Origin of the sequence: Streptomyces angustmyceticus, from assembly GCF_040701845.1 — a bacterium.
GTDB lineage: Bacteria > Actinomycetota > Actinomycetes > Streptomycetales > Streptomycetaceae > Streptomyces > Streptomyces angustmyceticus_A.
Window position 1 is genome coordinate 340,758 of sequence record NZ_JBFBHQ010000004.1, and the last position, 57,671, is coordinate 398,428.

Annotated in this window: 37 protein-coding genes (2 of these 37 cut by a window edge); 23 read left to right on the forward strand and 14 right to left on the reverse strand. The window is 73.3% G+C overall.

Features of this window, described 5'->3' with window-relative positions; translation table 11 throughout:
- On the reverse strand, positions 1-125 hold the 5' end (the start) of the coding sequence (locus tag AB0411_RS12380; RefSeq protein ID WP_366417212.1) for a VOC family protein. Its footprint begins 280 nt before the window's first position; 125 of the gene's 405 nt are visible here — the first part of the coding sequence; the start codon lies at positions 123-125; its stop codon lies off the left edge, out of view.
- Positions 126-450: 325 nt separating this feature from the next.
- Here AB0411_RS12380 and AB0411_RS12385 point away from each other — a divergent pair, with 325 nt between their 5' ends.
- Positions 451-828, forward strand: a complete 378-nt coding sequence (locus tag AB0411_RS12385) for a hypothetical protein (protein WP_366417214.1) — start codon at positions 451-453, stop codon at positions 826-828.
- Positions 829-979: 151 nt separating this feature from the next.
- On the opposite strand, the gene AB0411_RS12390 is transcribed toward AB0411_RS12385, so the two are convergent.
- The 3 genes from AB0411_RS12390 to AB0411_RS12400 all read right to left on the reverse strand — a co-directional run bounded on the left by AB0411_RS12390 (position 980) and on the right by AB0411_RS12400 (position 3,406).
- Positions 980-1,294 carry an SCO5918 family protein gene (locus AB0411_RS12390; protein ID WP_366417215.1) on the reverse strand — a complete coding sequence of 105 codons (315 nt, stop codon included), beginning with the start codon at positions 1,292-1,294 and terminating at the stop codon, positions 980-982.
- Positions 1,295-1,351: 57 nt separating this feature from the next.
- On the reverse strand, positions 1,352-2,857 hold the full coding sequence (locus AB0411_RS12395; RefSeq protein ID WP_366417216.1) for a DEAD/DEAH box helicase: 1,506 nt from the start codon (positions 2,855-2,857) through the stop codon (positions 1,352-1,354).
- Positions 2,858-3,202: 345 nt separating this feature from the next.
- Positions 3,203-3,406 carry a cold-shock protein gene (locus AB0411_RS12400; protein ID WP_055568178.1) on the reverse strand — a complete coding sequence of 68 codons (204 nt, stop codon included), beginning with the start codon at positions 3,404-3,406 and terminating at the stop codon, positions 3,203-3,205.
- A gap of 677 nt (positions 3,407-4,083) precedes the next feature.
- On the opposite strand from AB0411_RS12400, the gene AB0411_RS12405 reads away from it, so the two are divergent.
- The 4 genes from AB0411_RS12405 to AB0411_RS12420 all read left to right on the forward strand — a co-directional run bounded on the left by AB0411_RS12405 (position 4,084) and on the right by AB0411_RS12420 (position 7,918).
- Positions 4,084-4,980 carry a universal stress protein gene (locus AB0411_RS12405; protein WP_366417217.1) on the forward strand — a complete coding sequence of 299 codons (897 nt, stop codon included), beginning with the start codon at positions 4,084-4,086 and terminating at the stop codon, positions 4,978-4,980.
- Positions 4,981-5,136: 156 nt separating this feature from the next.
- A complete protein-coding gene (locus tag AB0411_RS12410) occupies positions 5,137-5,805 on the forward strand; it encodes a CBS domain-containing protein (protein WP_366417218.1) in 669 nt (222 codons plus the stop codon).
- 170 nt (positions 5,806-5,975) lie between these two features.
- Positions 5,976-7,313 carry a molybdopterin-dependent oxidoreductase gene (locus AB0411_RS12415; protein WP_366417219.1) on the forward strand — a complete coding sequence of 446 codons (1,338 nt, stop codon included), beginning with the start codon at positions 5,976-5,978 and terminating at the stop codon, positions 7,311-7,313.
- A complete protein-coding gene (locus tag AB0411_RS12420; RefSeq protein WP_366417220.1) occupies positions 7,310-7,918 on the forward strand; it encodes a hypothetical protein in 609 nt (202 codons plus the stop codon). Before AB0411_RS12415 ends, AB0411_RS12420 begins: the two co-directional genes overlap by 4 nt.
- 79 nt (positions 7,919-7,997) lie before the next feature.
- On the opposite strand, the gene AB0411_RS12425 is transcribed toward AB0411_RS12420, so the two are convergent.
- A complete protein-coding gene (locus AB0411_RS12425) occupies positions 7,998-9,371 on the reverse strand; it encodes a hypothetical protein (protein ID WP_366417221.1) in 1,374 nt (457 codons plus the stop codon).
- Positions 9,372-9,518: 147 nt separating this feature from the next.
- On the opposite strand from AB0411_RS12425, the gene AB0411_RS12430 reads away from it, so the two are divergent.
- Positions 9,519-9,950: an SRPBCC family protein gene (locus AB0411_RS12430; RefSeq protein ID WP_366417222.1), complete on the forward strand. Its 432-nt coding sequence runs from the start codon at positions 9,519-9,521 to the stop codon at positions 9,948-9,950.
- 138 nt (positions 9,951-10,088) lie between these two features.
- On the opposite strand, the gene AB0411_RS12435 is transcribed toward AB0411_RS12430, so the two are convergent.
- Positions 10,089-10,553, reverse strand: coding sequence for a hypothetical protein (locus tag AB0411_RS12435; protein ID WP_366417223.1), 465 nt, complete (start codon positions 10,551-10,553; stop codon positions 10,089-10,091).
- A 416-nt stretch (positions 10,554-10,969) separates the two neighbouring features.
- Positions 10,970-12,229 (reverse strand): PP2C family protein-serine/threonine phosphatase, encoded by a 1,260-nt coding sequence (locus AB0411_RS12440; RefSeq protein WP_366417224.1) that lies wholly within the window; start codon positions 12,227-12,229, stop codon positions 10,970-10,972.
- A gap of 703 nt (positions 12,230-12,932) precedes the next feature.
- Here AB0411_RS12440 and AB0411_RS12445 point away from each other — a divergent pair.
- The 9 genes from AB0411_RS12445 (at position 12,933) to AB0411_RS12485 (ending at position 18,697) form a co-directional block, all read left to right on the forward strand.
- Complete coding sequence (locus tag AB0411_RS12445) at positions 12,933-14,864, forward strand: trypsin-like serine peptidase (RefSeq protein WP_366417225.1); 1,932 nt, start codon at positions 12,933-12,935, stop codon at positions 14,862-14,864.
- 220 nt (positions 14,865-15,084) lie between these two features.
- Complete coding sequence (locus AB0411_RS12450; protein WP_366417226.1) at positions 15,085-15,405, forward strand: gas vesicle protein; 321 nt, start codon at positions 15,085-15,087, stop codon at positions 15,403-15,405.
- Positions 15,406-15,437: 32 nt separating this feature from the next.
- Entirely contained in the window at positions 15,438-15,911 is a 474-nt protein-coding gene (locus AB0411_RS12455; RefSeq protein ID WP_366417227.1) for a gas vesicle structural protein GvpA, read from the forward strand.
- Between the two features lie 3 nt (positions 15,912-15,914).
- Complete coding sequence (locus tag AB0411_RS12460; RefSeq protein ID WP_366417228.1) at positions 15,915-16,661, forward strand: GvpL/GvpF family gas vesicle protein; 747 nt, start codon at positions 15,915-15,917, stop codon at positions 16,659-16,661.
- 1 nt (position 16,662) lies between these two features.
- Positions 16,663-16,887 (forward strand): gas vesicle protein GvpG, encoded by a 225-nt coding sequence (locus tag AB0411_RS12465; protein ID WP_366417229.1) that lies wholly within the window; start codon positions 16,663-16,665, stop codon positions 16,885-16,887.
- Between the two features lie 93 nt (positions 16,888-16,980).
- Positions 16,981-17,346 carry a gas vesicle protein gene (locus AB0411_RS12470; RefSeq protein WP_366417230.1) on the forward strand — a complete coding sequence of 122 codons (366 nt, stop codon included), beginning with the start codon at positions 16,981-16,983 and terminating at the stop codon, positions 17,344-17,346.
- The gene (locus tag AB0411_RS12475) at positions 17,343-18,170 is read left to right on the forward strand and encodes a GvpL/GvpF family gas vesicle protein (protein WP_366417231.1); all 828 of its coding nucleotides are present in this window, start codon (positions 17,343-17,345) and stop codon (positions 18,168-18,170) included. Before AB0411_RS12470 ends, AB0411_RS12475 begins: the two co-directional genes overlap by 4 nt.
- A gap of 3 nt (positions 18,171-18,173) precedes the next feature.
- Entirely contained in the window at positions 18,174-18,404 is a 231-nt protein-coding gene (locus tag AB0411_RS12480; protein WP_366417232.1) for a gas vesicle protein, read from the forward strand.
- A 50-nt stretch (positions 18,405-18,454) separates the two neighbouring features.
- The gene (locus AB0411_RS12485; protein ID WP_403148307.1) at positions 18,455-18,697 is read left to right on the forward strand and encodes a gas vesicle protein K; all 243 of its coding nucleotides are present in this window, start codon (positions 18,455-18,457) and stop codon (positions 18,695-18,697) included.
- 6 nt (positions 18,698-18,703) lie between these two features.
- Here the strand turns inward: AB0411_RS12485 and AB0411_RS12490 are convergent, their stop codons facing one another.
- On the reverse strand, positions 18,704-19,489 hold the full coding sequence (locus AB0411_RS12490; RefSeq protein WP_366417234.1) for a DUF817 domain-containing protein: 786 nt from the start codon (positions 19,487-19,489) through the stop codon (positions 18,704-18,706).
- A 154-nt stretch (positions 19,490-19,643) separates the two neighbouring features.
- Between AB0411_RS12490 and AB0411_RS12495 the strand changes: the two genes are divergently transcribed.
- Together AB0411_RS12495 and AB0411_RS12500 are read left to right on the forward strand one after the other, a co-directional pair.
- Positions 19,644-20,132: a lamin tail domain-containing protein gene (locus tag AB0411_RS12495; protein ID WP_437041814.1), complete on the forward strand. Its 489-nt coding sequence runs from the start codon at positions 19,644-19,646 to the stop codon at positions 20,130-20,132.
- 177 nt (positions 20,133-20,309) lie between these two features.
- On the forward strand, positions 20,310-20,966 hold the full coding sequence (locus AB0411_RS12500; protein WP_366417236.1) for a maleylpyruvate isomerase N-terminal domain-containing protein: 657 nt from the start codon (positions 20,310-20,312) through the stop codon (positions 20,964-20,966).
- A gap of 304 nt (positions 20,967-21,270) precedes the next feature.
- Here AB0411_RS12500 and AB0411_RS12505 read toward each other — a convergent pair whose 3' ends face one another.
- Both AB0411_RS12505 and AB0411_RS12510 read right to left on the reverse strand, forming a co-directional pair.
- Positions 21,271-21,708 carry a VOC family protein gene (locus AB0411_RS12505; RefSeq protein ID WP_366417237.1) on the reverse strand — a complete coding sequence of 146 codons (438 nt, stop codon included), beginning with the start codon at positions 21,706-21,708 and terminating at the stop codon, positions 21,271-21,273.
- Position 21,709: 1 nt separating this feature from the next.
- Positions 21,710-22,294 (reverse strand): DinB family protein, encoded by a 585-nt coding sequence (locus AB0411_RS12510; protein WP_366417238.1) that lies wholly within the window; start codon positions 22,292-22,294, stop codon positions 21,710-21,712.
- Positions 22,295-22,354: 60 nt separating this feature from the next.
- Here AB0411_RS12510 and AB0411_RS12515 point away from each other — a divergent pair, with 60 nt between their 5' ends.
- Positions 22,355-23,314 (forward strand): helix-turn-helix transcriptional regulator, encoded by a 960-nt coding sequence (locus AB0411_RS12515; RefSeq protein ID WP_366417239.1) that lies wholly within the window; start codon positions 22,355-22,357, stop codon positions 23,312-23,314.
- Positions 23,315-23,559: 245 nt separating this feature from the next.
- On the opposite strand, the gene AB0411_RS12520 is transcribed toward AB0411_RS12515, so the two are convergent.
- The 3 genes from AB0411_RS12520 to AB0411_RS12530 all read right to left on the reverse strand — a co-directional run bounded on the left by AB0411_RS12520 (position 23,560) and on the right by AB0411_RS12530 (position 24,903).
- Positions 23,560-23,829: a hypothetical protein gene (locus tag AB0411_RS12520; RefSeq protein ID WP_086721570.1), complete on the reverse strand. Its 270-nt coding sequence runs from the start codon at positions 23,827-23,829 to the stop codon at positions 23,560-23,562.
- A 149-nt stretch (positions 23,830-23,978) separates the two neighbouring features.
- Positions 23,979-24,152 (reverse strand): CsbD family protein, encoded by a 174-nt coding sequence (locus AB0411_RS12525; RefSeq protein ID WP_366417240.1) that lies wholly within the window; start codon positions 24,150-24,152, stop codon positions 23,979-23,981.
- A gap of 394 nt (positions 24,153-24,546) precedes the next feature.
- Positions 24,547-24,903 carry a hypothetical protein gene (locus tag AB0411_RS12530; protein WP_366417241.1) on the reverse strand — a complete coding sequence of 119 codons (357 nt, stop codon included), beginning with the start codon at positions 24,901-24,903 and terminating at the stop codon, positions 24,547-24,549.
- A 654-nt stretch (positions 24,904-25,557) separates the two neighbouring features.
- Here AB0411_RS12530 and AB0411_RS12535 point away from each other — a divergent pair.
- Entirely contained in the window at positions 25,558-27,195 is a 1,638-nt protein-coding gene (locus AB0411_RS12535) for an APC family permease (protein WP_366417242.1), read from the forward strand.
- 122 nt (positions 27,196-27,317) lie between these two features.
- On the opposite strand, the gene AB0411_RS12540 is transcribed toward AB0411_RS12535, so the two are convergent.
- Positions 27,318-27,716 (reverse strand): STAS domain-containing protein, encoded by a 399-nt coding sequence (locus AB0411_RS12540; RefSeq protein ID WP_366417243.1) that lies wholly within the window; start codon positions 27,714-27,716, stop codon positions 27,318-27,320.
- Positions 27,717-29,655: 1,939 nt separating this feature from the next.
- On the opposite strand from AB0411_RS12540, the gene AB0411_RS12545 reads away from it, so the two are divergent.
- From AB0411_RS12545 to AB0411_RS12560, 4 genes are all read left to right on the forward strand, one after another.
- Positions 29,656-30,864 (forward strand): cytochrome P450, encoded by a 1,209-nt coding sequence (locus AB0411_RS12545; protein ID WP_366417244.1) that lies wholly within the window; start codon positions 29,656-29,658, stop codon positions 30,862-30,864.
- Positions 30,865-31,046: 182 nt separating this feature from the next.
- On the forward strand, positions 31,047-32,402 hold the full coding sequence (locus AB0411_RS12550) for a serine hydrolase domain-containing protein (RefSeq protein ID WP_366417245.1): 1,356 nt from the start codon (positions 31,047-31,049) through the stop codon (positions 32,400-32,402).
- 152 nt (positions 32,403-32,554) lie between these two features.
- The gene (locus tag AB0411_RS12555; protein ID WP_366417246.1) at positions 32,555-51,190 is read left to right on the forward strand and encodes a non-ribosomal peptide synthetase; all 18,636 of its coding nucleotides are present in this window, start codon (positions 32,555-32,557) and stop codon (positions 51,188-51,190) included.
- Between the two features lie 11 nt (positions 51,191-51,201).
- Positions 51,202-57,671 carry the 5' portion of a non-ribosomal peptide synthase/polyketide synthase gene (locus tag AB0411_RS12560; RefSeq protein WP_366417247.1) on the forward strand. 13,561 nt of this gene lie beyond the right edge of the window, so 6,470 of the gene's 20,031 nt are visible here — the first part of the coding sequence; the start codon lies at positions 51,202-51,204; the stop codon falls past the right edge of the window.

The window sequence follows — 57,671 nt, forward strand, 5'->3', positions numbered from 1 at the left end:
ACCTCGAAGTAGTCGGGACTGGTCCCGGTCCGTACCTCTCCGCCGAGGAATTGCGCGTAGAAGTCCGCCAGTCCCGCCGGCTCCGCGCAATCCAGTACCAGGACGCTGGTCTTGGCTATGGCCATCCGCTTCCCTCCCTGTCCATGGGCGCCCGCCCGCCTCTTCGGACCGCTACCCCGTGAAGGCTCCGGCACTCCGGGGGAGCGGCGAATGCCACCCTTGGTGTCGGGCGCGGGGCGCCGGTCGTCGCAACCGCCGCCATGTCCGGGCCGGGCCTGACGGGCCGACAGGGAGCCGAGGGGCGTCATACGGGAGGCGTATGCCCGACCCGCGAGAACCGTACGGCCGCGCCCGGCGAGAGCCGTACGGGTGTCAGGCGAGTGTCACGGGACGACAGCCCGCCCGCGGGTGTGCTGCCAAGGGCCGGTCGCGGCAGTAGAGTCTGCTCCCATGTCGAAGCCCGACGAGCTGCTTGTCGACATCGCCGCCATGGTGGAGTCGGAGCAGAGCAATCAGATGTCTCTCACTGTTGTCGTCCAAGGCGCCGTCCTCACAGGGCGGTTGGCGCCCGAGGTGGTGTGGCGGCAACGCGTGGCCGAGGTCCTGGAGGGGTCGGAGCGGCTGGGGCCGTTCTCCGCGCTCTTCTCCTCAGCCGGTGCCCACGCCCCCTCGCCCCAACGGAGCGACCCGCCCACGCATCTGCACTTCCATGTGGCGATGATCCTGCAGGGAAGCATCGGCCTGCCCGAGACCGGCGGGATGTACCGCGTCGCGATCAAGGACGTGAGCGCCTGGACGGTGGGCGACTTCCGCTACTCGGACCGCTGACCGCCGGCGTGTACGCCGGACGCCGGAGGTGGTGACGGCAGATCAGCCACGTGCGTCGTCCGGCCGGGTGGTCGGCGAGACGGGCGGTCCGGTCGGGTACGGGGGCTCGCTCCGACCGGCGCGGTCGGCGCGAGCCCCCGTACCCGAGGGGTCAGAATTCCGGATTCCCTTCCGGGACCGCCGGCCCGTGGAGGAGGTCCGAGGCCTCTTCGAGCGGGGTACGGGCGGTCGGCGTGGCGGCACGGCAGGTGAAGCCGAGACGGGTCAGTGCCCGGGTCACCTCACCGGCGGTGAAGTCCCTGCGGTCCTGCCGGGTGATGACCTCCCCGACCTGCTTGACGGGGTAGTGACGACTGCCGATCAACACGGATTCGCCCGTGATCGGTTCGGGCTTGATGCCCTTCATCGCATCCTGTACCTCGGTCTTGATCAAGTCGAAGGGGAAGCGGGCGATGACGACGCGCATAGTGCCTCTACAGGGTCGAGGAGAAGCCGGAAACGGGTGGGCGGATCTGGTTGATCGTTACGCCTGGCCGGCGGACCGCTGCCGGGGCGGCTTCCCGGTCGCGGACCGGGCCGATCCGCTGGACCGACGGGCCTGGGCGGAGCGGCTGCGGCGGCCGCGGGTCGAGGAGCCGCTGCGCTTGGGGCGCTCGACGGCCGGTGCGGCGATCGTGACGGGGATCCCGGAAGGCGCCTGAGCTCCGGTGATGCGGCTCAGTTCGGCCTCCCCGGAGCGGACCTGGGTGGACTGCGGGGTGATGCCGGCGTCGGCCATCAGACGGTCCATCTCGCGGCGCTGGTTGGGCAGTACGAGGGTGACGACGCTGCCGGACTCGCCGGCCCGGGCGGTGCGTCCGCCGCGGTGCAGGTAGTCCTTGTGGTCCGTGGGCGGGTCGACGTTGACGACGAGGTCGAGGTTGTCGACGTGGATGCCGCGGGCCGCGACATTGGTGGCCACCAGGACCGTGACCTGGCCGGTCTTGAACTGGGCCAGGGTGCGGGTGCGCTGGGGCTGGGACTTGCCGCCGTGCAGCGCGGCGGCGCGCACACCGCTGTTCAGCAGGTGCTTGGTGAGCTTGTCCACGGCGCGCTTGGTGTCCAGGAACATGATCGAGCGGCCTTCGCGGGCGGCGATCTCCGTGGTGGTGGCGTGCTTGTCGGCGTCGCGGACGTGCAGCAGGTGGTGCTCCATCGTGGTGACGGCGCCCGCCGAGGGGTCGACGGAGTGGACCACGGGATCGGTGAGGTAGCGGCGGACCAGGAGGTCGACGTTGCGGTCCAGGGTGGCCGAGAAGAGCATGCGCTGCCCCTCGGGCCGGACCTGGTCGAGGAGGGCGGTGACCTGGGGCATGAAGCCCATGTCGGCCATCTGGTCGGCCTCGTCCAGCACGGTGATGGCGACCTGGTTCAGGCGGCAGTCGCCCCGGCCGATGAGGTCCTTGAGCCGTCCGGGCGTCGCGACGACCACTTCGGCCCCGGCGCGCAGCGCGCTCGCCTGCCGGCCGATGGACATCCCGCCGACGACGGTGGCCATGCGCAGCGACAGCGACCGGGCGTGCGGGGTGAGCGCGTCGGTGACCTGCTGGGCCAGCTCGCGGGTGGGCACCAGCACCAGGGCGAGCGGCCGGCCGGGCTCGGCGCGCTGACCGGCGGTACGGGCCAGCAGGGCCAGACCGAAGGCGAGCGTCTTGCCCGAGCCGGTGCGGCCCCGGCCCAGAACGTCGCGTCCGGCCAGCGAGTTCGGCAGGGTGGCGGCCTGGATCGGGAAGGGGGCGGTCACCCCTTCCGCGGTCAGCGACGCCAGCAACGCGGGCGGCATGTCCAGTGCGGCGAAGCTCTCGGCCGGGGGCAGCGCCGGGGTGTGCGTGACGGGCAGCGCGAACTCCGCCGGCCGGGCGGCCGGACGGCGCCGCTTGCCACCGGAGCGGTTCGACGCCTGCGAGCGGGAGCCGCCGCGGCCGGAGCCGGAGGAACCGGCGGAGCGGTTACGGGAAGAGCGGTCGTTCGGGCGAGCTGTGCGGTTCATGAAGAACCTTCCTCGATGCGGTACGTCGAAGAATTCCCGGCAGCTGTGAGCCACACACAAAAGAATCGCAGAACGGACCGGCGAAAACAGATGGAACGAGGCGGGGCGGAATCGACCGCCGACGCGTGGAAAATGTGTCGCCGCACGGAGCGGCGAACACGGTGCCGGAGCACGGAACTGGACGGTTTGCCGTTCTGCCGCAGCATGCTGCGGTTCGGCGCCGAACAGGCTGCCCCTTGTCGCTCGTGCGGCCGTCAGGGCACGCACAGCGCATTCCGCAAAGGGCAACGCTGCTGGGGCCCGCACCCACGGTGCGGGCCCCAGCAGCGGTGTTACGCGTCAGTATCAGGCGGGGACGATGTTCTCGGCCTGCGGGCCCTTCTGGCCCTGCGTGACGTCGAAGGTGACCTTCTGGCCCTCCTGCAGCTCACGGAATCCCTGGGTGGCGATGTTCGAGTAGTGGGCGAAGACGTCAGCGCCGCCACCCTCCTGCTCGATGAAGCCGAAGCCCTTTTCCGAGTTGAACCACTTCACGGTGCCGGTAGCCATATTATTTCTCCTTCGGGGCAGTGCCCGGGGCCGCACTGTGCGGACCCCGCGTCGCCGCGATGATTGCCCCTCCGGAAATTCCGGAAATACAAAAGCACTCCAATCGGCCTGGAAGGCCGACGAGGTAGCGTGAAGTGTTCGGGAACCACAACTGCAACTGAGATCGACAGTAGCACGGCGCCAGCGGCCCTGCGCGGCCGTTGCTCCAGCCCTTTTTCGTCGGCCGAAAATCCCCGTCGGTGCGGCGGGTATTTCTGCCGTTGCGGCATGAGATATGCGTCACGGGCGCCCGCGGACCGCCGGAGGGGCCCCGGCGGTCACCGGTGTCACCGCACGGCCCGGCAGGGCGCCGCACCACGGCCCGCGGAGTCCGTACGGCCTGGCAGGCTCATGTGATCGGGGCCACGATGGGGGCAGTGGAGCGGGGACGTCGCACCCGGTGGTGGGAGGGGCGTCAGGAAGCGGCGCAGCGGGGTGCCGGCTCCGGCGCGCGGCCCGCCGAAAAGGTCCGCCGGGATGCCCTTGACGCCCGCCGTGGCTGCTTTCCGACGGCCGGGACGATCCCCGGTCCGCAACGGGGTGGGGACGACCGGTGCTCCGGTTGACGTCCGGGAGCGGCGGCAGTCGCAGCGACGGCCGGTCCGGTCCACTTGTCCGACCCCGAAGGGAGGACGGCCATGGAGCCGGAGGTCATCACCGTCGGGCTCGACGGGTCGCCGGCGAGCCTGGCGGCCGCGCGCTGGGCCGCCGACGAGGCCGGCCGGCGGCAGTCGGCGCTGCGGCTTCTCCACGCGTGGATTCTGCTGGCCGGCAACGCGCCGGAAACACCCCCTGACCGGGACCGGAACGCCGGAGCCCGGGAGGTCGTGCGCCGGGCCCGTGAAGAGGTACGAGAAAGCCACCCGCGGCTGCAGATCATCGAGGACCTGGTGGGGGCGGAGGCCGAGGCGGCGTTGCTGGGCGCGGCGGGCGAGTCGCAGATGATCGTCCTGGGATCGCGGGCGCTCGGGCCATGGGAGAGCTATGTGCTCGGCGATGTGAGCCTGAATGTCGTGGGCCGGGCCAAGGGGCCGGTCGTCCTGGTCCGGGAGGACGGGCGCGCGAAGGCGCCGCGTCACGAACCGCCGGGTGGCCCGCCGCCCGTCCCCGAAGCGCGGGTCGTGGTCGGCCTGAGCCTCAACGGGCCGTGCGACCGCACGCTCGACTTCGCCTTCGCGGCCGCGGCGCTGCGGGGCCTCCCGCTCCAGGCCGTCCACGGTCGCCCGCTCCCCGTGGACGCCTACACCCCGTGGGGCCTGGACCCCGATGCCGCGACGGAACTCACCAAGGAAGCCGACGCCGAGCTGCGGGACGCCCTCGGTCCGTGGTGCGGGCGGCTTCCCGAGGTGGCGGTGCAGCGGACCGTGCTGCCGGAGAGTCCGTCCCGGGCGCTGGTCCAATCGGTCTTCGGGGCCGAACTGCTGGTGGTGGGCCGCCGGCTGCACCGTCCCCCGCTCGCGCCCCGCCTCGGCCCGGTGGCGCATGCCGCCCTCCACCATGTGACCTGCCCGATCGCCGTGGTGGCGCACGAGTGAGGGCGCCCGTACGGCCGGGTGCGTGCCGCGGCGCGCCGGACCCGGTCCGCTCTGCGCACGTATCACCGGAACGAGGCAGGCTTGTCCGTACCGGATTCCCCGGCCGCGAGGCCGACGAGATCCGGCCCGAGCACCATCCGGAGGGACTGGCCCACCATGAGGCACCGCAGCGTCGCCGACCTGATGACGCCCCGAGCCGTCGTCGTCCAACGGGGCACCCCGTTCAAGGAGATCGCACGTCTGCTCGACGAGTACGACATCACCGCCGTCCCGGTCCTCGACGAGGACGAGCGGCCGGTGGGGGTGGTGTCCGAGGCCGATCTGCTGCGCCGGCAGATCGCGAAGCTCGGGGCGACCACCGCCGAAGCGATCATGACGAGTCCGGCCGTGGTGGCGCGGCCCGGGTGGAGCGTCGTCGAGGCCGCCAAGACGATGGAGAAGCGGAAGGTCAAGCGGCTGCCCGTGGTCGACGACTCCGGCCGGCTGATCGGCGTGATCAGCCGTAGCGACCTCGTGCAGCTGTTCCTGCGCCGGGACCGCGCCATCCAGGAGGAGGTGTTGGAGGAGGTGCTCACGCGCACGCTCGGGGTGTCCCCGTCCGCGGTCACGGTCGAGGTCGCCGACGGCACCGTGACGCTCACCGGCACCCTGGACCACAAGAGCCTGGTCCCCATCGCCGTGCGGCTGTGCGAGAGCGTCGACGGGGTGGTCGAGGTGGTCGACCGGCTCGGCTACCGGCGGGACGACACCGCCCGCGGGGAGCACGAGACGGGAGCGGGGGCGGGGAGCCAGCCGGGGTCCGGCGGGCCTTCGGGGGCGGAGTAGGGCGCACGCCGGCAGGCAGGCGCCCGGCAGACAGGTACTCCGGCAGGCGGGGGCGGCCCGGCAGCCGACAGGAGGTCAGATTTCGTGCTGTATACGTGCTTTGCCGCATATCGTGTCCCTGTACCGCCGGGTCAAGCCGCCCCGGACCCCGGATTCGGCGAAGGGATGCCATGGAGCCGAGCGACCACGACGACGGGCCGCACCGCCCCGCCCGCGGCCGCCCCCGTCCGCCGGCCGGTCCACCGCCCGGCCCGGCGCGCCCCGCGTTCTGGCGCAGCCCCCTGCGGGGGCCGTGGCTGACCTCGGTGTTCGGGCTGGTCCTGCTCGTCGGCCTCCCCGTGCTGTTCGTGACCGGACTGCTGTCCTACGCCGCCTACAACCCCGATCTGGCACCGGGCAACGACCAGACACCCGGCAAGGGCTGGCTGGGCTTCTACCTGTTCTCCTGGCCGACCAGTCCGTACTGGCTCTACCGCCTGACCCAGGGCATCCACGTCACGCTCGGTGTGGTGCTGATCCCCGTCCTGCTGGCGAAGCTGTGGTCGGTCATCCCGAAGCTCTTCTCCTGGCCGCCGCTGCGCTCGCCGAGCCATGCGCTGGAACGGCTTTCGCTGCTGCTCCTGGTGGGCGGGGCGCTGTTCGAGTTCGTCACCGGCGTGCTGAACATCCAACTGCACTACCTCTTCCCCGGCTCCTTCTACACCCTGCACTTCTACGGGGCCTGGGTGTTCATCGCCGCCTTCGTCGTCCATGTCGCGTTCCGCATCCCCGTGATGGCAAGGGCCCTGCGCAGTCGCCGGCTGCGCACCGAGCTGCGCACCCCGGCCGCCCGTACGGAGAGCGAACCGGCCGACGACACCGGGCTGGTGACCCCGCACCCCGCGCCTGCCACCACCTCGCGGCGCGGCGCTCTCGGCCTGGTGGGGGCGGGGTCCCTGGGCCTGCTCCTCGTCACGGCGGGGCAGAGCATCGGCGGCTCGCTCCGCGGCACCGCGCTGCTGGCCCCGCGCGGCCAGGACCCCGGGCAGGGGCCCAACGGCTTCCAGATCAACAAGACCGCGGCGAGCGTGGGCATCCGGGCCCGCGACATCGGCCCCGGCTGGCGGCTGGTCGTACGGGGCAACGGCCGGGAGCGGAGCTGCACCCGCGCACAGCTCCTCGCCCTGCCCCAGCACACCGCCGCCCTGCCCATCGCCTGCGTCGAGGGCTGGTCCACCGACGACCAGCACTGGAGCGGGGTCCGGCTGGCGGACCTCGCCGCCCTGGTCGGACTGCGGCACCTCCCACCGGGCGTCTTCGTCGAGTCCGTGCAGCGCACCGGGGCCTTCCGCTCGACGCATCTGCGCGGCAACCAAGTACGCGACACCAGATCGCTGCTGGCCCTCCGGGTCAACGGCGCCGATCTCTCCCCGGACCACGGGTACCCGGCGCGCATCATCGTTCCGGCCAACCCCGGTGTGCACAACACGAAATGGGTCACCCGACTCACCTTCGGGGGCACCGTGTGACGGGCTTCCGCGCACGCTACGGGGCGTCGCCGCTCCACCTCCTGCTGGTCGTGTGCTCCTTCGCTGTGACGCTGTACGCGGGTGTGCGCCTGCTCCAGGGGGACACCATCGGCGTCATCGTCTGGTTCGTCGGCGCGGCCCTCCTGCACGACCTGGTGTTCCTGCCGCTCTACACCGTCACCGACCGCCTGGTGCAGCGCCTCCTCCGGCACCGGCGGCGGGACGGGGAGGACCCCGGGCCGGTGGTGGCGGGCGGGATCAACTACCTCCGGGTGCCCGCCTTCGTCGCGCTGCTGCTGCTCTTGGTGTGGTACCCGCTGATCCTGCGCCGCGTCCCGGAATTCACGCTGTACACGGCCCTGCCCTCCGGTGTGTTCTGGGGCCGCTGGCTACTGATCACCGCCACGCTCTTCGCGGCCTCGGCGGTCTGCCTGCTGGTGGCGCTGTGGCGGCACGGGCGTACGGCCGGTGGACGCCCGGAAGGGCTCCCGCCGCCGTCGCCGCCTCCGGCCGCGCCTCCCGCTCCGCCGTCGCCGCCGGCCGCGCCTCCGCCGGCCGGGCATCCGCCCCCGTCTCCGGCGGCGCCCCCGGAGCCGAAGGAGTAGGCCCGTAGGAGCCCGGCGTGCACCGGCCGGACAGCCCGAGCCCGAGCCCGACACCGTGCGCCGCGGCCACCCGCGTCGGTCACCAACCGGTCAGCAGCAGATGGTTGACCAGCAGCGCGAGGAGCCCCTGCGCGGCCAGCCACCAGGTATGGAAGCGGCGGGGGAGCAGCGCAGCTGCGGGCAGGGTCCACACCGCGAAGGGCAGCCAGATCCGTTCGGTCTCCGCCTTGCTCATCCCGGACACATCCGCGAGCAGCAGCATGCAGACCCCGGCCGCGACCAGAACCGCCAGGGCGCCCCGTCCGGTCGGCGGCTCGTGCCGCATGCCGCGTACCGCCGTCCACAGCGGACCCGCGGCGCGGCGCAGCCCGGCGACGGTGGCCGGGCCCACGGTCACCACCTGGGCCGCCAGGTTGGCCCAGACGAAGTAGCCGTACGGGCGCACCTTCGCGGCGCCCTGGTAGTAGCGCTCGACGAGCGTCGTATAGCCCTCCAGCCACCAGAATCCGGCCGAGGTGAACGCCGCCACCCACACCAGCACGCCCAGCAGGACATACGGCAACGGACGGGCCGAGCGCGCGAGCAGCAGCACCGCGGCCGCGGGGACGACGAGGAGGGTCAGGCCGTAGGAGAGGTACCAGGTCCAGCCGAGCAGCAGCCCCGCGCCCAGCGCGGCCAGGCGCGGCACCCGCGTACGCCGCGTCGCGGCCAGGGTCAGCAGGGCGAGGGCCCAGGCGGCCACGCCGGCGAAGTAGCCGTCGGCGCTGACCCCGATCCATACCGCCGCGGGGGCCAGCACCAGGAACGGGGCGGCCCGGCGGGCCAGTTCCTCGCCGCAACACGCACGGACGGTGACCATGACGGCCGCGGTGAGGGAGGTCCCGACGGTGAGGCACCAGACGGCGGCCCAGGCACCGCCGCCCAGTCCGATCCGGTCCAGGCCGACGAACGTCAGCAGGGCGCCGGGCGGATGACCGGCCACATGCGCCGGCCAGATGGCGGGCGAGCCGACCAGGATGTGCTGGGTGAAGTCACGCAGAAAGGCGCCCACGTCGTGTACGTCGTCGACGGACCGCAGATACTCCAGGCTGGTGGTCAGCCGCCCGGCGACGCCACGGCCCCACCCGTCGACGAGCGCGAGCGACCACGTCCAGGCCATCGCCGCCGCCCACACCGCCGGCACCAGCGCCCGCCACGCCACGCGTCGCGCGGTCGACGGCCCGTAGACCACCACCAGCGCGGCGACCGCCACCGCCGCCGGAGTGCCGGGACCGGCATGCGGCAGCCACCACGCGTACAACGGGGGCCGGCCCAGCCGCAGAATCCCCTCGGAGCCGTAGACCGTCCGGTTGACGATCTGCCCCACGACGGCCGCCAGCACGAACAACGCCACCGCACCCGCCACCGCCCACAGGTCACGACGGCATGCGCGCGTGTGTGCACTTGCTGTCACCCGGCCACCGTAGGTCAGCCCGGCCCGACCGCCCCGGGGCGACACCGGGCCACGCCGGACGTGCCGGAGCCGGGTCGCTTCCGCCTCCCGCCCGGAGGAAGCTGGAGAAGTAACCGTGTAGCCGTGAACCGAGCTGTGAGGTGCCCGATGAGCACTCTCGAAGAACACATAGACGTCGGCGCTCCCATCGATACGGCCTGGGACTGCCTCCACCGGCCGGAGGCCTATCCGCGCTTCCTGGACGGCGTGCGCGGGGCCCGCTCGCAGGGCGAGCACCGGACGCATCTGGACCTCGACGCCGGCGGCCGGACGCAGGGCGTGGACGTCGAGATCACCGACCGCAGCATGGAGAACGTCATGACCTGGCAGACCACCAGCGGCCCCGACCTGGCGGGCACCTTCTCCCTGCTGCCCATCGACCGCGAGCACACCCGGGTCCAGGCCCGCTTCGAGTACGACCCCGGCGCCGTCAAAGAGGCATTCGGCGGACCCCGGGGGTTCGCCCAGGCCGCGGCGATCGAACGGGGCCTGCGGAGCGACCTTCAGCGCTTGAAGCAGCTGGTGGAACAGGAGAGCTGAACCGCGTGGGGATGTGATCCGGCAACGGGCGACAAGACCGGGCCGAGCCGGACCGGAGCCGTCAGGTCCCGTCCGGCCCGGCCTCGTCCTGCCTTGCCGCCCGTGAGCAGTCGCCCGTGAGCAGACTGCGGACAGCCGTCACACCGGACGGATGTCGGCGGCGACGATCACGCCGTCCCCGACCGTGTACGTGCCGGTGTAGTGGCGATGGGTCTCATCGGTCAGCGCGGCGTCCAGCCGGACCGTGACCTTGTTGCCCTGCACCGATTCGATCGTGACGTCGTACTTCGACACGGTGTTGAAGGTCCGGACGAAGGCGTCGTACGACTGCCCCGCGATGTGCTGTCTGCCGCCGAGAGCCCAAGCGCTCACGAAGTCACGGTCGTTGACGGCCCTGAAGTACGTCTGCACCACGGTGGCGGGGTCCGGCGCGGGCTGCTGCCCGGCGACGGTGCGGTGGGCGGCCGAGGGCGCTGCCCATGGAGCTGTCCATGGCCGGGCGGGCGTCGCGGTCGCGCCGGAAGAGGCGCTGTTCGCCTGGGCGATGCCGGTGAACGCGCCGATGCCGATGAGGACCACGGCAAGGCCCAGCATCACGGCCACGGACGCCCTCACGGTGGTCGCGAGGGACCTGCGGTGCGGGGTGCCCGGCGGGGCATGTCCCGAGGGCGCCGCCCGACGGTCGTTCGCACGGTGAAGTCCTGGATTCTCTGTCATCGGTCGTCCCGAGCAGGTCGAGGATCTGGATCTTCTCAACTTCCATCCTGCGCGACGCGCCTCGTGGCTGCATCCGCTGCTCCGTTTGCGGTACGGGAGAGAGTCCGGTTTACGGTGCGGGACGTCCCGACGGGGGGGAGCGCACGATGGCGGAGGCGGGAGGGCTGCCGGGGCGAGGAGAGCGCCGACGGGGCCGAGGAGGCGCGCCCGCGCGACCTGTGCTGCGCCGAAAGGTCGTGCGGAGCGGGCGGCGGAGGCGGCGTTGGCGATGGTGCGCAGGAGCGGACCCACGCCTTCCAGGGCTACAGGCGGACGATGACGAGGGCGATGTCGTCGCGGGCGCCGGCGCTCACGCCGAGGCGGTTGAGCAGGGCGTCCGCGAGGCGTTCGGGGCTGAACCGGCTGTAGCGGGAGAGGGCGTCGGTGAGGCGGGCGAGGCTGGCGTCGATGTCCTCGTCGCGGCGTTCGATGAGCCCGTCGGAGTAGAGGACGAGGGTGTCGCCGGGCGAGTACGGGAGGCGGACCTCGGGACGGGGCTCAGGTTCGTGGTGGGCGCCCAGGGGCGGGTCGGTGGCCTGGTCCAGGAGCGTGTGGGCCCCGTCGGCGTGCAGCAGGACGGGGGGCGGGTGACCGGCGCTGCTGTAGGTGACCTCGCGGCGGCCGGTGTCGATCAGCGCCTGCACGACGGTGGTGGCCAGGGCCTTGTCGACGGAGCGGGCGTACAGGCCCAGCACCTTCAGCGCCTGGGCGGGGCCCTCGACCGAACGGGCGGCGGCGCTCAGGGCACTGCGGAGCATTCCCATGACCGCGGCGGCCTCCAGCCCGTGGCCGACGACATCGCCGACCGCGACGGCGAAGGTCTCCCCGGGGAGGTCGACGACGTCGTACCAGTCGCCGCAGATGTTCAGCGAGCCGATGGCGGGGAGGTAGCGCACCGCGATGTTCCCGTGCCGGGCCAGGTCGGGGGAGTGCAGCATGGCCTCCTGGAGGGTGAGGGCGACCTGCCGTTCGCGGGCGTGGGCCCGGCGGAGCTCCTCGTTGAGGTGCTGCAGCGCCCGCGCACGGACGTACAGCTCGGCCTCCATCGCCTCCTCGCGCTCGCTCAACCGGCCGCCGGGCAACTGCCGGGACCGGCGGGAGTGCACGAACGCCGTCACGTCCTCCACCCGGTGGATGATCCATGCCACGGTGCCGTCCGGCCCGGTGACGGGGGTGTTGATGGTGGACCACCAGCGCTCCTCGAACAGGCCCGGCTCGTCGGCAACGGGGATGTCGTACCGCTGCACCGCCATCGTGTCCGGCTCTCCGGTGGCCAGCACCCGGTTCAGTGAGGGGTGCAGGTTCTGCACCCCTTCGGCATCGGGATCGGCGGGGTTGTCGGGGAAGGCGTCGAAGACGAACTGCCCGAGCAGATCGTCCCGGGTCCGCCCGGTGGCCTGCAGATACGCCTGGTTGACGTCGACGATCACCAGGTCCGGGTCCAGGACCAGGCAAGCGCTCGGTGTCGCGGCGAACAGTGCCGCATGATCGAGCTCCGGTCTCCTCACGGGTTCCCTGCCCATCCTCCTGCCGCTCACGGCCCCACCCGGCCAATCTATGAGCCACCCGGCGCCCGCGCCCGCCGGGAGACCGCGGCACGGTAGGAGGGCCCGCAGCCGACGCCCGCCCGGCAGCGCGCGCGGGCGGGCCCCGGGGGCTGCCGGGCGTCGGTGGCCGGTTTCCGCTCCCGGCCACGCGCCTCACCCGAACGGCCTTGTGCTCGGTGACGCGGCCGCCCGGGACGTACGGGAAGTCCCCGTCGTCCTCCGCGACTTCGCCGTGATTCCTCGCAATCGAGAGCTGTCCGTTTTTGCCTGCGGTTTCGTGATACCTTCCTCCAGCTCTTACGCCGTCATGACGTTCATGGGGGGATCGCGGTTCGCCGTCGCCCTGCCCGGAAGGACCCCGGTGACCTCGCGCTCCCGCAGTCGGTTACGTGTACGCACTCCTGGAATCGGACCGCGGCCTGCGGGCCGGCATCCGGCAGGGACGCGTCGCCTTCCGTGCTCCGGCCGCTGCCGCTCGGGTGAAGCTCCGCGTCTCGCGGCACTGACCGGCCCCCATCGGCTCTCCGGCGGATAGCTCTTCCAGCTCCCCGGCCCCGCGGCGCACCCGCCGGCACACCTCGCCGTGGCACGTCAACTCCCGTACGAGGCATGTCCGTTCGCCTCCGGGAGGCCGCCGGCCGACGCCCGTATCGATGTCACTTCTTCCACAGACAGGCTCATGAAACGAATACCCTGGGGGCGCGCCGCCGCCATCGGCGCCTGCGCCTCGATCGTCCTCGCCGTCCCCGTTGCCGCCGCTGGGCAGCCGACGCCGGCGGCACCGCACACGGTCACCTCCCACGGTCCCTCCCGGCCGCTGACGGGCGACCGACCGGCACCGGACCCCACCCCCGCCCCGGCGACTCCCGCACCGGGCGGTACGGCGAAGCGCTCCCCGGGCGTGACGCCGGAAGAGATCCGCAAGGCGCAGGAAGCGGAGCGCTACTGGACACCCGAGCGCATCCGCTCCGCCGTCCCCGTCGACGCGGTGCGCGACGGCGCAGGGCTCGCGGGCCTGCGGCTGGGCGCCGGCGCGGCGGGCAACCGCTCGCTGTCCGAGCCCAGTCATCAGGCGAGCGCCGGAGTCGCCACCGTCGGGGTGTTCCTGATCCGCAACGACGACGGAACGCCCACGCCCAACCAGTTCTGCAGCGCCAGCGCCGTGACCTCGCCGACCAAGAGCCTGGTCCTCACGGCGGCGCACTGCCTCAAGAGCGACAAGCCCTACCGCAACGTCGCGTTCGTTCCCGGCTACCGCGCGGGGGCCTCCCAGGCCGGGCAGAGCGGGGAGACCCCGTACGGCATCTTCCCGATGGAGCAGGGCAAGGTCTGGATCGACAGCCGGTACCTGTCCTCGTCGCCCAGCGACGACGTGGACTTCGCCGTTCTGCGCGTCGGGGCCAACTCGCAGGGGCAGTTGCTGGAGGACGCCGTCGGCCGCGGCAACACCCTCACCTCCGTCCCCGCCACGAAACTGGCCCGCCGTGACGTCACGCTCATCGGCTACCCCGGTGGCCAGAAGACGCCGTTGCAGTGCAGGAACGACACCAAGGCCTTCCAGGGCCGGTTCATGGAGATCAACTGCGCCGGCTATCGCTCCGGCGTCAGCGGCGGTCCGTTCCTGGAGGGCTTCGACGGCCGCCGCGGCAACCTCGTCGGCGCCATAGGCGGCTACAAGACCGGCGGGCCCAGCGACGACATCTCCTACTCCTCGCAGTTCGACAACGACGTCTTCCGCCTCTACGACCAGGCGGTCGCCGACGCGGCGCCGGACACCGTCAACCCCCTCGGCGGTGCCGGCACCTGGCAGCACGCCACGGCCCTGGCCACCGGCAGGTTCCACAGCGACTCGGTGCGCAACGGCACCAGCGACCTGATCGCGCGCTGGTCCGACGGGGAGGTATCCCTCTACCCCGGCAACCGCGGGTACGGCTTCGGCAAGGACATCCAGCTCCGAAAGAAGAACACGGACTGGAAGCAGGCGAAGGTCACCGCGGGCGAATTCACCGGCAACAACACCGACGACCTCCTCGTCCGCTGGGACAACGGCAGGCTGAGCCTGTTCGTGGACGTCAACGAGACCAACAAGCTCAGCAACGAGGTCCAGCTCAAGGGCGCCAACGACACCTGGACGCACGCCTACAACCTCACCGCGGGACGCTTCGGCGGCGGCAACACCCGGCGCGACGACCTCGTGGTGCGCTGGTCCGACGGTGAGGTGACCCTCTACACCAACGTCGACGGCAAGGGCCTGCACGCGCAGAAGCGGCTCGCCAAGCGCAACACGACCTGGCCGCACGCCCGGGACATCGCCGCCGGCGACTTCCGCGGCACCACCGGCGACCAGGACCTGATCGTCGCGTGGTCCGACGGCGAGGTCACCGTCTACGAGGACACCGCCGCCAAGGGGCTCGGCGCGGAACGCCGGCTCCGGCCCGCGAAGTCCGTGTGGCGCAACAGCAGCCTCCTCACCGTCGGCGCCTTCGGCGGCGGCACGCGCCAGGACGACCTGATCGCCCGCTGGCCCGGCGGAAAGGTGGTCCTGTACGGCGAGACCACCTCCACCTCCCTGGCCCGCGAACGGGTCCTCGTTCCCCCGCAGATCAGCTGAGTCCGTACGACACCCGTCCACCGATGCCTTCCGGTTCCGTCCGCGGAACCGGAAGGCATCGTGCTGTGGCGCGCCGGTCCCACGGGCGGCCCGCCCGCTGCGCGGATCCGGGCGGCACCGCGACGCCGGTGCCGCCCGCGTACCGCGCCGCCGGCCGCCGGACCGCATCATTTGGTCCCGCTGAAGATGCACCGGCCGGGAACGCGATGAGACTTGACGTATGGCAGAACAATCCCGAACGCGGGTCCGGTCGTCCGCGGCTGCCCGGAAACACAGCAAGACGACGGGCAACGATCCCGGGGCGGTGGCCCGCCAGGGCGCTGAGCTGCTGCAGAGCCTGATCAGCCAGCGCGTGGAAGGTGTTTCCGCGGTACGGCGGACCGACGACGGCTGGTGCGTCGAGGTGGATGTGCTGGAACTGGCGCGGATCCCGGACACCACGAGCCTGCTCGCGACCTACGAGGTGAAGCTCGACGAGGACGGCGAGCTGCTCGAGTACTACCGGACCCACCGCTACCGACGAGGTGCGGCCGACCAGTGAACGCCCCGCTGACCAGCTGAAAGGCACCGCAGATGCCCACGACCACCTATTCGGGACTGTCCGGCGAGGTCATCCCCTGCCCGCCCAGGGCGGGAACGCTGTACGACGTGATGGAACTCATCCTGGACCGGGGGATGGTCATCGATGTGTTCATACGGGTGTCCCTGGTCGGGATCGAGATCCTCAAGATCGATGCCCGCATCGTGGTGGCCAGCGTCGACACGTACCTGCGCTTCGCGGAAGCGTGCAACCGGCTGGATCTGGAGCACGATTCGGGCAGCGTCACGGTCCCCGAGCTCTTCGGCGGCCAGGCCGTCAAGAGCGTCGGCAAGCACAAGGCGAAGAAGGCCGCCTCCTCCATCGGCGATACCGTCCGCTCGGTGGTGGGCGGGGGCGACGACTCGGACGACGACTCCGAGGAGGAGGCGCAGCCGCAGCGGCGGCGGCGCAGCAGTTCCGGCCGGTCCGGAGCCGCATCCCGCCGGCGGCGCGCAGAGGAGGAGTGACCAGTGACGGAAGACGGCATCTACGTCTATGCCATCGTCCGGGCCGACCACCCGTTGCCCTCCGGCCTGGGTGGCGTGGGGGATCCCCCGGGGGCGGTCGAGCGCCTCGACGAGGGGCGGGTCGCCGCGGTCGTGAGCCCGGCGCCGCCGCAGCTGCGCGCCCGGCGCCGTGACCTCCTGGCGCACCAGGAGCTGCTGCTGGCCCTGGCCGGCGCCGGTCCGGTCCTGCCCATGCGGTTCGGGATGGTCGCCGCGGACGAGACGGTGGTCCGCCGGCAGCTCTCGGACGCCGCGGAGCGCCATGTGGCCGCTCTCACGGACCTCGCGGGACGGGTCGAGATCAACGTCAAGGCGCTGCCGGCCGACGACTCGCTGGCCGCGCTCGTCCAAGGGGACGCGACCATCCGCGGCCTGCGCGAGACGGTGCGCCGGCGGCCCGGGTACGAGGCGAATCTGCGCCTCGGGGAGGCCGTGGCCACCGCGCTGTCGCGCCGGGCCGCCGAAGCGGGCCGCGAGATCGTGCGGGCGCTGACGCCCAGGGCGCATGCGGTCGCCGCCGGTCCTGAGGTGTCCGGGTGCCAGGTCAACACGTCGTTCCTGGTGGACCGGGGCGACAGCGCCGACTTCACGGCGGAGGCGGAGCGACTCGCCCGGCAGCACCGCGACCGCGTCGTCCTGCGGGTGGCGGGCCCGCTGCCCTGCTACAGCTTCCTCGAACCGCGTGCGCTCGCGGGCCGGGCCGGAGGATGAGATGGGGCTGATCAGCGGCGTGCTCACCCTGCCGCTCGCCCCCGTACGCGGTGTGGTCTGGGTGGCCGACCAACTCGCCCAGGCAGCCGACCGCGAGCTGCACGATCCGTCCGTGATCCGCGCCCGGCTCGCCGCGCTGAACCATGAATTCGAATCCGGTCACCTCGGCCAAGAGGCCTTCGAACGTGAAGAGGAGCAGCTGCTCGACCTGTTGTACGAGCGCTGAGGACCGCCGGAGCCGGGCGCCGCGCGCCGGTCGGCGGACGCACCGGAGTCCGGCCCGCCGCCGCTGCCCGGCCCGCAGAGGAAGGAGTGACAGGTGACCGACATCGACACACGACGGGACGCTCCTCCCGCCCACGGACCGACCACCTCGAACCTCGCCGACATCCTCGAACGGGTCCTCGACAAGGGGATCGTCATCGCCGGCGACATCAAGATCGATCTCCTCGACATCGAACTCCTCACCATCAGGCTGCGGTTGTTCGTCGCGTCGGTGGAGACGGCCAGGAAGGCCGGCATCGACTGGTGGGAGACCGACCCCGCGCTCAGCTCCACGGCGGCCCGCGACGAGCTGCGGGACGAGAACCGCCGGCTGCGCGAGCGGGTGGAGGCGCTGGAGTCCGCCGAGAACGGTGACGCGCCCTCCGCCCGCGCGAAGGACACCGCGGGGGCCGGGACATGACGGAGCAGCCGGGCGCCCCGGAGGGCGCCACCTCGACCTATGTCTTCGCCGTGTGCCGGCGGCTCGACCCGGCCGTCCTCACGGGCCTCGCCGGCCTCGCCGAGGGCTGCCCCGTGCGCGGTCTGCGCTGCGGGCCCCTGACGGCCGTCGTCCAGCACGTGCCCGCCGCCGAGTTCACCGAGGACGCCTGGCAACGGCGGCTGTCGGACCGGGCCGCGCTGGAGCACTGCGCACGCGCCCACCACGAGGTGGTGACCGCGGCCGCCGCCTGCGGTCCGACCGTGCCGCTGGCGCTGGCCACCCTCTACCGCGGGGACGAGCGCGCGCGAGAGGCTCTGGGCGCGGACGCGGACCGCTTCACCGTGGTCCTGGACCGCCTCGAGAACCACGCCGAATGGGGCGTGAAGGTCTACGTCCCCGCCACGGCCCGCCCGCCCTCCGCGCCCGCCTCCGCTGCGCCTCACCCGGGCGGCGGCAGCACGGGCGGCGGCAGTGCGGGTGGGGGAGCGGGCCGCGCCTACCTGGAACGCAAGCGCGGCCTGCACCGGGCGCGCGAGCAGCACCATGACCGGGCGCTGCGGACCGCCGAGGACGTCGATGCCGCCCTGACCCGCCTGGCCACCGCGACCCGCCGGCTCCGCCCGCACAGCCCGGAGATGACGGGGGAGACGCACCGGCTGCAGATCCTCAACGCCACCTACCTGATGCGGACCGAACGCGTGCAGGGGCTGCTCGACGCCGTGGAGGGCCTGCGGCAGCGCACCGGGGCCGAGGTGGAGGTCTCCGGCCCCTGGGTTCCGTACTCCTTCGCCGGGGAGGTGTGAGCCGTGTCCACCGTGCAGCCCGTCCCCTGGGAGACGCCGGGGCCGCTCACCGGACCCATCGGCGTCCCGTTGGTCGACCTGCTCGACCGTGTCCTGGCCACCGGCGTCGTCATCAGCGGCGACCTGGTCATCGCCATCGCGGATGTGCCGCTGGTGCGGCTCTCCCTGCACGCGCTGCTGTCGTCGGTCAGTGAGCGGGTGCCGGCGCCGTGGTCGGACTCGGGCCCGCTGTGACGGAGCGCACCGGCCCGCGCGAGGGCAGATTCGACGTCGACCGGGACCACATGGGCCGCGACCTGGTCGCGTTGGTGCTCACCGTGGTGGAACTCCTGCGGCAGCTGATGGAACGGCAGGCGATCCGGCGGGTGGAGCAGGGCGACCTGAGCGACGGGCAGGTCGAGCAGATCGGGGAGACGCTGATGCACCTGGAGGACCGGATGACCGAGCTGTGCGATCAGCACGGCCTCCAGCTCGACGACCTCAACCTCGACCTCGGGCCGCTGGGGTCGCTCCTGCCGCGCTCCTGAGGGGCCTCAGCGGGCGGCCCGCTCGCTCCGGGCGTGCTTGCCCTTGGCCCAGGCGACCAGGACGAAGGTCACGCTGATCAGGAGCGCCCAGGCTCCGATCTTCTCCACGGCGACGGGCTGCCAGCCGTGCACCTGGTCGGGGTAGCGCCAGGCGCCCAGGTAGGTGGCGATGTTCTCCGCCAGCCACAGGAAGAAGCCGATCAGGGCGAAGCCGAGCGCCAGCGGCATGCGGTGGCGGGTATGCCCGACGGTGAACCTCACCTGTGTCCCGGCCGTGGCCGCGAGCAGCGCGACGGCGAGGGGCCAGCGCAGGTCCGGGAGCCAGTGGTGGCTGAAGAAGTTCGCGTAGACCGCCGCGGCCACCACCGAGGTCGCTCCGGCGCGGTAGCGGCTCAGCTCCAGGTCCATCACCTGCCAGGCGCGGCACACATAGCTGCCCACCGCGGCGTAGAGGAAGCCGCCGTAGAGAGGTACGCCGGCGAACTTCAGCACGGCCGGCTCCGGATAGCTCCAGGACCCCAGGGCGACCTTCACCACCTCAAAGGCCAGCCCGATCACATGGCACACCGCGATGACCGCGAGGTCCCGCCCGCTCTCCCAGCGGCAGGCCAGGAACACCACGGTCAGCAGCACCCCGTAGACGACCAGCAGGTCGTACCGGGCGATGGGCAGCTGCGGCAGTGCCCGGGACACGGCCACGCCCGACAGCAGGGCGACGGCGAAGGCGCAGCAGCGCGTCTCGAGCCAGGCGAAGAGGAGGGCCTGCCGCAGAAGGGTGCTCACGGTGGACATGTCTGGATCGACGCAGGGGACCCGCGCACCGGTTGCCGCGGCTCCATGACCTGGGCCCTCGCCGATGTGGTTCACCGTGCAACCATCGTGGGCCTTCGCGAGTCCTTCACATGCCACACAGTTCCATCACCATGGAGGGGGATCTCCCTTGCGTATGCGCCCCGTGACCGCCACCGCCCTCATCGCCGGTGCGCTGGCCTGCATCGTCGCCACCCCGGCCCAGGCCGCCGAGTACCACTCGGCGTTGAAGGTCCGCGGAGTCCAGTACGACGCGCCCGGCCGGGATTCCCACAGCTGCTCCTCCGGCAACACCGACGAGGAGTACCTGACGATCAAGAACTACTCGACCACGGCGACCATCAACCTCAAGGGCTACGTGGTCAAGGACGCCACCGGCAACCGCTTCACCTTCACCGCCGTCCACTACCTCCAGCCCGGTGACTACGTGAAGCTCCGCGGCGGCCACGGCACCGATTCCGACCAGCGCAATGTCGTCTACCGCGACAACTGCAACTTCCTGTGGAACAACGACCGCGACACCATCTACCTGTACAAGCCCTCCGGCAGCCGCTCGGACGTCCACTCCTACACCAAGAGAGGATCCGACTCCGACGGCAACGGTTACATCGGCTACCACGCCTGAGCCGGATGGGTGCGGGCTCCCTCTCCCCGGCGGAGGCGGGGCCCGCGCGGCAGGGACGCGGGAGGGGAAGCCGCGGCGACCCGCACCCTGACGGCCGAGCGGGAGGCCGCTCATGACCCGACCCGGCCGTCGCGAATACGCTTGTCCGCCGCTCCGGCGCCGCACTACCGTGCCGAGGTGGACCTCTTCTCACGCTCCTGGACGGCGCTGCGCACCGCGGTCGCCGCGCTCCGGGACAAGGACTTCGCGCAGCCGTCCGGCTGCTCCGGCTGGCTCGTGCGGGACCTCGTGTGCCACCTGATCATCGACGCCCAGGACGTCCTGATCACCCTCGCCACCCCCGCCGGCACGGAACCGACCGTCGACGCGGTGACCTATTGGCACGTCGAGGACCGGCCGCCGACCGGCGAGGACCCGCTCGACGCGCTGACCGTCCGGCTGGCCGCCGCGTACGAGGATCCGCGCCTGCTCACGTTCCATCTCGACGACGTCGGCTCCGCCGCGGGCCGCGCCGCCGAACTCGCCGACCCCGGCGCCCGGGTGAGCACCCGCGACGAGGTCCTCACCGTCGGCGACTACCTCACCGCGTACGTCCTGGAATGGACGCTGCACCACCTCGACCTGATCGCCTCCCTCCCGGACGCGGCGAAACCGCCCGCGGAGGGCCTGGCCCGGTCCCGCGCCCTGCTGGAACGGCTCGCCGGCGCCGCCTTCCCCGCGTCGTTCACCGACGAGGACGCCCTCCTCGTCGGCACCGGCCGCCGGGCGCCGACCGCCGGGGAGAAGGCCGAACTCGGCGACCTGGCCGCGAAACTGCCGCTCGTCCTCGGCTGATCCGCCCACGCAGGCAGCCGGCCGGCAGGCAGTAGCCGGACAGGCCGACGGGCAGACCTCGACGATGTCGACGCGCTCGACGGCATCAACGGCCTCGTGAAGGACGCCCCCGGGCGGATGCCGGCACCGGTGGCCTGGTCATCGGGGAGAACCCGCACACACCGGCCGGATCGCCCTGCCGGCCAGGGCGATCCGGCCGGCCCCCGCGCGCAGCGCCGCAACGCGGGCCCGGCCGTGAACTCCTCGGTGTAACCGGGCTTTCCGGCCGGGGGGCGCCCATTCCGCCGGCCCGCCCCGCGGCCGCTCAGTCGAGGCAGAACTCGTTGCCCTCGGGGTCGGCCATGACGAGGTGACCGGCACCGAGCGGGGGAGCCGGCTCGTGGCGCCCGAGCCGGGTCGCGCCGTGGGCGGCGAGCCGCTCGGCCGCCGCCTCCAGGGCCGCCATCCGCGCGTCGCCGGCCAGCCCGGGGGCGGCCCGCACATCGAGGTGCACCCGGTTCTTGGCCTGCTTGCCCTCCGGCACCCGCTGGAAGAACAGCCGCGGCCCGGAGCCGTCGGGGTCGACCACCGCCGAGGCGTCGTTGCGCCGCTCGGGCGGCACCCCCATCGCCACCAGGGCCTGCTCCCAGGAATCGAAGCCGGGCGGCGGGTCCTGCAGCCGGTAGCCGAGGGCCTCGGCCCAGAACGCGGCCAGTCCCGCCGGGTCGGCGCAATCGAAGGTGATCTGGACGTCGCGGGCCATCTCAGCTCGCCTCCTGTCGGGTCTGCGGGCGGGTGTGCCGGTGGAGGTCGCGCAGCAGGCACACCTCGGCCAGATGGTGGATCAGCTCACGGTGGATGTGCAGGACCAGCGCCGCCATCGGCCACTCGGCGTACGGCCCCTCCGCCGCCCCGCACGGACGGGCGAGACCGGTTTCGCCGAGGGACTCGACCCCGGCCAGCCAGGTGGCGTACTCCGCGTCGAGTTGGGCCAGTGCCGCGCCCGCGGTCCCGGCGTAGGCGAACGACTGGTAGTCGGTGGGCGTGCGGCCGAAGTGCGCGGCGTTGCGCATCGCGAGCACGCCGACGATCACATGCCCGAGACGCCAGGCGATCGTGGTGAACGGCGCCGGATCGGGCTCCGGCATCGCGAAGTCGATGGTCATCGCGCCGGACCCGGCCTGTACCGGCGCGCTGCCGGTGCCGCGCGGGCGCACGTTCCAGCAGTCGGGTGCCGGCTCCCAGAAGTACTCGTCGTCGGTGAGCCCGTCGAGGCGGGGGCGCAGTTGATGGGTCCAGTGCCAGGCGAGCTGATCGCGGAGCAGCGGGTTCCAGTTCTGGTCGGTCATGGCTCCAGCCTTCCCCCAAACGCGGACAGCTCCGTTCCGCGATCGTGGGACGATGGCCAGGTGACCGTCGAAGCAACGATCGAGCGGGTGCTGCGGCTGCTGGCACTGCTGCAGCGCCGGCCGTCCTGGACCGCCGCCGAGCTCGCCGCCGAGCTGGGGGTCACCGACCGCTCGGTGCGCCGCGACGTCGAGCGGCTGCGCGCGGTCGGCTACCCCGTGCACGCGACGGCGGGCGTCGGCGGCGGCTACCAGCTCGGTGCCGGCACCCGGCTGCCGCCGCTGCTCCTCGACGACGAGGAGGCGATCGCGACCGCGGTGTCCCTGCGGCTGGCGTCCGGGGGCACGGTGGCCGGGACCGGCGAGGCGGCACTGCGGGCGCTCGCCAAGCTCGACCAGGTGATGCCGCCCCGGCTGCGGGCCGAGGTGCGGGCGGTGCACGCCGCCACCGAGACCCTCGTCGACCCCGGCGTCGAGATCGACGCGGAGCTGCTGGTGACGCTCGCGCGGGCCTGCCGCGACGCCGTGCGGGTGCGGTTCCGCTACACCGCCCGCGACGGCGACGAGCGCGAGCGCACGGTCGAGCCGGTGCGGATGGTCGCCACCGACCGCCGTTGGTACCTGATGGCCCGGGACGTCGACCGCGATGACTGGCGCACCTTCCGGCTGGACCGGATGCGCGAGGCGGTGGCGACGACCTGGCGCTTCCGCCCGAGGGAGCACCCGGACCCGGTCGCCTACGTACAACGGTCGGTCACCGAGGCGCCGTACCGGTACCTCGCCCGGGTGCGGCTGCACGCCCGCCCCGACCAGGTGCGGGAGCTGGTGCCGCCCCAGGTGGGGCGCGTCGAGGACGAGCGCGACGGGTGGTGCGTGCTCACCGCCGGCGGGAACGACCTGGACTGGCTCGCCGTGCACGTGGCCCGGCTGGGCTTCGAGGCGGAGGTGCTGGAGCCTCCGGAGCTGCGGGAGGCCGCCGCCCGGCTCGCCCGCCGCGTGGCGGCGATGGCCGGTACGGGCTGACGGCTCCGGTCGGTCCGTGCTCGCCACCCGGGGCCGTAGCCCGGTGCGCCACCGGGCAGTGGGCCAACCGGTCGTCGCAGGGACGAAGTTGACCAGGCCGTCGGCGCCACCGGTGCGGAGGAGGGCGGTCGTCGCTGCTGCCAGGCCGCTGTGGCGGGCGCGACGGGAGAGCCCATGCGCAGGCGCCCCAGGACGCCGTGGCGGTGTCATGGAGGCGGAGTGCCGCGGGCCGACTGCCTACCTGGCTAGTCGGCGCGGGAGAGTCCCGCGATGTGCGCGCGGTAGGCGGCGATCTCGGCGTCGGTGAGCGCCAGGCGACCGGGACCGGGCTGGTCGGCCGGCAGCGTGGTGGACTGGACTGCCGCCTGGTACATGGGGCCGGGCAGATTCAGCAGCAGCTGCCCCTGCTCGGCGGTCTCGATCACCAGCCAGGAGTCCGCGTTCTCGTCGTGAACATCGGTGACCCCGATGGTGCTGATGGCGGTAACGGTCAGAACCGGAGGGATATCGCTCATGGCACCTCCCTATCAGGCATGGCCTGCCTCGGCGAATCAGTACGACCCGGCATGAGCCCGCGCCCGGTCGCCGAGCGCCGGCGGGGTGACATGGGTGGGCGGGACCACCCTGGTACGGGGTCCCGCCCACCCATGTCGGAGGCCCGGAGTCAGTCCTTGAGGGCGTCCTTGCCCTTTTCCTTTGCGTCGCGCAGATTCCCCTTGGACTCCCGCACCACACCGTCCGCTTCGAGCCGCTCATTGCCGACCGTGCGGCCGACGTCCTTTTCGGCCTTCCCGGTCGTCTGCTCGGCCTTGGCCTTCGCCTTCTCCACGGCGCTCATCATGAGATCCTTTCGTCGGCGTCATCAATCCGGTGCCCGCACGACGCGGCGGCAAACGGAGAAATTCTCCGGGAGGACCGGCCCTCGGAGCGATCGAGAGACGCCGTGCCAAAGGCGCGCCGACGGCGGACACGGGACCGGACAGACGGCATCCTCCTCTCCTTTCCAGTGGATGTCTCCGTATTCGTGCCAGGTGTGCGTCCCAGGCTTCTTCCTGGGTATTCGCTCCGAATTCGTTGTCCCTCAGCGGTTTCTGAGGGGGCATCATGCGGGAACGCGAAACGGCCGGTGGACCGGATTCTGTGAGCGTCCGGAAACGGCGGAGTGGGTGCGGCAGCAGAACTGTTGCCGCACCCACTCGGTGTCATCTCGGGCCCGGTGCCCGGCCGCCGCTCTAGCGGTCGAGGTGCGCCAGGGCGCCGCCGCCGGCGTGCACGCCGCCGACCGGGCGCTGGTGGTGCCTGTGGTGGTGGTGCAGGCACCTGTGGTGGTGGCGTCCGTGCCAGCGGTGGCCGTGATCACGGTCCCCACGCCGGAACCGGTCGTGGTCGTGGTCACGGTCCCCACGCCGGAACCGGTCGTGGTCACGGTCCCCACGCCGGAAGCGGTCGTGGTCGTCGCCGTGGTGTGCCGAGGTGGCGCTGACCGTGGCGCTGTCCCCGGCCGCGGGCGAGGCCGTCGCGACGGGCGCGCCCACCGCGAGGACCGCGGTCAGGACGGCTGAGGCGAACAGGGTGCGGGCAGTGCGCATGGGCATGTTCCTTTCGGCCTACTGCGAAGGCGGCACAGTGCCGGCCTTCTGATTGCAGTAGCGACATATGACCCGCAGTCAGCTGTCTTGTCACGGCGCATCACGTGACGGCGCCGCAAAAATGCGCTTTATGGGTGGCGTCGGGGAGGAGGCGGAGGCGTCGTGCGTCCGGTCCGCCGGATGTGCCGTGGCGCGGCGTTCGGCGATGGCCCCGGGGGGCGGACGCAGGAGTGCGGACCCGGTGATGGCCGAGCGGGGCGCCGCCCTGCTCCCGACGGCGTCCCAGGGCGGCCGTCCGTGGGTGCGAGAGCCCGGGCGAGCACGATTCGCCGACGATCGCGAGACATCTCTCCGGGCGAATGCCATTACCTGATGCGACGTATTCCCTTCTTCTTCAAAGCTTCAATTTTTCCCCAAATTTGCACGTCGGGCGAAGGGTCGCATGGGTAATGGGGTGATTGCGTCCTGCTACCGGATCCGCCCCCGGGGCCGCCCGTTCGCGCATGCCGCGGATTGTCCACAGCGGTGCGCTGACATTTTCGGTATGCATTCCTTCAAGGAATATAACTATTCAGCCAATGGCTCTGTGCAAGACCGTGAATGCTCCCTACTCTGAGGCAAATTTTCAGCCAGCCCTGTCCTGAAAGGCCTCCTATGGCAAGCGTTGACGAGATCGCTCCCGAGAGGGCGCGCTCCTCCGGTTCCCTCCGCAGGGACGTGGGACTGATCGGTCTCATGTGGGCGTCGGTGGGCTCCATCATCGGATCCGGCTGGCTCTACGGTGCCCAGAAGGCCGTGGTGGTGGCGGGGCCGGCCGCGCTGATCTCCTGGATCATCGGCGCGGTCGCGGTGGTGCTGCTGGCGCTGGTGCACGCCGAGCTCGGCGGCCTGTTCCCGGTGGCCGGCGGCACGGCACGCTATCCGCACTACGCCTTCGGCGGCCTGGCCGGCATGTCCTTCGGCTGGTTCTCCTGGCTCCAGGCCGCAACGGTGGCCCCGATCGAGGTCGAGGCCATGATCGGATACGCCGGTCACTGGTCGTGGGCCCAGGGCTTCCAGCACGCCAACGGAACCCTGACGACGAGCGGCTTCCTCGTCGCGGTCGTCCTGATGGCCGTCTTCGTCGCGGTGAACTTCCTCGGCGTGAAGGTGCTGGCACACACGAACAGCGCGGCGACCTGGTGGAAGATCGCCGTACCCCTCGGGGCGATCTTCATCATCGCGGCGGTCAACTTCCAGCCGCACAACTTCACCTCGCACGGCTTCGCCCCCTTCGGCGCCAAGGGCGTGCTCAGCGCCATCAGCACCAGCGGCATCATCTTCGCGCTGCTCGGCTTCGAGCAGGCCATCCAGCTCGCCGGGGAGAGCCGCAACCCCAAGCGCGACCTGCCGCGCGCCACGATCGGTTCGGTCGTGATCGGCGCGGTGATCTACATCCTTCTCCAGATCGTCTACATCGGCGCACTGCCGCTGGCGTCCTTCGCGCACGGGTGGGCCAAGCTGGACTACGCGGGCATCAGCGGCCCGTGGGCCGGCCTGGCCACCGTGGTGGGCCTGGGCTGGCTGGGCTGGGTCCTGTACGCGGACGCGATCATCTCCCCCGGTGGCACCGGCCTGATCTACACCACCTCCACCTCGCGCATCTCCTACGGCCTCAGCAAGAACGGCTACGCGCCCAGGCTGTTCGAGAAGACCGACGGCCGGGGTGTGCCGTGGTTCGGTCTGATCATCTCGTTCGTGACCGGAGTGATCTGCTTCCTGCCCTTCCCGAGCTGGCAGGAGCTGGTCTCCTTCATCACCTCGGCGAGCGTGCTGATGTACGCGGGCGCGCCGCTGGCGTTCGGGGTCTTCCGCAACCGCCTGCCGCATCACGAGCGCCCGTACCGCCTGCCCGGCGGCGGCGTGGTCTCGCCGGTCTCCTTCGTCGTCGCGAGCCTGATCATCTACTGGGCCGGCTGGGACACCCTCCAGCGGCTGGGCTGGGCGATCGTCATCGGGTACGTACTGCTCGGCAGCTACGCCTGGTACGCGACGAAGAAGCGGCTGCCGAACGCTCCGCGACTGGACTGGAAGGCCGCGCAGTGGCTTCCGGTGTACCTGATCGGGATGGGCCTCATCGCCTGGCAGGGCGGCTTCGGCGGCCAGGACCACCTCCCGCTGTGGTGGGACATGGCGCTCATCACGGCGTTCTCCCTGGGGATCTACTACTGGGCCCGCGCCACCGCCGTCCCGGCCGAGGCGATCGAGCAGAACATCGAGGAGGTCGCGGTCGTGGACGAGGGCGGCCACTGACCACACCCTGACCGACACCCCCGAAGCCGAGGGGTCCGGCCGGACAACCGGCCGGACCCCTCGGCTGTTTCATGGATGCGGGCCGTCACGGCGGGGCAGGCGGGGGAGAACGACGACGGGCCCTAGAGCAGGTCGAGCGCCGCGCGTACGGCGGTGTTCAGGTCGGCGCCCCGCAGGTCGAGGTGCAGGGCGGAGTCGAGGACGTACCGGGGCTGCGCCCGCCAGCCGCGGGTGTGCAGCCGGATGTCATGGCGGGCGGTGTGACGGTGCAGGGCGCACAGGAAGTGCAGGCCCGTCACGTCCATGAACGGCACCTTCTGCACGTCCAGGACCACGCTGGACAGCGTCGCGGGCAGCGCGGCGAGGACGCCGTCGCACACGGGCTCGCAGGCGCGGTCGATCTCGCCGCAGGCCATGAGCAGTACGGTGTCGTCCAGATACTGGGTGCTGATGGTGAAAGGAATAACGCCCTCGAAGAGTTGGGGTGGCAGCCACCGGCAGCCGCAACGCTGCGGATACACGGCGGGTGCCGTGCATGGTCCGGAGTTCGCGGGCCGCCGCGGCAGGATCTGCGGGGGATCGCGTCCGCCGCTCGGGGCGCTGGTGAGCGAAGCTCACGAGCCGAACCAGGCTGTTCCGTCACTTCACTGTCCCACATCGCGCCGCCCCTGCGGAACAACGCCGGCGGGCCGCGCCTCCGCCCCGCCCGTCCCCGCCGGATCAACCGGGGTGTTCCACACCGGACTTGGGGGCAATACCGGTTACCCGGCGACCGCGCAACGCCCTCCCGTGCGCGCCGGTGCGTCACCGCAAGGCCGTCCGGCCGGCGTGCGGGCCTTCGACGATTCGTTGCCGCGGTTCGTGCCGATGGGACGTCACCTTCCTTGGGGGCCGGCGAACCGCCGGACGGAGAGCCGTGTTCCCCGCCCGGGCATATTCCACGCTTCCTGGCCATGTGCTTGCCCCTCGGCAACAAATAGGCCACCTCTTTCTGCGTAAGCGACCCGCGGAGCAGTTACTGCAGCGTTCGCATCCGCCGCAAGGCATGGAATCCAGCCAATTAACCGGACGTCGAAAGCAAGCCACGGAGCGGGGGGTCGCCCTGGCCGACCAACGACCATGGATGCAGGCCGCGATGGCTCATCGGCGCGTGGCAACGGGCCTGGCCTGCTCGGCTTTAGTGCAGGCAGGTGCGCCGGCGAGCGCCGTGCGGCGCGCCGCGGGGCCCCGCGGCCCCGGGCCGGATCTGCTCTTGAGGCTTGCTCTGGCCGCAGCGGTTTGCCAAGGTCTGGCACTTGTCGCCGAGCGGTGATGGCATCATCGTGCGGCGGCGATAGCGGAACCCCTTGGAGTGACCTGCCGCTCTTCGGGGAAACGCTCAATACCTGCTTCTCTGCGCCCGGTTCGAACGAACAGTCGAAAATCGTTTGCCTCACCAGTAACAGGGGTCGCGCTTGCGACTACTGGCGGGCCAAGGCAAATGGGTATAAAAATCACTCTCAGTCAAACCGCAGGGGGTTGCTATTGTATGACTGGGAGTGAAGACTGTCGGTCAAGCTGGGCTGGCGTGAAAGCGCTCGGAGACGTGGATCGCTGACAACATCAAAAGGTACCTGCCGGTAGTGTTTACGCTTCTCTCGTTCTCTTTTCGGGCGCCGGTGGCTCGTGTTCGGATCGCCCACCATCTGCTTGCGCGGGGATGCCTGACACGTGTCATGTGTGAGGGGTTTTCAGTGGGGGATGTGTGGTAACGAGATGGTCGACGGTGGCTTCGCCGCCGTATGTCGGGGCAATGGTGAATGGCCGGCGTGGGGGTTCGCGGGCTGGTTCATCGCGCTGTGAGGCGAGCCCGACGGCATGTTCTCGATTGCCTGTCTCATGGGGTGGGAGGGGGCTCGGTATGTGGAATGGCATGGCCGGCTCCGGCCGGAAGGTGACGGCAGTCTGTCCGCGGTGGCATTCTGTCCGACCGCCGACGCTGCTTTATTGCTGCTGTCGCCGGTGAGTGAACCCACGACAACTGCCCAGGTGCTGTCGACGCTGATCAGCGAGCAGTGGGGGCGGTCCCGTCGTGCCCGCGACGGCAGGAAACCCGGATTCAGGGCCCTTGTGGGCGAGGTGTCGCGGGGGCCTGTGATGGACCATATCGGCATGCCTTAACCGGTGTTCGGGTGCGCACCTCTTCATGCGCGTTCATGTCGCCGGGGGATCCCGGACGCCGTTTTTGGGATATCGCGACACCCTCGTAAAGACCGTGCGCCGGAAACTGGCTCCGCTCATTCGCGCGCCGGTCGTGCAAAATTAATCCGAAGGCAGTCAAAGGCATGAAACGGCTGTGATAGTAAGCCTGTTGTGTCACACGGCGATCCGTCATTTCGAGGGGTGGGACCGCCGAACAGTCCAGCGCATAACCGCCGGGGAGCAACGAAGCCTCCCGGACCCGCACTTCAGGGAGTACCGGTGACCAGCAACGAACTGAAAGAGGCACCTTTCGTCTTCGACGATCTGGTCGACCGCTGGAGTTCCTTGAGCGAGGCCGATCCCGTACGCCATGACGAGGGGCAGAACCTCTGGCAGATTCTGGACCACCGCAGCGTGTCCGCGGTGCTCGCCGACCCGGCGACCTACTCCTCGGACTTCTCCGGACTCACCCCCACCCAGCCGGACTTCGAGACCTTCCGCCAGGGCAACTTCGTCGGCATGGACCCGCCGGAGCACCGCAAGCTGCGCACCCTCGTCAGCCAGGCGTTCACCCCGCGCGTCGTCTCCGGACTCGAACCCAGGATCCACGCCATCACGGCCGAACTCCTCGACGCCGTCGGGGACCGTGACCGCTTCGACGTGGTGGACGCGCTGGCCTACCCGCTGCCGATCCTCGTGATAGCCGAGCTGCTCGGTGTGCCGGCCAGTGACCGCGGGCTGTTCCAGGAGTGGGCGGCGACGCTCTTCGGCGGGGACGAGATCGGCGAATCGCTCGACATGAGCGACATCGAGCGCGCGCTGGACTCCATAGCGCCCACCGTCCGCGAGATGAACGGCTACATCCTCGAGCACATACGCCACCACCGGAAGAACCCCGGCGACGGACTGACCAGCAGGCTGGTGCAGGCCGAAGTGGACGGGGTACGCCTGGCGGACCAGGAGATCGTGGGCTTCGTGGCCCTGCTGCTGGTGGCCGGGCACATCACCACCACCGCCCTGCTGGGCAATGCCGTACTCAGCTTCGACCAGCACCCCGAGGCCGCCGCGCAGGTGCGCGCGGACCCCGGCCGGCTGCCGGACGCCATCGAGGAAGTGCTGCGGTGGCTGCCGCCCTTCCCGGAACTGGGGCGCCGTACCACCCGTGAGGTCGAACTCGGCGGCAGGACCATCCCCGCGGACGCCATCCTGATGGCCAACCTGGCCGCCGCCAACCGCGACCCGGCGCGGTTCACCGATCCCGGCGCCTTCCACGTGATGCGCAACCCCAACCCGCATCTGACCTTCGGCCACGGCATCCACTTCTGCTTCGGTGCCCCCCTGGCCAGGATGGAAGCGCGCATCGCGCTGCGCCAACTACTGGACCGCTTCTCCTGCATCACCATCCCGAGCCGCCGTGAGGTCGAGTTCCAGAACCCGGCCGTCATCGTCAGCGCGCGACGTCTGCCGCTGGAGGTGCGGAGGTCCTAGCGACGTTCGCCCAGCAGAGCGGGCCCGGCACCAAGGGCCGCGCCCGCGCGAGGAGATCGGTTGCCGAGTGCTCTCGGCGATCAGGCCCAGGGGCTGGTTCGCCCACGCCGTGAGCGGATCGCCGCCACGGCAGTCAGGCGCGTCATTCCCCGTGAGTTCCGAGTTCCGGGAGTTCCTTTCTCATGCCGCATCCTTCGAGTGCTCCGGTCGCGAGCCGGCAACCGACCCACATACGACGCCTCTTACAAGAGCGTCTGGACGGACTGGCGCGTGCCCACCAGGTACCTGGGGCCCAGCTCGCCGTGCAGGTCGACTCCGTCACGTACACGGTCCAGACGGGCGAGGCGGACGTGTCCACGGGCGAGGCGTTCACCGTGGACACGGCGGTGCCGCTGGGCTCCGTCACCAAGCCCTACACGGCCGCCGTCGTCCAGCTCCTCGCCGACGACGGTGACCTCGCGCTCACCGATCTCGTCGGTACGCATGTGCCGGAGCTGCGGCGGGCACCGCACCTCACCGTGCGGCAACTGCTCAGCCACACCGGGGGGCTGCCTACCGGGCCCGACTCGGACGACGCGGCGGCGCTGACCGCCGCCCGCTACCTGTCCGTGCACTGCTCCGGCCGGGACGCGGTGTGCGCGCCCGGCAGCGGCTTCTCCTACTCCAACGCCGGGTACGTCGCCGCCGGCCGGCTGATCGAAGCGGTGACCGGCATGACCTGGCAGGACGCCGTCCAGGCGCTGGTGCTGGAACCCCTGGGCACCGTCCCGGCCTTCCTCGGCGACCCCGCGCCGAAGCGTCCGGTGGCCCGCGGCCACTCCGTGCACGCGGCCCTGGGGCGGGTGCGGCCGGTGGAGCAGACCCTGGCGCCCGTGGAGGCCCCGGCGGGTGCCCTGCAGGCGAGCGCGCTCGACCTGGTGGCGCTGGGCCGGGCCCTGATCGGAGGCGGGCCCCGCGCGGTGCTGACGCCCGAAGCCGCCGAGGAGATGCGCCGCCCCGTACCGGGAGCCGCCCCGGGCGTCCTCGCGGACGCATGGGGCCTGGGCCTCGCGCTCTTCCAGCAGGGCGCCCAGCAGTGGTGCGGCCACGACGGCAACGCCCAGGGCACCTCCTGCCACCTGCGGGCCGAACCGGACAGCGGCACGGTGGTCGCCTTCACCAGCAACGCCAACAACGGCACCGCGCTGTGGCACGAACTGGCCGAGGAGCTCGCCCAGTTCACCGGAGTGCAGGTCCCCTCGGCCGCCCGCCCGCTCGAGCGGGGCCGCGCCGTCGCCCTTCCCCAGTGCGCCGGGACCTACCACAACGGAACCATCGAGTACCGGGTCACGGCGGATGCCGAGGGCGCCCTCGCGCTGACCGTGAACGGCGACACCCCCGCGCCCCTGGTCTGCTACCCGGATCTGACGTGCGACCTGGTGGATCCCGCGTCCGGCCAACGCCATCCCGGCGGGCGCTTCCTGCGGGATCCGGACAGCGGCGGCATCGACCGCCTCCAGATCTCCGGACGCACGGCCCGCCGTACCGTCACCGCCTGAATCGGGTCCGCCGCGGACGAACCGGTGCGACTCCCCGCTCTTCTCGCACCCGGCTCGCCCGAACGCTCCGGCCTGCCCTGCCCGGTACCCCTCTTCCGGGCCGCCCGATGTCCTGCCGCACTGCCCGTCCCCGCTGAGAAGGACCGACCTCCATGACGGACCAGCACGAGAGTTCAGCACCGTCGTCCTCGTCGCCGCAGGACCGGACCGTCCCCCCGGTCCCCGAGTCCGGCCCGGTCCGTCCCGGGCCCGGCACGCCGCTCGGGGACCTGTTCGCCGCATGGACGGCCCGCACCCCGGACGCACCCGCGGTGACGGACGGCCGGCGGACCTGGACCTACCGGGAGCTCGACGGGCTGGCCAACCGCCTCGCCCACGACCTCATCCGGCGCGGGGTGGGGCCGGAGCGGACGGTGGCCGTGGTACTGCCCCGCTCGGCCGAACTCGTCGTCGCGGAACTCGCCGTGGCCAAGGCGGGCGGTGCGTTCCTGCCGGTCGATCCGGCGTACCCCGCCGAACGCCGCGCCCTGATGCTGTCCGACGCCCGGCCGGCGGTGGTGCTCGACGACCCCGCGCAGACCCGGCCTCCCACGGGGCCGGACCACGCCCCACGGGACTCCGACCGGCTCGCGCCGCTGTGCGCCGAGCACCCCGCCTACGTCATCTACACCTCGGGGTCCACGGGGACCCCCAAGGGCGTGGCGGTGACCCACACGGGCCTGGCGTCCTTCGCCGCCGCGGCCGCCGTGCAGTACGACGTCGCGCCGGGCGCCCGCGTCCTGCAGTTCTCCTCCCCGAGCTTCGACGCCTCCGTCCTGGAGCTGTGCATCTCCCTGCTGGCGGGCGCGACCCTCGTGGTGCCGCCCGACGGACCGTGGCTGGGCGAGGAACTCGCGGCCGTCCTGGCCGAACGCCGCATCACCCACGCCCTGATCCCGCCGGCCGCGCTCGCGACCGTGCCCGCCCCGGAGGCGGGCGGCCTGCCCGACCTGCGGACCCTGATCGTGGGAGCCGAGGCCTGCCCGGCCGAGCTGGTCGACCGCTGGGCGGCGGGGCGCCGGCTGATCAACTCCTACGGTCCCACCGAGGCCACCGTCGTCGCGTCCTGGACCGGGCCGCTGGCCGTGGGCGGCGGCACGCCGTCCATCGGCGGACCGCTGCCGCACACCGAGGTCCATGTGCTGGACGCGGCGATGCGGCCGGTGCCGGCGGGGACCGGCGGTGAGCTGTACATCGGCGGCGCCGGAGTGGCGCGCGGCTACCTCGACCGGCCGGGGCTGACCGCCGCCCGGTTCGTGGCAAGCCCCTACGGCCCGTCCGGCAGCCGGCTCTACCGCACCGGCGACCTGGCGCGGTGGAACTCCGAGGGCGAACTGGAATTCCTCGGCCGGGCCGACCGGCAGGTCAAGGTGCGCGGCTTCCGCATCGAACCCGGGGAGATCGAGGCGGCGCTGGCCCGGCACCCCCGCGTCGGCGAAGCGGTGGTCATCGTGCGCGAGGACGAGCCCGGACGGCAGCGGCTCGTCGCCTACGTCACCGCCGTGGACCCCCACCGGTCCCCGCAGCCCGCGGAGTTGCGCGCCGCGGTCTCCCGCAGCCTGCCGGCCCATATGGTGCCCTCGGCCGTCGTGGTCCTCGACGCGTTCCCGCTGACCGCCCAGCACAAGATCGACCGGCGTGCGCTCCCCGCGCCCGACACCGCCCGCGCCCCGGAGGCGGGCCATGCCGCCCCCCGGACCCCCGCCGAGCGGACCCTCGCCGGCATCTGGTCGGACGTGCTGTCGGTGCACCCCGTCGGCACCGGCGACGACTTCTTCGAGCTCGGCGGCGACTCCGTCCTCGCCGTGCGGGTGCTGTCCCGGATCCGGGAGGAGCTCGGCGACCGGCTGTCCGTACGGGACCTGTTCACCGCCCGGACCATCGCCGGGCTGGTGCCGCTCCTCGGCGACCCGGACACCGCGGACACGGCGCCGCCGGTCACCCCGGCCCGGCGCGACCGGCCGCTGCCGCTGTCCGGCGCCCAGCAAAGGCTGTGGTTCCTCGACGACCTGACGGCCGGCGGCACCGAGTACAACACCGGCGTCGGGGTGCGCCTGGGCGGCCCCCTGGACGGCGCGGCGCTGCGCCGCGCCCTGGACCGGCTCGCCGCCCGCCACGACTCCCTGCGCACCACCTTCACCACGGTGGACGGGCGCGGTGTGCAACGGGTCGACGCCACCGCCACCCTGCCGCTGCGCACCGTCGACCTCGGCGACCTCCCGGCCGACCGCCGTGCCGCGGAGGCCGAGCGGCTGCTGGTCGAGGAGCTGGAGCGCCCCTACGACCTGCGCGAGGGCCCGCTCACCCGGGCCCTGCTGATCCGGCTCGCCGCCGACGACCATCTGCTGCTCCTGGCCCAGCACCACATCGTCACCGACGGCTGGTCGGTCGGCGTGCTGGTCCGTGAACTGGCCGCGCTGTACGCCTCCGAGGCGGACGGCAGCCCGGACGGCCTGGCAAAGCCGGTCCTGCAGTACCCCGACTTCGCCGTGTGGGAGCGTGCCCACCCCACCCCGGCCCGGCACGCCGACGACCTCGCGTACTGGAAGCGGCACCTCGCCGGGACACCGCAGCTGGACCTGCCCACGGACCGGCCCCGGCCGCCGGTGCGCACCACGTCCGGCGCGGCGCACCGCCACGACCTGCCGGCCGGCCTGGCCGAGCGCCTCGCCGCCCTCGCCCGGTCCCAGGGCACGACCGTGTTCACCCTGTTCGCCGGGGCGGCCGCGGTGCTGTTCTCGCGCTACAGCGGTCAGCGCGACATCGCGTTCGGCACCGTCACCAACGGGCGCGGCCACCGGGAACTGGAGGAGGTCACCGGCTTCTTCGTCAACACCCTGGTGCTGCGCAGCGACGTCGACCCCGCCGCCACCGTCGACCGGTTCCTGGACACCATGCGCTCGACGCTGCTGGACGCCTTCGGCCATGACAGCGTGCCGTTCGACCGGGTCGTCGAGGAGCTGGCCCCGCGGCGGGACCCCAGCCGTACCCCGCTGGTGCAGGTCCTGGTCGTCCAGCAGACCGCCATGGTGCACCCGCAGGAAGCCGGCGGCGTACGGATCGAGGAGCATCCGCTGCCGCGCCCGGCCGCCCGCTTCGACCTGGTGCTGGAGTTCCTGCCGCGCGGCGACGGGTCGTTCGGGCTGACCGTCGAGTACAACACCGACCTCTTCGACGCCCGGACCGTGGCCCGGATGAGCCGTCAGCTGCACCTCCTGCTGGAGGGGATGGCGGACGGCCCGCAGCGGACCGTCGCCGAACTGCCGCTGCTGACGGACGACGAGCGCCGCACCATGCTCGACGCCTGGAACGCCCCGCAGCAGGACGGCCCGGACACCACCCTGCCCGAGCTGCTGGAGGCGCAGACCGTCCGCACGCCCGGCCACACCGCCGTCGTCTGCGGGGACACCCGGCTCACCTACGACGAGGTGAACCGGCGCGCCAACCGTCTCGCCCGGCTGCTGACCCGCCGCGGGGTGGGGCCCGAGACGCTGGTGGCGCTGGCCCTGCCGCGCTCGGCCGACCTGCTCCCCGTCCTGTGGGCGGTGCTCAAGGCGGGCGCCGGGTATCTGCCGGTGGACCCCGGCTATCCGGCCGAGCGCATCCGGTTCATGCTCGGCGACGCCGAGCCGGCCCTCGTGCTGACCACCCGGGACACGGCCGGCTGCCTGCCCGAGGCCGCCGAGCGGCTGGTACTGGACGATCCGCTGACCGTGGCCGAGGCGGCCGGTCTCGCGGACGACGACCTCACCGACGCCGACCGCGCCCGGCCGCTGGACCCCGGTCACCCCGCGTACGTCATCTACACGTCCGGCTCGACCGGCCGCCCCAAAGGCGTGGTGGTCACCCACCGCAGCGTGGCCGACCTGGCGGCCTGGGCGGAAGCGCAGTTCGGCCCGGAGCGGCTGACGCACGTGGTGGCCTCCACCTCGCTCAACTTCGACGTCTCCGTCTTCGAACTCCTCTGCCCGCTGCTGTCCGGCGGCAGCATCGAAGTGGTGGCCGACCTGCCGGCCCTCGCCGACCGGCCGGGCGCCGCGCCGCGGCAGGCCGGTCTCCTCAGCGGCGTGCCGTCGGTGGTCTCCCGGCTGCTCACCCGGGACGCCGGCACCGTCACGGCCGACACGGTGGTCCTGGCGGGCGAGGCGCTGCCCGCGCAGACCGTCCGGGAGATCCGGGAGACCATGCCGTCCTCCCAGGTCGCCAACATCTACGGCCCGACCGAGGCCACCGTGTACGCCACGGCCTGGTTCGCCGGTGACGCCGCACCCGAGCAGGCCCCGCCCATCGGCCGGCCGGTCGCCCGGACCCGCTGCTACGTCCTGGACGGCATGCTGCGGCCGCAACCGCCGGGGGTGACGGGCGAGTTGTACCTCGGCGGGGGAGGGCTGGCCCGGGGGTACCTCAAGCGCCCCGGCCTGACCGCCACCCGGTTCGTCGCCGACCCCTTCGCCGGCCCCGGCAGCCGGATGTACCGCACCGGCGACCTGGTGCGGTGGACCACCGACGGCGAGCTGGAGTACCTGGGCCGGGCCGACCAGCAGGTCAAGGTGCGCGGCTTCCGCATCGAGCTGGGCGAGGTCGAGGAGGCGCTGCTGCGCTGTGCGGGGGTGGCCCAGGCGGCCGCCGCCACCCGGGAGAGCGGCGGGCACAAGCGCCTGATCGGCTATGTCGTCCCGGCGCCCGGGGCCGAACTCGTCCCGAGCGCGATCCGCCGGCTGCTCGGCCGCAGCGTGCCCGACTACATGGTGCCCGCCTCCGTCGTCGTCCTGGACGCGATGCCGCTCAACCCCAACGGCAAGCTGGACCGCGCCCGGCTGCCCGCCCCGGACTGGACGACCGCCGGGACGACGGACTACGTCGCGCCGCGCACCGCCACCGAACGGGCGCTCGCCGCCGTGTGGGCCGACGTCCTGCGGGTCGAGCGCGTCGGTGTCGACGACAACTTCTTCTCGCTGGGCGGCGACTCGATCCTCAGCATCCAGGTGGTCGCCCAGGCCCGGCAGGCCGGCCTCGCCGTCACCTCGCGCGACGTCTACCGGCACCAGACGGTCGCCGCCCTCGCGCAGTGCGCGGACGCCGCCGACCGGCCGGCGCCGGGCCCGCACCCCGAGGCGGAGGCCACCGGCCGGGCACCACTGACGCCCATTCAGCACTGGCTGTTCGAGAGCGATCCCGCGCGGGCCGCCCACTTCGGCCAGACGGTGTCCGTCGAGCTGGCCGAGGGCCTGGACGCCACTGCGCTGGAGGCCGCCCTCCAGGACGTGGTCGCCCACCACGACGCCCTGCGCTCGCGCTTCGTGCGGGACGGCGACGGCCGGTGGCACCAGCACATCGACGCCGGCGCGCCCGGCCCCGTCCTGCAGCGCCACACCGGCCCCGACGACGACGCCCCGCACCACGGGCCGTTCGACCTGGGCCGCGGCCTCCTGCTGCGCGCCGTGCTCCACGACCGGGGCAGCGGTCTGCCCCCCGTCCTGCACCTGGCCGTCCACCACCTGGTCGTCGACGGTGTCTCCTGGCGGCTGTTGCTGGAGGACCTGGACCGCGCCTACCGCGCCCGCCGCGAGGGAGCGGACGGGGCCCTGCCGCCGAAGTCCTCCCCGCTGCGGCACTGGGCCCGGCGGCTGACCGCGCACGCCGACGCCGGCGGCTTCCAGGACGAGACCGGTCACTGGACCGCGCTGGCCCGCACCTGCGACCCGGCGCTGCCCGCCGACCTCGCCGGCGCCAACACCTACGCCTCCGCCCGCTCGGTGACCGTGCGCCTCAGCCCACAGGACACCGCCGTCCTGCTGCACACCCTGCCCCGGGCCTTCCGCACCCAGGTCAACGACGTGCTGCTGAGCGCGCTGGGCCGGGTGCTGCACGAGTGGACCGGACAGGACCGGGTCCCGGTGGACCTGGAGGGCCACGGCCGGGAGGAGCTCTTCACCGACGTGGACCTCAGCCGGACCGTCGGCTGGTTCACCACCCGCTACCCGGTCGCCCTCGCCGTGGCGCGGGACGCCGACTGGGGCACCGTGCTGAAGTCGGTCAAGGAGCAGCTGCGCGCGGTGCCCCGCCGCGGCCTGGGCTACGGCGTCCAGCGGCACCTGATCCGGCCGGCGGACCTGCCCGGCACACCGACCGCCGGCCTCAGCTTCAACTACCTCGGCCAGTTCGCCGCACCGGGCGGCGACGGCAGCCTCTACCGCGGGCCGCACCGCGAACTGGCGCTGGATGCCGACCCCGCCGCGCCGCGCCCGCACGCCCTGGAGGTCGTCGGCCGGCTGGAGGGCGACGCCCTGGAGTTCACCTGGTTCTACTCGGCGAACCTCCACCACGAGGAGACCGTCGCCCGGCTGGCCGGGGACTTCGGCCGGGCGCTGGGCGACATCGCCCGGCACGCCGCCCGGCCCGGAGCCGGCGGCCGCACCCCCTCCGACTTCCCGCTCGCCGCCCTCGACCAGACCACCGTGGACCGGCTGGCGGGCGACGGCAGCACCGTCGAGGACATCCACCCGCTCACCCCCACCCAGGCCGGCATGCTCTTCCACCGGCTCTCCCAGGACGACCAGAGCGTCTACTTCCAGCAGCTGACCTTCGTCCTGGACGGCGTGCCCGACCCGCAGGCCCTCGCCGCGGCCTGGCAGCAGGTGACGGACCGCACCCCCGTGCTGCGCGGTCGTGTCGTCTGGGAGGACGTGCCCGAGCCGCTGCTGGTGGTGGAGAGCGGCGTCACCGTGCCGGTCACCCAACTGGACTGGCGTGCCCTGTCGGACGAGGAGCGCCGGGCCGGACTGGCGGAGCTGCTCGACCGTGACCGGCAGCGCGGGATCGACCTCGCCGCCGCCCCGCTGCTGCGCCTGGTCCTGGCCCGGCTCTCCGACACCGAGGTCCAGGTGGTGTGGTCCTTCCACCACCTGGTGCTGGACGGCTGGAGCCTGTTCCAGGTCCTCTCCGACGTCTTCCGCTGCCACGCCGCGCTGCGCGACCGGGCGGACCACGACGGCGCCGTGCCCGCCGGGGCGGACCTGCCCGGCCGCCGGCCGTTCCGCGACTACGTGGCCTGGCTGCAAGGCCGCGACTGGGCACAGGCCGAACGGCACTGGCAGGACCGGCTCGACGGGTGGAGCGAGCCCACCGCACTGCCCTACGACCGCGAGCCCCGCGAGGCGCACCGCGCGGAGTCCACCGAGGCGGTGCGGATCTCCCTGCCCGCCGCCACCACCCGCCGCCTGGACCGCCTGGCCAAGAACGCGGGCCTGACCATGAACACGCTGGTACAGGGCGCCTGGGCGCTGCTGCTGGCCCGTCACACGGGGCGGTCCGACGTCGTCTTCGGCACCACCGTGTCCGGACGGCCGCCGGAGCTGCCCGGCGTCGAGGCGATGAACGGCCTGTTCATCGCCACCGTACCGACGCGGCTGACCGTCCCCGCCGAGGGCACCCTGACCGCCTGGCTGCACCGGGTGCAGGAGATCCAGACCGAGGACCGGCGCTTCGACTTCGTCCCGCTCGCCCGGCTGAAGGCGTTCAGCGACCTGCCCGAGCGGGTCCCGCTCTTCGACAGCATCGTGGTCTTCGAGAACTACCCGGTCGGCGGCGACCTCGCCGCCGCGCACGGGCTGCGGCTGAGCGGCCTCGACGGCATCGAGACCACCAACTACCCGCTGAGCCTGGTCGCCTATCCGGGCCAGGAGCTGGCCCTGCGCCTCGGCTACGACCCGGACCTGTTCGACGCGGCCACCGTCGAGCGGATGGGGGAGTACCTCACGGTCCTGCTGGCGGGCCTGGCCGAGGACCCCCAGCTTCCGCCCGCCCGGCTGCCGGTGCTCGGTGCGGCACGCCGCCGCCAGGTCGTCGAGGAGTGGAACGACACCGCCGCCCCGCTGCCCGAGGGCACGGTGGCCACCCTGTTCGCCGCCCAGGCCCGCCGCACCCCCGACGCCATCGCGCTGGACGCGGGGGACAGCCGCCTGGCCTACCGCGAACTCGACGCCCGTACCGACGCGTTGGCCCACCGGCTGACCGGGCTCGGCGTGCGCCCGGAGACCCCCGTCGGGGTCCTGATGGACCGGTCGGCCGCCCTGGTCGTCGCCCAACTGGCCCTCGTCAAGGCGGGCGGCGTGTACGTCCCGCTGGACGGCCGCGCGCCCCGCGAGCGGCTGCGGCAGGTGCTGGCGGAGACCACCGCCGACCTGGTGCTCACCGACGCCGCCTGGGAGGAGACCGCCCGCGCCGCGGCGCCCGGCGGCCGTGTCCTGCGGGTGACGGACGAGGCCGCACCGGCCGGCGCCGCCGCCCCGGAGGGCACACCCCTGCCCGCGCTCCACCCCGACAACGCCCTGTACCTGATGTTCACCTCCGGCTCCACCGGCCGCCCCAAGGGGGTCGCGGTGCGTCACCGGGACGTCGTGGCGCTCGCCTTCGACCGCGCCTTCGACGGACACGACCGGGTCCTGGTGCACTCGCCGCAGGCCTTCGACGCGGCCACCTACGAACTGTGGGTGCCCCTGCTGCGCGGCGGCCGGGCCGTTCTCGCCCCGCCGGCCGACGTGGACGCCACCACGGTGCGCCGCGCGATCGACGAGCAGGGCGTCACCTGCCTGTGGCTGACCGCCGGGCTGTTCCGCCTGCTGTCCCAGGAGGACCCCGAGTGCCTGCGGGGCGCCCGGGAGGTGTGGACCGGCGGCGAGGCCGTGCCGGGCGCCGCCGTGCGCCGCGTCCTCGACGCCTGCCCCGGCCTGACCGTGGTCGACGGCTACGGCCCCACCGAGACGACCACCTTCGCGACCCGGCGGGCCTTCCGCTCCGGCGACCCGCTGCCCGCCGCCCTGCCCATCGGGCGTCCGCTGGACAACATGCGCGTCTACGTCCTGGACGCCGCGCTGCAGCCCCAGCCGCCCGGCATCCCCGGAGAGCTGTACCTCGCCGGCGCCGGGCTCGCCCGCGGCTACGCCGGCCGCCCCGGCGCGACCGCGGAACGCTACCTGGCCGACCCGTTCGGACCGGCCGGGAGCCGGATGTACCGCACCGGCGACATCGTGCGCTGGAGTGCCGAGGGCGAACTCCACTTCGTGGGACGCGCCGACGACCAGATCAAGATCCGTGGCTTCCGCGTCGAACCGGCCGAGATCGAGGCGGTGCTCACCCGCCACGCGGCCGTCGCCGAAGCCGTGGTGACCGTCCCCGAGGACGGCGGCCGCAAGCGGCTGGTGGCCTACCTCGTCCCCGCCCCGGACCGGGCGGTGCCGCAGCCGGCCGAGCTGCGTGCCGCGCTCGCCGGTGAACTGCCCGACTACATGGTCCCCGCCGCGTTCGTGACCCTGGACGCGCTGCCCCTCACGGGCAACGGGAAGGTGGACCGGCGCAGGCTGCCCGCCCCCGACTGGTCGGCCGCCACCGCCGGCGAGCACCTCGCGCCGCGCACCGAGGCCGAGCGGATCCTCGCGGAGATCTGGTGCGCCCTGCTGGGCGTCGACCGGGTGGGCGTCGAGGACAACTTCTTCATGCTGGGCGGCGATTCGATCCTCAGCATCCAGGTCGTCTCGCGCGCCCGCCGGGCGGGCCTGGCCCTGACGCCCCGGGACCTGTTCCGCCACCCCACCGTCGCCGCCCTGGCCGCCGCCACCGGTGCCGCCGCACCGGTCAGCGGCACCGGCCCGGTGACCGGGGACATCGCCCTCACCCCGATCCAGCGCTGGTTCCTCGACGCCGCGCCGCAGCGCCCGGAGTACTTCAACCAGTCCCTCGTCATCGAACTGGCCGAGGAGCCCGATCCGCGGGCGCTGGAAGCGGCGCTGCACGCCCTGTGGGCCCACCACGACGCCCTGCGGGCCCGCTTCGTGCAGCGGCCGGACGGCACCTGGCACCAGCACTGCCCCGCCCCGGACGCCACCGCACCGCAGCTGCTGCGGGTGCACGACCTGTCCGGGCAGGACGAGGAGGAGGGCGCCGCCGCGGCGGAGGCCGCCATGGCCGAGGCGCAGGCCGGCTTCCGGCTGGAGACCGGCCCCCTGCTCGCCGCCCGCCTCTTCACCGGCGGACGGCACCGGCCGCCGCGGCTGTTCCTGGCCGTGCACCACCTGGTGGTCGACGGGGTCTCCTGGCGGGTGCTGCTGGAGGACCTGGAGAGCGCCTACCAGCAGGCCCGCACCGGTACGCCGTCGAGCCCCCTCGCCCGCACCACCTCCGTACAGGAGTGGGCCCGCCGGCTGCACGAGCACACCGAGGCCGGTCTCTTCGACGGGGAACGCGCGCACTGGAGCGAGGTCGCCGCACACTGCGCCACGGCGCTGCCCGTCGACGCCGATGGCAGCAACACCATCGCCGACCTGCGCTCGGTGACCGTCCGGCTGGACCGGCAGCGGACCGGCGACCTGCTGCAGAAGGTGCCCGGCGTCTACCGCACGCAGATCAACGACGTGCTGCTCACCGCGCTCGGCCGGGTGCTGGCCGACTGGACCGGCGAGCGCACCGTCGCCGTCGGCCTGGAGGGGCACGGCCGCGAGGACCACCTCTTCGACGGCGTCGACCTGTCCCGTACGGTCGGCTGGTTCACCACCCTGTTCCCCGTCGCCCTGGACGTCCCGGACGGCGACTGGGCCGCGGCGCTGAAGTCCGTCAAGGAGCAGTTGCGCGCGGTGCCCGGCCGGGGGCTCGGCCACGGGGCGCTGCGGCACCTCGCCGGAGCCGCCGAACTCGCCGGCGTCCCGCAGCCGCAGATCAGCTTCAACTACCTGGGCCAGTTCGACTGGTCCGGTGACGGCGGGCTGATCCGGGCGGTGCACGGCGGACTGGGCGGCGCCGACGCTCCCGAGTCCGTACGGCCGCACCTGCTGGACGTGGTGGGCCGGGTCGAGGAGCGCCGCCTCGAACTCACCTGGTACTACAGCGGCGAAGTGCACCGCGAGGAGACGGTGTCCGCGCTGGCCACCGGCATGCTCACGGCGCTGGAGGACATCGTCGCGCACTGCGCGGCCCCGGACGCCGGCGGCCGCACCCCCTCCGACTACCCGCTCGCCCGCCTCGACCAGGCGGCCGTGGACCGGGTCGCGGCGGACGGCCGCGCGGTGGAGGACATCTACCCGCTGACGCCCATGCAGGCGGGCATGCTGTTCCACAGCCTGATGGACCCCGACTCGCACACCTACTTCAACCAGGTCCAGTTGGTGCTGTCCGGCGTCACCGACCCGGCCGCGCTCGCCACGGCCTGGCAGCAGGCGGCCGACGCCAACCCGATGCTGCGCACCCGTCTGGTGTGGGAGGAGACCGCCGAGCCGCTGCAGGTCGTCCAGGCACGGGCCGCCGTGCCCGTCACCCACCACGACTGGACCGGATGGAGCGCCGAGGACTGCGAGCGCGCACTGACCACCCTGCTCGCCCAGGACCGGGCGGCCGGACTCGACCTCGCCGCCGCTCCGCTGATGCGGCTGGCCCTGATCAAGCTGTCCGAGGACCGGGTCCGGCTGGTGTGGACGTTCCACCACGTCCTGCTCGACGGCTGGAGCGCGGCCCAGGTCTTCGACGAGATCTGCGAACGGTACGCGGCGCTCACCGCGGGCCGCCGCCCCGAGGTTCCCGCCCGCCCGCCCTTCGGCAGCTACCTGAGCTGGCTGGCGGAGCAGGACAGCACACAGGCCGAGCGGCACTGGCGCACCGCGCTGGCCGGCTTCACCTCGCCGACCGAACTCCCGCGTGACCGCAAGCCCCTGGAGGCCCACCGCGCCTCGTCGTCGGGCTCGGTCCACGTCACGCTGGACGAGGCGGACTCCGCCCGTCTGCGGGAGACCGCGCAGCGGGCCGGCCTCACCATGAACACCGTGCTGCAGGGCGCCTGGGGCCTGCTGCTGTCCCGCTACAGCAACAGCGACGACGTGGTCTTCGGCACCACCGTCTCCGGGCGGCCCGCCGCGCTGCCCGGGGTGGAGTCCATGGTCGGCCTGTTCATCAACACCCTCCCCACCCGGGTGCGTACCGACGGGCGGCGCGGGCTGCTGGACTGGCTGCGCGACCTGCAGACGGCCCAGTCGGAGTCGCGGCGCTACGACTTCGTCTCCCTGACCGAGCTCCAGACCTGGAGCGACGTCCCGCGCGGGTCGAACCTGTTCGACAGCATCGTGGTCTTCGAGAACTACCCCTTCGACAGCGACGCCCTCGCCCGGCACGGCCTGGGCATCCAGCCGGAACGCGACCTGGAGCCGACCAACTACCCGCTCAGCGTGGTCGTCGCCCCGGGCGAGCGCCTCACCGTGGCCCTGGACTACGACCCGGCGGCCTTCGACGCGGCGACCGTCGAGCGGATGGGCGCCTGCCTGCGGGTGCTGCTCACGGAGATGGCGGCCGATCCGGACCGCCGCCTGGGCGACCTGCCGCTGCTCGCCGGGGACGAACGCGGGCGCATCCTGCGCGAGTTCGGGGGAGCGGTCGCCGCGGTGCCGCGGCGCGTCCTGCCCGAGGTGTTCGAGGCGCAGGCGGGCCGCACCCCGCACGCCACCGCCGTACTGGCCGGGGACGACCGGCTCACCTACCGGGAGCTGAACGCACGCGCCAACCGGCTGGCCCGGCTGCTGATCGCCTCGGGCGCGGGCCCGGAGCGGTTCGTCGCCCTCGCCCTGCCGCGCACGGCCGACCTGATCACGGCCCTGCTGGCGGTGCTCAAGAGCGGCGCCGGCTATCTGCCGGTCGACCCCAAGTACCCGGCCGAGCGGGTCTCCTTCCTGTTCGAGGACATCGGGCCGGACATCGTGCTCACCACCGCCGCGCTGGCCGGCCGGCTGCCGGACGGGCCGGCCACCCGGATCGCGCTGGACGACCCGGGGACCGCGGACCGGCTCGCCGCGTTGTCCGCCGCCGACCTCGGCGACGGCGAGCGGACCGGCACGCTGCTGCCCGCCCACCCCGCCTACGTCATCCACACCTCGGGCTCGACCGGCCTGCCCAAGGGCGTGGTGGCGACCCACGGATCGGTGGTCGCACTGGCCGACTGGGCGGCCGGCGAATTCGGCGGCCGGGGCCTGTCCCACGTCGTGGCGTCCACCTCGCTCAACTTCGATGTGTCGGTCTTCGAGATCTTCAGCCCGCTGCTGTCCGGCGGCTGCGTCGAGATCGTGAGCGACCTGCTGGCCCTCGCCGAACGCTCAGCCCCCTGGACCGCGAGCCTGCTCAGCGCCGTGCCCTCCGCCCTCGGCCAGCTCCTCGCCGAGGACACCGTGCACGTCACCGCGGACACCGTGGTGCTGGCCGGTGAGGGGCTCGCCGCCCGTACCGTGCGGGAGGTCCGCGCCGCCGTCCCCGGCTGCCGGGTCGCGAACATCTACGGCCCCACCGAGGCCACCGTCTACGCCACCGCCTGGTACTGCGACCCCGCCGACCCCGACCGCACCCCGCCGATCGGCAGCCCCGTCGCCGGCGCGCGGGCCTACGTCCTCGATCCGCACCTGCGGCCGGTCCCCGTCGGCGTGCCCGGCGAGCTCTACCTCGCCGGGACCGGTGTGGCACGCGGCTACTTCGACCGGCCCGGACTGACCGCCCGGCGCTTCCTGGCCGACCCGTTCGGCCCGGCCGGCGAGCGGATGTACCGCACCGGCGACCTCGTGCGCTGGGACGCCGACGGGCAGTTGGAGTACCTCGGCCGCGGTGACGACCAGGTCAAGGTGCGCGGCTTCCGCATCGAACTCGGCGAGGTCGAGGCCGCGCTGGCCCGGCACCCCGACGTCGCCGAGGCCGCCGCGCGGGTGGTCGAGACCGACGGCCACAAGCGCCTGGTGGGCTATGTGGTCACCCGCGGCACGGCGGACGCCGACCCCGCCGCGGTGCGTGCCTTCCTCGCCCGGAGCCTGCCCGACCACCTCGTGCCCGCGGTCGTCGTCCCCCTGGAGCGGCTGCCGCTGGGAGCCACCGGCAAGCTCGACCGGCGCGCCCTGCCGGCGCCCGACTGGTCCGCCCCGGCCACCGCTCACGTCCCGCCGCGCACGGACACCGAGAAGGTGCTCGCCGGGATCTGGGCCGAGGTGCTGGGCGTGCCGCGGGTGGGCGCCGAGGACAACTACTTCGCGCTCGGCGGTGACTCGATCCTCAGCATCCAGATCGTCTCCGCGGCCCGCCGCGCGGGCCTCGCCCTGACCCCGCGCCACCTCTTCGTCCACCAGACCGTCGCCGCGCTGGCCGCGGCCGCCGAGGCGCTGCCGGCCACGGTGTCCACCGCCGAACAGGGCCCGGTGGTGGGAGAGGTGCCGCTCACCCCCGTCCAGCACTGGCTGTTCGACAGCGTCCCCGACAGCCCCGGTCACTTCACCCAGTCGCTCTCCTTCCAGCTGGCCGCCGAGGTGGACGAGGGCGCGCTGCGCGCCGCCCTGGCCGCGGTGCTGGAGCACCATGACGCCCTGCGCACGGTGTACGAGACCACCGGCGACGGCCTCTGGCGCCAGTACACCGCGGCGCCCGGCGCGGCACCCGCCCTGGAGGTCCACGACCTCTCCGGCCTGGAGCCGCAGGACCGTGCCGCGGAACTGCGCCGGCTGACCGCCGGCCTGTGCGCCGGCTTCGACCTCGCGCAGGGGCCGCTGCTGAAGACCGCGCTGTGCCACCGCGGCGACCAGGACCGCCCGGTCCTGCTGCTGGCGGCCCACCACCTGGTCGTCGACGCGGTGTCCTGGCGGATCGTCCTGGAGGACCTCGACACCGCCTACCGCCGGACGCGAGCGGGGAAGCGGGCCGGGCTCGGCCCCAAGACCACCTCGTTCCGCGCCTGGGCGCAGCGGCTGCACGACCACACCGCCGCCGGCGGCTTCGACGGCGAACTCGCCCACTGGAGCGCGCCGGAGGGCCACACGGAGCTGCCCACCGACCGCACCGGCCGCAACTCCGCGGACTCCGAGGACACCGTGACCGTCCGCCTGGAGGCCGAGGAGACCCGCCGGCTGCTCCAGGACGTCCCGGACGTCTACCGGACCCGGATCAACGACGTCCTGCTGTGCGCGCTGGGCCGGGTGCTGGCCCGCTGGACCGGGCACGACCGGGTGCGGATCGGGCTGGAGGGCCACGGCCGCGAGGAGATCTTCGACGACATCGACCTCTCCCGCACCGTCGGCTGGTTCACCACCATGTTCCCGGTCGCCCTGGACCTGCCGCCGCACGCGGACCTCGCCACGGCGCTGAAGTCCGCCAAGGAGGGCCTGCGGGCCCTGCCCGGCCACGGCCTGGGGCACGGCGCGCTGCGCCGGCTGCGCACCCCGGCGGCCGCGGAGCTGCCGGCCGACCCGCAGATCGCCTTCAACTACCTCGGGCAGCAGGACTGGAGCGCGTCCGCGGGCGACGGTCTGCTGCACGCCCCGTACGGCGGGCTGGAGGGCGACATGGACCGGACGGCCGACCGGCCGCACCTGATCGACGTCGTCGGCCTGGTCGCGGACAAGCGGCTGGAGTTCACCTGGTCCTACTCGACCAATCTGCACCTGCGCGCCACCGTGGCCGCGCTGGCCGAGGAGATGACCGCCGAGCTGCGGGAGATCGTGCGGCACTGCGCGGAGCCGGACGCCGGCGGGCGCACCCCCGCCGACTTCCCGCTGGTCCGCCTCGACCAGGAGACCGTCGACCGGCTCGTCGGCGACGGCCGGGACGTCACGGACGTCTACCCGCTGACGCCCACCCAGACGGGCCTGGTCTTCCACGGGCTCGACGAACCCGACCAGGGGCTCTACGTCGAACAGGCCACCTTCGTCCTGGACGGCGTACCCGACCCCCGGCTGCTGGCCGCCGCCTGGCAGCAGGTCGTCGACCGCACCCCCGTGCTGCGCAGCGCGGTGGTCCTGCACGAGGTGCCGGTGCCCCTGCAGACCGTCCACCGTTCCGTCACCCTGCCCGTCACCGAGCTCGACTGGAGCGCGCTGACGCAGGAGCGGCGCGACGCGGAACTGGCGCGGCTGCTCGCCGACGACCGGGACCGCGGGCTCGCCCTCGACCGGGCGCCGCTGCTGCGGCTCACCCTCATCCGGCTCTCCCCGGCCGAAGTACGGGTCGTGTGGACCTTCCACCATGTACTGCTCGACGGCTGGAGCGTCTTCCAGGTCCTCTCGGACGTCTTTGCCTGCCATGCGGCGCTCACCCGCGGCGACGCCCCGGACCTGCCCGACCGCAGGCCGTTCGCCGACTACGCCGCCTGGCTCGCCGCCCGCGACACGGCCCCGGCCGAAGCGCACTGGCGCACGGCGCTGGCCGGCCTGACCGCACCCACCCCGCTGCCCTACGACCGGCGCCCGGCGCCAGGTGCCGCCACCCGCGCCGGCACCTGGCTCTCCGAGCGGCTCGGCGAACGGGAGAGCGCCGCGCTCCAGGACTTCGCCCGGCGCCACCACCTCACCCTCAACACCGTCGTCCAGGGGGTCTGGGGCCTGCTGCTGTCGCGCTGGAGCAACGAGCGCGAGGTCTGCTTCGGCACCACCGTCTCGGGCCGGCCCGCCGACCTGCCCGGTGCCGACGCCATCACCGGCCTGTTCATCAACACCCTGCCGGTGCGGTGCGAGGTGGACGGCGGCGCGGCCCCGGCCGACTGGCTGGGCGCTCTGCAGTCCGTACAGGCCGACGCCCGCGGCCACGACCACGTCCCGCTGTCCGATCTGCGGGGATGGAGCGAACTGCCCGCCGGGACACCGCTGTTCGAGAGCCTGGTGGTCTTCGAGAACTACCCGATCAACGACACCGCGGCCACCGCACACGGCCTGCGCGTCCGCGATCTGCACGCCCTGGAGGCCACCAACTACCCGCTGACCGTGGTGATCTCGCCCGGCACCCGGCTGAGCGTCGAACTCGGCTACGACCCGCGGTACTTCGAGGAGTCCACCGCCCGGTCCCTGGCCGCCCAGCTGGTGCACACCCTGGGCGCCCTGGCCGCCCCCGGCGGCGCGGCGACCGTGGACGGGATCGACATCCTGCCGCCACAGGAGCGCGAGCGGCTGACCGGAGGTTCCGCGCCGGCGCCCGATGACGCCGTGCCGCCCGCCACCCTGGCCGCGCTCGTCGAAGCGGCCGTCGACCGGTGGCCCCACGCCCCCGCGGTGACGGCACCGGACGGGCAACTCTCCTTCGCGCAGCTGGAGGCGCGGGCCAACCGCCTCGCGCACCACCTCCTCACCCGCGGGACCGGCCCCGGCGACCTCGTCGCCCTGGTCCTGCCGAGGTCGGCCGACATGGTCGTCGCCCAGCTCGCCACCGCCAAGACGGGCGCCGCCCACCTGCCGGTGGACCCCGGGTACCCGGCCGAGCGGATCGCGCTGATGCTGCGCGACGCCGCACCGGCCGTCACCCTGGAGGCCGCCGAGGTCCATGACCTCCTGGCCGCCGGGGACGACGACGCACCCGCCCACCGGCCCACCGACCGGGACCGGGTCCGCCCGCTCGACCTCGACGACCCGGCCTACGTGATCTACACCTCCGGCTCCACCGGCACCCCCAAGGGCGTCGTCGTCACCCACCGCGGCCTGGCGGCCTTCGCCGCGGCCGAGGCCGACCACTACCAGGTCCGGCCGGGCGACCGGGTGCTGGCCTTCGCCACGCCCAGCTTCGACGCCTCGGTGCTGGAGCTGTGCATGGCCCTGCCGACCGGTGCCCGCCTCGTGGTGCCGCCGCCCGGACCGCTGCTCGGCGAGCAACTCGCCGAGGTGCTGCGCCGGGAGGGCATCACCCACACCCTGCTGCCGCCCGCCGCGCTCGCCACGGTGCCGCCCGCGACCGCGGGGACGCTGCCGGACCTGCGCACCCTCATCGTCGGCGCGGACGCCTGCGGCGCCGACCTGGTCGCCCGCTGGGCCCCGCACCACCGGATGATCAACTCGTACGGGCCCACCGAGACCACGGTGGTCGCCACCTGGTCCGGTCCGCTGGTGCCCGACGGCGCCGCGCCCCCCATCGGACGCTCCCGCGCGGGCAGCCGCAGCTATGTGCTCGACGATCGGCTCCGACCGGTCGCCGACGGCGTCCCCGGCGAGCTGTGGATCAGCGGACCCTCGCTGGCCCGCGGCTACCTCCACCGTCCCGGCCTGACCGCCACCCGGTTCCTCGCCGACCCGTACGGCGCACCGGGCGAGCGGATGTACCGCACCGGCGACCTGGTCCGCCGCGACGCCCGCGGCGAGCTCCACTACCTCGGCCGCACCGACCACCAGATCAAGCTGCACGGGCACCGGATCGAAGCGGGAGAGGTCGAGGCCGCCCTGGTCGGCCACCCGGCCGTCCGGGACGCCGTGGTGGCCGTACGGGAGGACGAGCCCGGGACGCCGCGGCTTGTGGCCCACCTGCTCGCCGCACCGGACACCGAAGTCCCGGCCGGTGCCGAGCTGCGCGCGTTCGCCGCCCGGACGCTGCCCGCGCACATGGTCCCCTCGGCCTTCGTCGTCCTGGAGCGCTTCCCGCTCACCGAGAACGGCAAGACCGACCGCGCGGCGCTGCCCGCACCCGGCCCCGACCCGCACGAGCCCGCCGCACAGGTCGCCCCGCGCACCCCCACCGAGCAGTTCCTCGCGGACGTCTGGTCCGAGGTCCTGGAGACGGCCGTGGGCGCCGAGGACGACTTCTTCGCCCTCGGCGGCGACTCGCTGCGCAGCCTGCGCATCGCCTCCCGGGTCAACGAGACCTTCGGCGTGGAACTCACCCCCCGGGACGTGCTGACCGCCCGCACGGTCGCCGCCCTGGCGGACCAGGTGGAGGAGCACGTCCTGCGCGAACTCGAAGACGCCGCACGCGGCACCAGCGACCACAACGAACGGTGAGGAACGACGACATGACGTCTTCGCATTCGAAGAAGGACCGTGCCGCGGCCCTGCCCCAGGAGTTGCAGGAGGCGCTGCGCCGCCGCCTGGCGGGCCAGGCCCCGCCGGCCGCCGCCAAGGCCCGGCAGCAGATCCCGCGCGCCGACCGGTCGCAGCCCCTGCCGCTCGCCTTCGCCCAGCAGCGGCTGTGGTTCCTCGACCAGCTCCGGCCCGGCGACTCCCGCTACAACAGCGCGGTCGCCCTGCGGCTGACCGGCGCACTGGACCGGGCCGCGCTGTCCCGGGCGCTGGACGCCGTACTGGAGCGCCACGAGTCCCTGCGGACCACCTTCGACGACATCGACGGCCGGCCCGTGCAGACCGTGCACCCGGCCGCCCCCGTGCCGCTGCCGGTACGCGACCTGGCGGCGGAGCACGCCCCCGCGTCCGGCGCGGCCGACCGGACCGCAGCGCTGGACGACGCGCTGCTGGCGGAGTACTCCCGCCCCTTCGACCTGCGCACCGGTCCGCTGCTGCGGGCCCTGCTGATCCGCCTGGCCGACGACGCGCACGTCCTGCTGCTCACCGCGCACCACATCGTCACCGACGGCTGGTCCATGGGCGTGCTGCTGGACGAACTGTGCACGCTGTACGACGCCCTGGCCCACGGGGAGACCCCCGCGCTCGCCCCCGTCGCGACGCAGTACCCGGACTTCGCCGTGTGGCAGCGCGAGCGGCTGTCCGGCGCCCTGCTGGCGGAGCAGCTCTCGTACTGGGCCAAGCAGCTCGACCAGGCCGTGCCGTTGGAGCTGCCGCTCGACCGTCCCCGCAGCGGGGAGGAGGCCGGTGACGGCGCGGTCCACGCGTTCCGGGTCCCGGCGGCCACGGCGGCCCGGCTGCGGGAGGTGGCGGCGCAGCAGCACACCACGCTGTTCGCGGCGCTGATCGCCGCCTGCCAGGCGTTGTTCGCCCGCTGGTCGGGACAGGACGACATCGCCGTCGGCTCGCTGACCCCCGGTCGCGGACGCACCGAACTGGAGCGCGCGGTCGGCCTCTTCGTCAACACCGTCGTGCTGCGCGCCCCCGTCGACACCGCACGCTCCTACCGCGAGCTGCTGGACACCTCCGCCACCGCCGTCCTCGACGCCTTCGCCCACGGCGACACCCCCTTCGAGCGGCTCGTGGAGGCCGCGGGGGCGGTACGGGAAGCGGGCCGCAACCCGCTCTTCGACGTGATGGTCCTGCTCCACCCCGCCCCGCCCGCGGCCCCCGCCCTGCGCGGGATCACCGCCGGCACCGTGACCGTGCCCCGCCGCGCGGCCACCTTCGACCTGAGCGTCGAGTTCGTCCCCGACGGGGACGGACTGACCGGGTTGCTGGAGTACCGCACCGACCTCTTCGACGCGACCACCGTCGCACGGATGGCCGAACAACTGGTCCTGCTGCTCGGCGGCGTCGCGGCCGAACCCGACCGTCCGCTGGGCGAACTGTCCCTGCTGTCGGAGCGGGAACACCGCCGGCTGACCACCGAATGGAACGACACCGCACTGCCCGTCGCCCCCACCACCTACCCCGCCGTCTTCGAGGCGCAGGCGGCCCGCACCCCGCACGCCACGGCACTGGTGGCCGGGGACGCCACCCTGGACTACGCCGCCCTCAACACCCGCGCCAACCGGCTGGCCCACCACCTCATCGACCGCGGCGCCGGCCCCGAACAGCTCGTCGCGCTGCGGCTGCCGCGCACCGCCGACATGATCGTGGCGATCCTCGCCGTCCTCAAGACCGGCGCCGGGTACCTGCCGGTCGACCCCGAACTCCCCGACGAGCGGACGCGCCTGCTGCTCGACGACGCCCGGCCGGCGCTGGTGCTCGACGAGGCGGCCCTGCGCGCGGCACCGGCCGCGGCCCCCGCGCACGACCCCACCGACGCCGACCGCCGTGCCCCGCTGCGCCCCGGCCACACCGCCTACGTCATCTACACCTCCGGGTCCACCGGCCGCCCCAAGGGCGTGTGCGTGGAGCACCGTGCGCTGATGAACCTGCTGGCCGGCCACCGGCAGGGCTTCGTCGCCGAGGCCGGCGGCGGCCCCCTGCGGACCGCCCTGACCGCCTCGTTCTCCTTCGACACCTCCCTGGAGGGCCTGCTGCTGATGGCCGACGGCCACCGGCTGCACCTGGTCGACGAGGCGACCCGGCTCGACCCGGCCGCCCTGGTCGAGTACGTCGTCGAGCACCGCATCGACTTCCTCGACCTGACCCCCTCCTACCTGCGCCAGCTCCTGCCCGCCGGGCTGCTCACCGACCCGCGCCACCACCCCCGGGTGCTGATGCTCGGCGGCGAGGCCGTCGGCCCCGCGCTGTGGCGGGAACTCGCCGGCCTGGACGACGTCGCCGCCTACAACTTCTACGGTCCCACCGAGTGCACCGTCGACGCCCTGGCCTGCCGTATCGACGGCACCGCCCGTCCGGTGGTGGGCCGGCCGCTGGCCAATGTGCGCGCCCACGTCCTCGACCACCGCCTGCGGCCGGTGCCGCCCGGTGTCGGCGGCGAGCTGTACCTGGCGGGCGACCAGCTCGCCCGCGGCTATCTCCACCGGCCCGGCCTGACCGCGGCGCGGTTCGTGGCGGACCCCTTCGGGCCGCCCGGCAGCCGGATGTACCGCACCGGCGACCTGGCCCGCTGGACCGCCGACGGACGGCTCGACTACCTCGGCCGCGCCGACGACCAGGTCAAGATCCGCGGCCACCGCATCGAGCCCGGCGAGGTCGAGGCGGCGCTGCTGGACCTGCCCGCCGTCGCCGAGGCGGCGGTCGTCGCCGTCGCCGGCGAGCGCGGCCACGCCCGGCTCGCCGCCTACGTGGTGCCTGCCGCCGGAAGCGGTGCGCCGGCCGTCTCCGAGCTGCGGACGGCCCTGGGGCGCACCCTGCCGGGCCACATGGTGCCCGCCGCCTTCGTCGTCCTGGACGCCCTGCCGCTCAACACCAGCGGCAAGCTGGACCGCCGCGCGCTGCCCGCCCCCGACCTCGACGCGGCCCCGCGCGAGCGGGAGTTCGTGGCACCGCGCACCCCGGCCGAGCGGGAGCTCGCCGGGATCTGGTCCGCGGTGCTCGGCCTCGCCCAGGTGGGCGTCACCGACAACTTCTTCGAACTCGGCGGCGACTCCATCCTCAGCATCCAGGCCGTCTCCCGGGCCCGCGCCGCCGGACTGCGCCTGACCTCCCGGGACGTCTTCCTGCACCAGACCGTCGCCGAACTGGCCGCCGCCGTGGCCCTGCGCACCGCCCCGGCATCCGCACCGCAGCAGCCGCACCACGAGGGACCGGCCCCGCTCACCCCCATCCAGGAGTGGTTCTTCGCCACCCACGGACCGCGGCGCCGCTTTTGCATGTCGATGCTGCTCGACCTGCCGCACGACCTCGACCGGGACGCCCTGGAGCGCGCCCTGTACGCGGTCGCCGCCCACCACCCGGCGCTGCGCACCCGGTTCGTCTGCACCGGCGACACCTGGCGCCAGCACCCCGTCGACACCGTGGCGCCCGGCCTCCTGGCCGTCCGGGATCTGTCCCGGACCACCGGCGACGCCCGGGACGCCGCGCTCACCGAAGCGGCCGATGCCGCCCGCGCGGGCCTCGATGCCGCCACCGGCACCCTGCTGCGCGCCGTCCTGTTCCCGGCGGGTCCGGGCAGCCGGCCCCAGCTGTTCCTGACGGCCCATCACCTGGCGGTGGACAGCGTCTCCTGGCGCATCCTGCTCGCCGACCTGGAGGGCGCCTACCGCCGGGCCGCCGCGGGCGAGACGGTCCAACTGGAGCCCACCACCACGCCGTTCACCGACTGGGCCGCCCAGCTCGCCCGGCAGGTGCGGGACGGCGGACTCGACGGCGACCTGGCGTACTGGAGAGCCGAGAGCGAAGCGGTACGCACCCCGCTGCCGGTGGACCGCCCCGGCCCCGCCCACGCCGGCTCGGTCCGCACCGTACGCGCCCGCCTCGACCGCGACACCACCGAGGCCCTGCTGCGCCGGGTGCCCGGCGTCTACCGCACCCAGGTCAACGACGTCCTGCTCAGCGCGCTGGGCAGGGTGCTCGCCGACTGGGCGGGCAGCGACCGGGTGACGGTGGCCCTGGAGGGCCACGGCCGCGAGGACATCGACGCCCACGACGACCAGGACGCGCCCGGCTCCGCCGCCGACCTGTCCCGCACCGTCGGCTGGTTCACCACCCAGTACCCGGTCACCCTCACCCTGGACGCCGCCTCACCGGAGCCGGACTGGGGCGCCACGCTCAAGTCGGTGAAGGAACAGCTGCGGGCCGTCCCGCGCCGCGGCCTCGGCTACGAGGCGCTGGCCCGCCTGGGCTCACCGGACCCGGGCGCCCGCGCCCTGCGCGAACTGCCCCTGCCGCAGGTCTGCTTCAACTACCACGGCCAGTGGGAGAGCGCCCCCGGCCGGGACTTCGCACCCGCCGGCGAGGTCCCCGGCCGCGACCAGGCCGCCGACGCACCCCTCGACCACCTGCTGGACGTCTCGGCCGTGGCCGCCGACGGCGAGCTGGAACTGACCTGGCACTACAGCGACCAGGTGCACGACGAGCGCACGGTCCAGGAGCTGGCGGACGGCACGGCCCGTGCGCTGGCAGCGATCGCCGCCCACTGCGCACGGCCGGAAGCGGGCGGCCGCACCCCCTCCGACTTCCCGCTCGCCCGGCTGGACCAGGCCGGGGTGGACCGCCTGGCCGGGGACGGGCGCGCCGTCGAGGACATCCTCCCGCTCACCCCGCTCCAGGAAGGCATGCTCTTCCACCGGCTGATGGGCGGGTCGGACGACGTCTACCTCGACCAGGCCACCTTGCTGCTGGACGGCGTCGCGGACCCGCAGGCGTTCGCCCGGGCCTGGCAGCGGATCGCCGACCGCACACCGGTGCTGCGGACCTCCGTCGTCTGGGAGGACGTGCCCGTACCGCTCCAGATCGTGCACCGGTGGGCGACCGTGCCCACCGTCCACGTCGACTGGCGCGAGCTGGACGACGACCGGCAGGAAGCCGAACTCGCCCGGCTCCAGGCCGAGGACCTCGCCCGGGGCCTGGACCTCGGCACCGCGCCGCTGATGCGGCTCACCCTGATCCGGCTGCCCGGCGGCCGGCTGCGGCTGCTGTGGACCTCGCACCACCTGATCCTGGACGGCTGGAGCCTGGCGCAGGTGCTGACCGAGGTGTGCGAGGAGTACGCCGCCCTCGTCGCCGGCCAGGACCGGACAGCGCCCGTGCGCCGCCCCTTCGGCGACTATGTCCGCTGGCTGTCCGGCCGGGACGGGCGCGAGGCCGAGGAGCACTGGCGCACCGTCCTCGCGGGCTTCGCCACCCCGACGCCGCTGCCCTGCGACCGCCCGCCCCGCGAGGCCCACCGGGCCCGCTCGGCCGCGGTGGTCACCGCGAGCCTGCCCGTCGAGCTGTCCGAGGAGCTGCTGCACACCGCCCGCCGCAGCGGACTCACCCTCAACACCCTCGTCCAGGGCGCCTGGGCGCTGCTGCTGGCGCGCTACAGCGGCGAGCGGGACGTGGTGTTCGGCACCACCGTGTCCGGCCGCCCGGACTCCCTCCACGGCGTCGAGTCCATGGTGGGCATGTTCATCAACACCCTGCCCACCCGGGTACGGGTCGACCAGGACCGCACGGCCGCCGACTGGCTGCGGGACCTCCAGGACGCCCAGTCCGAGTCCCGGCGCTTCGAGGCCGTCTCGCTGGCCCAGCTGACCTCGCTCAGCGACGTCCCGGCGGGCACCGCGCTGTTCGACAGCATGGTCGCCTTTGAGAACTACCCGTTCGACGACGCCCGGACGTCCGGCGCCGGGGTGCGCATCCTCGACGTCGCCTCGCGCGATGCGACCAACTTCCCGCTCGTCCTGCGCGCCCACCACAGCGACCGCCTCGGCTTCGACCTCGCCCACGACCCGGACCTCTTCGACCCCGCCACCGCCCGCGCGCTCGCCGACCGGCTGTGCCTGCTCCTCACGGAACTCGCCGCGGGAGCGGACCGGCCGCTGCACGAACTGGCGTGGACCACCGCGGAGGAACGCCGGCGGATGCTGGTGGACTGGAACGGCACTGAGCACGGGCGGCCCGGCACCACGGTGCTGGACCTGTTCGAGGACCGGGCGGCGCGCACCCCCGACGCCCCCGCGGTCACCTGCGCGGGAAGCACCCTGTCCTACGCCGAACTCGACGCGCGGGCGGGCCGGCTGGCCCACCGGCTGGCCGAGGCGGGAGCGGGCCCGGAGCGCTTCGTGGCGCTCGCGCTGCCCCGCTCCGCGGAGACGATCGTGGCGATCGTCGCGGTGCTGAAGACCGGCGCCGCCTACCTGCCCGTCGACCCGGAGCTGCCCGAGGGCCGCATCGCCCACCTGCTCACCGACGCCGCGCCGGCCCTGCTGGTGACCACCGGGGCCGTCGCCGGACGGCTCGGGGACGCCGCCTGCCCCCGGCTGCTCCTGGACGACCCCGGCGT

Excerpts from the sequence above, each read along its gene's own strand:
- AB0411_RS12385 (WP_366417214.1), top strand. The coding sequence starts at position 451 with ATGTCGAAGCCCGACGAGCTGCTTGTCGACATCGCCGCCATGGTGGAG.
- AB0411_RS12390 (WP_366417215.1), bottom strand. The coding sequence starts at position 1,294 with ATGCGCGTCGTCATCGCCCGCTTCCCCTTCGACTTGATCAAGACCGAG.
- AB0411_RS12395 (WP_366417216.1), bottom strand. The coding sequence starts at position 2,857 with ATGAACCGCACAGCTCGCCCGAACGACCGCTCTTCCCGTAACCGCTCC.
- AB0411_RS12400 (WP_055568178.1), bottom strand. The coding sequence starts at position 3,406 with ATGGCTACCGGCACCGTGAAGTGGTTCAACTCGGAAAAGGGCTTCGGC.
- AB0411_RS12405 (WP_366417217.1), top strand. The coding sequence starts at position 4,084 with ATGGAGCCGGAGGTCATCACCGTCGGGCTCGACGGGTCGCCGGCGAGC.
- AB0411_RS12410 (WP_366417218.1), top strand. The coding sequence starts at position 5,137 with ATGAGGCACCGCAGCGTCGCCGACCTGATGACGCCCCGAGCCGTCGTC.
- AB0411_RS12415 (WP_366417219.1), top strand. The coding sequence starts at position 5,976 with ATGGAGCCGAGCGACCACGACGACGGGCCGCACCGCCCCGCCCGCGGC.
- AB0411_RS12430 (WP_366417222.1), top strand. The coding sequence starts at position 9,519 with ATGAGCACTCTCGAAGAACACATAGACGTCGGCGCTCCCATCGATACG.
- AB0411_RS12440 (WP_366417224.1), bottom strand. The coding sequence starts at position 12,229 with ATGGGCAGGGAACCCGTGAGGAGACCGGAGCTCGATCATGCGGCACTG.
- AB0411_RS12445 (WP_366417225.1), top strand. The coding sequence starts at position 12,933 with ATGAAACGAATACCCTGGGGGCGCGCCGCCGCCATCGGCGCCTGCGCC.
- AB0411_RS12450 (WP_366417226.1), top strand. The coding sequence starts at position 15,085 with ATGGCAGAACAATCCCGAACGCGGGTCCGGTCGTCCGCGGCTGCCCGG.
- AB0411_RS12455 (WP_366417227.1), top strand. The coding sequence starts at position 15,438 with ATGCCCACGACCACCTATTCGGGACTGTCCGGCGAGGTCATCCCCTGC.
- AB0411_RS12465 (WP_366417229.1), top strand. The coding sequence starts at position 16,663 with ATGGGGCTGATCAGCGGCGTGCTCACCCTGCCGCTCGCCCCCGTACGC.
- AB0411_RS12475 (WP_366417231.1), top strand. The coding sequence starts at position 17,343 with ATGACGGAGCAGCCGGGCGCCCCGGAGGGCGCCACCTCGACCTATGTC.
- AB0411_RS12485 (WP_403148307.1), top strand. The coding sequence starts at position 18,455 with ATGGGCCGCGACCTGGTCGCGTTGGTGCTCACCGTGGTGGAACTCCTG.
- AB0411_RS12490 (WP_366417234.1), bottom strand. The coding sequence starts at position 19,489 with ATGTCCACCGTGAGCACCCTTCTGCGGCAGGCCCTCCTCTTCGCCTGG.
- AB0411_RS12495 (WP_437041814.1), top strand. The coding sequence starts at position 19,644 with ATGCGCCCCGTGACCGCCACCGCCCTCATCGCCGGTGCGCTGGCCTGC.
- AB0411_RS12505 (WP_366417237.1), bottom strand. The coding sequence starts at position 21,708 with ATGGCCCGCGACGTCCAGATCACCTTCGATTGCGCCGACCCGGCGGGA.
- AB0411_RS12510 (WP_366417238.1), bottom strand. The coding sequence starts at position 22,294 with ATGACCGACCAGAACTGGAACCCGCTGCTCCGCGATCAGCTCGCCTGG.
- AB0411_RS12520 (WP_086721570.1), bottom strand. The coding sequence starts at position 23,829 with ATGAGCGATATCCCTCCGGTTCTGACCGTTACCGCCATCAGCACCATC.
- AB0411_RS12525 (WP_366417240.1), bottom strand. The coding sequence starts at position 24,152 with ATGAGCGCCGTGGAGAAGGCGAAGGCCAAGGCCGAGCAGACGACCGGG.
- AB0411_RS12530 (WP_366417241.1), bottom strand. The coding sequence starts at position 24,903 with ATGCGCACTGCCCGCACCCTGTTCGCCTCAGCCGTCCTGACCGCGGTC.
- AB0411_RS12535 (WP_366417242.1), top strand. The coding sequence starts at position 25,558 with ATGGCAAGCGTTGACGAGATCGCTCCCGAGAGGGCGCGCTCCTCCGGT.
- AB0411_RS12550 (WP_366417245.1), top strand. The coding sequence starts at position 31,047 with ATGCCGCATCCTTCGAGTGCTCCGGTCGCGAGCCGGCAACCGACCCAC.
- AB0411_RS12555 (WP_366417246.1), top strand. The coding sequence starts at position 32,555 with ATGACGGACCAGCACGAGAGTTCAGCACCGTCGTCCTCGTCGCCGCAG.